This window comes from Stagnihabitans tardus (genome assembly GCF_009925085.1).
In the GTDB taxonomy this organism is placed as follows: Bacteria; Pseudomonadota; Alphaproteobacteria; order Rhodobacterales; family Rhodobacteraceae; genus Stagnihabitans; species Stagnihabitans tardus.
Map to the genome: position 1 here is coordinate 1 of NZ_JAABNR010000018.1, position 56432 is coordinate 56432.

Here is a 56432-nt window from a genome sequence, read left to right on the forward strand (position 1 = left end):
AGAAGGGCCGAAGCCGGTCCATCTGGGCTTCGGTCAGCCAGAACAAGTTGCTCATAAATCAGGTCTCCTGGCCGACCGTGAATCACGGTCTTAGAGCGTGATCAATGGGTCCTGACCCTAGGCCACCCGGCAGGTCGGGTCGTCCTTCCAGCGCAGCCAAAGCGTCGGGCGCATCTCGGCCTCGGACAGGAAGGTGCGGACCGAGAAGACCTGGAAGGACATGGCGCGCGAGGCAAGGCCCCAATCGGGCTCCAGCGCCATCTCGTCCAGGCCGCCCGCCCAGACCCCGGGCTCCTGCGCCCGGGCAAAGCTGCCCTCGGCCTCGATCAGCGCCGCGCGGTCCCATTGGCGGAACAGCTGCAACGCCTCGGCATCGACCCGGGGCAGGATCGGACCCAGGGCCACCTGGGAGCGTTCGACCAGCCGCTCCAGCGCGTGGCGGCAAAAGCTGACGGCGGAGATGCGATAGCTCAGGTGACCGTCCAGCCGCAGCACGATCCGGTGGTAGATCAGCCCCGTCTCGGAGAAGAGCGCCGCGCCCGCCTGCTGGGCCCGGACCTCGCGGACCGAGCGGGTGACGACCGAAAGCCCCCCCGGCACCAGCGCCACCCGCACCACTCCCGCCCGGGCCTGCATCCGCAGGGCCAGGCGCTGCAAGCCCTTGGCATTGGGGCGGAAGTCCTGACCAAGCGCCACAAGCCCCGCCATGTCGGCCTGGGTCTTCTGCGCCTGGGCCAAGGCTTCGGCCGCAAGCCCGCGCTTGAGCGAGCGGCGCAGATAAGCGGCTTCGAAGGGGGAATGGGTCATCTGCATCCGGGGCTCCACGAGAATTAGGGAATCGCTAACTTTGTCAGGATGTGGGATAAGGGTGGCAATTCCTGTCGCGGAGATCCCATGTCCTTTCAGAAAGCCACCGACCTTTTGCGCCTGGCCGAGATGGCCGCCTCGCGTCATGGCGGGATCGGGTTGACCGAGATCGAAGAGACCTTTGCCGTCGACCGCCGCACGGCCCAGCGCATGACCAAGGCGCTGGAAGAGACCTTTCCGAACTGCGTCACCCGCACCGACGAGGACCGGCGCAAATACTGGAAGCTGCGGGGCGAGGATGCGCGGCTGATGCTGACCGTGGGGCTGCGCGACAGCGAGCTGGTCGCCCTGAACCTGGCCTTGCAGCGGGCCAGCCGCGATGGGGCCGAGACCGAGATCCGCGCCCTGACCCGCCTGCGCGACCGGCTTTTGGCCGCCATGCCCGGCCCCCATGCCCGCCGCGCCGAGGCCGATGCCGAAGCGGTGCTCGAGGCCCATGGCTTCGCCTCGCGCCCCGGGCCCATGGTGCGGGTCGGGCCCGACCTCCTGGGCCTGATCGCCGAGGCGCTGAAGGGGCCGCATGTCCTGGCCCTGACCTATAACGACCGCGCAAGGCGGCTGGAGCCGCATGGGCTCCTCCTTGGCACGCGGCGCTACCTGGTGGCGCGCGAGGTGGGCGAGAGCCGGATGCAGCATTACCGGCTGGACCGCATCCGCGACGCGCAGCTCGAGGTCACGAGCTTCGCCCGCGCCCCGGGCTTCGACCTGGCCACCCATGCCGCCCGCGCCTTCGGCAGCTATCACGCCGAGGCCGAATATGGCGAGGTCGTCTGGCGTTTCACCCCCAGGGCGGCCGAGACCGCGCGGGAGTTCCTGTTCCACCCGACCCAGGTGATGGAAGAGGACGAGACCGGCCTGACGGTCCGTTTCATGGCCTCGGGCTGGCTGGAGATGGCCTGGCATCTTTACCTCTGGGGCGATCAGGTCGAGGTCCTGGCGCCCGAGCCCCTGGCCCGGATGGTGGCGGCCCATCGCCGCGGCGATTTCCCGGCCCTGCCGTGACGGGGGCTCTTGCCCCGGGGCGAGCGGGGGCGGAAGATCAGCCCAAAGCCCCCCTCTGAAAGGCCACCCGATGACCTATTGGCCCGCCTCCTCTTCGACCACGCCGCGCTATGCCGGCCCGGTCAGCTTCTTTCGCCTGCCCAGCCTGACCGACCCAGGCGAGGCCGATATCGCCCTTCTGGGCCTGCCCTATGACGGCGGCACGACGAACCGCGCGGGCACGCGCCATGGCCCGCGCGCGATGCGCGAGATGAGCATGTTCATCCGCCCCTTTCACCATGTGACCAGGACCTCGCCCTATACGACCCACCGCGTGGCCGATTTCGGCGATGTGCCGATGAACCCCCTGGACATCGACGAGAGCCTCTCGCTGATCACCGCCCATTACGCGGGCCTCGGGCGCACGCGGCCCCTGACGGCGGGGGGCGACCACCTGATCACGCTGCCGATCCTGCGGGCCCTTGCCAAGGATGGCCCCGTCGGCCTGATCCAGTTCGACGCCCATTCCGACACCAACGACAGCTATTTCGGCGGCCAGCGCTACACGCATGGCACCTGGGTGCGCCGCGCCATCGAGGAGGGGCTGGTCGACCCTCGGCGGACGGTGCAGATCGGCATCAGGGGCACGCGCTATGCGCCTGACGGCAATGACTTTGCCGAAAACGCCGGAGTGACCACGCTTTACATCGAGGATGTCTACCGGCTGGGGATGGTGGGGGTCATCGCCGAAATCCGGCGGATCGTCGGCCTGGGCCCCGCCTATCTGACCTTCGACGTCGATGGCATCGACCCGGCCTATACGCCCGGCACCGGCACGCCCGAGGTCGGCGGCTATACCGTCTTCGAGGCCCAGCAGATGGTGCGCGGCTTGATGGGCCTGAACCTGGTGGGTGCCGATGTGGTCGAGGTCTCGCCGCCCTTCGACCCCAGCGGCAACACGGCGCTGGTGGGTGCCACGATGATGTTCGAAATCCTCTGCCTCATGGCGCGGCCCGAGGGCCCCTGAGACCGCCTATTCGTTTGATTGCCCTGAAGCCCCGGTCTAGGCTTTGGGGATGGGACGAGGACGGGGGACGGGATGACGACCGAGACGCGCAACCATATCGCGGGCCGCTGGGCCGAGGGCATCGCGACGCTCGCCAATATCAACCCCTCCGACCCGCGCGACGTGATCGGGCACTATGCCCAGGCCAGCGCCGCCCAGTTGGACGAGGCGGTGGCCGCGGCCCGCGCCGCGCAGCCGCTGTGGTGGGCGGCAGGCATCCAGAAGCGTCACGATGTCCTGATGGCCATCGGCACCGAGCTGATGGCGCGGGCGGGCGAGATCGGCCAGCTCCTCTCCCGCGAGGAGGGCAAGACCCTGGCCGAGGGCCGTGGCGAGGTCTACCGCGCCGGGCAGTTCTTCACCTATTACGCCGCCGAGGCCCTGCGGCTGATGGGCGACCAGGCCCAAAGCACCCGCCCGGGGATCGAGATCGACGTGCGGCGCGAGCCCCTGGGCGTCGTGGCCGTGATCAGCCCCTGGAACTTCCCCGTGGCGACCCCCGCCTGGAAGATCGCCCCGGCGCTCGCCTTCGGCAATGCCGTGGTCTGGAAGCCCGCCAACCTGACCCCCGCCAGCGCCGTGGCCCTGGCCGAGATCATCACCCGCCAGGACCTGCCCCAGGGCCTCTTCAACCTGGTGGCAGGCCCGGGCCGCGAGATCGGGCAAAGGCTGGTCGAACACCCCGGGATAGACGCCATCAGCTTTACCGGCTCGGTCCCGGTCGGGCGCGGCATCGCGGCCTCGGCGGTGGCCAATATGACCAAGGTGCAGATGGAGATGGGGTCCAAGAACCCCATGCTGATCCTGGAGGATTGCGACCTTGACCTTGCGGTGAGCCATGCGGCGGGGGCGGCCTTTGGCGGGACGGGGCAGAAATGCACCGCCGCCTCGCGGTTGATCGTGCATGAGGCGATCCACGATGCCTTTGTCGAGAAACTGGTGGCGGCGGCGGGGGCCTTCAAGGTGGGGCACGCGCTGGAAGAGGGCGTCCAGATCGGCCCCGTGGTCAGCGCCGAACAGCTGGCGCAGAACCTCGACTGGGTGGCGCGCGGTCGCGCCGAGGGGGCGGAGCTTCTCTGCGGCGGCACTAGGCTCGACCGCGCGACGGAGGGCTATTTCATGGCCCCCACGGTCTTTGCGGGCACGCGAAACGACATGGCGATCAACCGCGAAGAGATGTTCGCGCCCATCACCTGCATCATCAAGGTGGGCTCTTATGCCGAGGCCCTGGCCACGGCCAATGACAGCGCCTTTGGCCTGACGGCGGGGATCATGACCCGCAGCCTCTCCCGCGCCAGCCATTTCCGCGCCAATGTCCGGGCGGGCTGCGTCATGGTGAACCTGCCCACGGCGGGGACCGATTACCATGTCCCCTTCGGCGGGCGCGGCGCCTCCAGCTTCGGGCCGCGCGAACAGGGGTCTTATGCGGCGGAGTTCTATACCGCCGTCAAGACCTCTTATGTCGCGGCGGGGGCGCCGGAATGACCCCGCTGATCGACGGGCTGCAATATGCCAATTGGTCCGAAAAGATCTTCCGCCAGATGCGGGCGGGCGGGGTCGATGCCGTCCATGTCACGATCACCTACCACGAGACCTTCCGCGAGACCGTCCTGAACATCGAGGCCTGGAACCGCTGGTTCGAGCGCTTCCCCGATCTGATCTTCCAGGGCCGCAGCGCCTCGGACGTTGCCTTGGCGCGGGAAACCGGGCGGACGGCGATCTTCTTCGGCGCGCAGAACCCCAGCTGCATCGAGGACGATATCGGGCTTGTCCAGGTCCTGCACACGCTTGGCCTGCGCTTCATGCAGCTGACCTATAACAACCAGTCGCTTCTGGCGACGGGCTGCTACGAGAGCCATGACAGCGGCCTGACCCGCATGGGCCGCGAGGTCGTGGCCGAGATGAACCGCGTGGGGCTGGTCGTCGACATGAGCCACTCGGCAGAACGCTCGACGCTGGAGGCCATTGCCCATTCGACGCGGCCTATCGCCATCACCCATGCCAACCCCTTCGACTGGCACCCGGCGCGGCGCAACAAGTCCGACCGCGTGCTGAAGGAACTGGCGGAAAGCGGCGGGATCCTGGGCTTTTCGCTTTACCCCCATCACCTGAAGGGTGGCTCTTCCTGTTCGCTTGAGGACTTCTGCCAGATGGTCGCCCGGACGGCCGAGAAGATCGGCATCGGCGCGCTCGCCATCGGCACCGACCTCTGCCAGGACCAGCCCGATAGCGTGGTGGACTGGATGCGCTCCGGCCGCTGGACCAAGGCGGTCGATTACGGCGAGGGCTCGGCCGCGGCGCCCGGCTTTCCGCCCATGCCCGCCTGGTTCCAGGACAACCGCGACTTCGGCGCCATCGCAAAGGGCCTGGGCGCGGTTGGCTTCTCGGCGCCCGAGGTCGCGGCAATCATGGGGGGCAACTGGCTGGACTTCTTCGCCCGCAGCTTCCCCCCCGCAGGGAGCGCCGCATGACCCTGGCCCGGACCGCCCCCGAGCTTTCGGCCTTTCGCAGGCCCCCCGAACAGGTCATGCGGCTGGACCGCATGGGCGCCTCCCATCCGACGCGGCTGTCTTTCCTGCGGGCGCTTCTGCGCCGGATGCAGGCCGAGGGCTGGCGGTTCGACCGCCCGCTGTGGGAGGTCGATGACAGGGGCGTGGGCCGCGCGGTCTATCGCGCCATCGGCCCCGCGCGGACCTATAGCCTCGTGGCCTTTGCCCATGACCTGCCCGATCACCTGCGCTCGGACCGGGTGATCGCCACGGCCTGGGATGCGACCTTTGCCCTGGTCGATGGCACGCCGGATGCCGCCGACCTGGACCGGCTGGCCGCCAATGTCCCCCTGCAAGAGGCCGGACGGATCACCGCCAAAGAGCTTTGCCTCAGCCGGGCCAACCGCTCGGTGCGGCTGTTTGGTCATGTGGTGGACAGGCTCTCGCAGGGGCTTCAGCCCGAGGTCTCCGAGATCGAGGCGGTGGGCTATCTGATGCGCACGACGGCGGTCTATGGCTCGGGCAAGTTCGGGGCGGCGGATCGGGCGGTGATCGCCGACCGGCCCGAGCTCTCGGGGCCGTTCCGGGCCGAGATGCTGTCGGTCTGGCTGACGCGCGCCTTCACCGTCGACCTGGCCGAGCACCTGGCCCGCGCAAGGGGCGGCCCCCGCGCCGTGCCGCTTGACCGCGACCTGCGGCGGCGGCTCGGGGTGGGCAATTCCACCGGCCTTGGCATGGCGCCATTCCTCGTGCGCCACCCGGTCCTGTTGCACAACTGGATGCAGGCCCGCGAAGAGGCCCTGGCCCGGGTCCGCGCCCAAAACGCCGCTCTGCCCGAGGCCGTGGCGGGGCTGCGGGCTGCCTTGACGGCGGCAGGCGACAACGCCGCAAGCTGGGCCTCTGACCACCCGCTGCAACAGGCGAAACTGGCGGACCTGCGCCGCGACCTGGACCTGATCGGCGCGGCCCTGGAGGATTTCCCCCAAGGCGCGCGCCCCTGGGATGCGCTTTGGCGCTGGGGCGAGGCCCATCTGACCCTGGAAGGCCAGGAGGCGCTTCTGGCCCTGATGCTGGAGCCCCATGGCGCCCTGGTCGACGACCTGGCCGAAGAGATGAGCGCCGATGAGGCCTCGGTTTTCACCCTGGATGGCAGCATCCCGGTCGAGGCCTTTCGCGCCGACCTGGCGCGGCGCTATGCTTGGGCCCTGACCCGCGACTACCGCGACCCCGAAGAGCTTGCGCGGTTCTGGTATGTCTCGGAAGAGAAGCTCGAACCCCGGATCGGCCAGCGCTTTGCCGAAGACGGCGCCGCGCGCGAGCAGCCCCTGGGCGTCGGTCGCATGGCCTTTGACCTCGCGCAGGCGCTGGCCGACTGGCCCGGGGACCAGCCGCTTGCGGGCTTTCTTCTGGCCCATCCCGAACACCGCCAGATGGCGCGACGGGTGCAGCAGTCGCGCGCCCATCCCTATGCCGAGATCCAGGACAACCTCTTGGCCGCCGAGGTCCTGCCCATCGACCTTCTGCGCTGCAAGCTGGCCTTCTTCGGGGCGAGCCATTTCGACCCGCGTTCGGACAAATGGGTCCGGATCAGCCTCTGCAAGGGCGCGCCCTTTCCCGACGAGCTGGGCCCGTCATGACGGCCCTGTCGCAGAACGAGATCGAAAGCCTGGCCCTCCGCGCCGCGCGGGGGGCGGGGTTCAGCTGGGGCCTGGCCGAGGAGGCGGGCCTGGCCCTGGGCTGGCTGGCCGCGCGGGGCCATGACGGGACGGGGGCCCTGCTGGACCTGCTCAACGCCGGGCCCCTGGCGCGGCCCCTGCCCGGTCCTGGCCGCTGGCAGGCCCAAGGCCAAGGTCCACTCTGTCCGATCACGCTGGGTGCCGCACTGCTGGATCATGCGCGGCTGGCGGAGGGGCCGCTGGCCGGCCCGCTCGACCTGCCCCCGGTCGCGGCGCCGGTCCTGCTTGTGCCTTTCCTCGCGCGGCTGGCCGATCTGGGCGGCACCGCGCTGAAGATCGAGGCGCCCGGCCTTGGCTTCGTGATGGCGCCGCGCGTGGGCGGGCCGCTGCCGGTGCTGGCGACCACTCCCCTGGCGCTGCGCATCGTGCCCTTGGCCGCAGCACTTCCCCTCTTCGACCCCGCGATCCTGGATGCCCTTGGCCTTTATGCCCTGCGCACCACGGTTCCCGCGACCGAAACCTCGCGCGGCGGGGCGGGAAGCGCCACGCCCGACAGCGACTGACGGCCTCAGGCCAGATGCGCCAGCCGCGCCCCTTCAAAGCGGGAGAGGGCGCGTGCGATCTGAGCCTCGCTCTCCATCAGGCAGGCGGCGGTCGAGAGCGCGTCGGCCAGGCCCGCGCCCGGCGCCGTGACCGTCACCAGCTTCCAGCGCGGCACGGCGGGCAATCCGGTCAGGGGCGAGAGGATATGCCCCACCTGCCCCGCGGCATCGAACAGCGTGCCCAGGGCCGAAGAGCTTGCCAGCCCGCCATGGGCCAGGCCCAGATGCCCCCCCCGCGCCAGCGTCACCGGCCAGGGCGCGCCATCGGCCCGGGGGCCCGGCGCGCGGAGCTCTCCGGTGTCGACCAGGACATGACGCAGCCCCCGCGCCTGCAAGAGCGCGCTGACCCGGTCGGCGATGCAGCCCTGCGCCACGCCGTTCAGCGTCAGCGCCATGCCCGGGGCCAGCCGCACCTCCTGCGCATCGAATGACAGCCCCGCCCAGCCGCAGCGCTCGAGGACCCGGGCGATCTGCTCGGCCCGGGGCGGCTGTCCCGCGCTGTAACCTTCGGCGTATAGCGCCCAAAGCGGCTGGATCGTCGGATCGAAAAGCCCCCCGGTCGCCGCATGGACGCTGCCGCACAACGCCAGGCACTCCAGCAGCTCGAAGGGCGGCGCGGCAAGCCGACCGTCGCGGTTCAGCCGTGTCAGCGCACTCTCGGTGCAAAGCGAGAAGATCGCCTCGAGCCGCGCGATCTCGGCCAGGGCTTCGGCGGCGATCTCGGCGGAATCGGGGTGGTCGATCAGGATGCGGGCGCGGGCGCCCAGCGCCTGGCCGCGCCATTCGGTGAAGGCCGCGGCCGGGCTGGCCACGAGGGATGCCGTTATGGTCAGGAAGCGGCGACGGGTCAGCATGTCAGTTGCCTTCGGTTGCGGATTTCAGGCGGGCGGCAAAATCCGAAGGGTCTTCGGGCGCCTCGGCCTCTTCTGTCTCGATCGGGAGTTCGGCCAGGGTCAGGACCTTGCCGCCGAATTCGGCCGCAAAGGCCTGGGCCCGGGCGGGGTCGGCAAAGGGGATGAACTCGGGCTGATCCATGCCGCCCAGGCGCCGCGAGCCCACGACATAGGTGGCCTTGGCGGCCAGGACCCAGGGCGCATGGGCCGGGTCGTCCCAATCGGCGGCGCCCATGTCGGTGACATAGGTGGCCAGGATGACGCCATCGCGTTCGGGCATCCGCAGATAGGCCAGGGCATCGCGGACCTGGCTGAAGAACAGCGGCTGGCCGGGGAAGGTGTCGAGATGGACCTGCGCCTTGGGCCCGCCATGGTCCATGATGTTCATCTGGCAGAAAAAGCCGATGGAATCGGGCGTCATGGCGATGGGGTCGGGGATCGGCACCTCTTCGCGGCAGGCGGCCAGGAGGAGAAGGGCCAGGGCAAGACGTTTCATGGTTGCACCTTGCGGAAAGAGACAAGCGCGAGACCGAAGGCCAGGAAGGGCCACAGCGCGACCGACAGGGCCGACCACGGGACAGGCACGGAAGAGGCGGCCGAGGCGACCCCGGCGGCGGCCCCGGTCGCCTGCGACGCGGCGAGGTTGTAAAGCCGGAAGGCATCGGCCGGATTGGCCAGAAGCGTCAGGGGGAAGACATGCAGGGTAAAGGCCCCGCCATTGTCGGCCACCACGGCCGCCAGAAGGCCCAGGTCGTAAAGCACCACGGCCAGAAGCCAAAGCCCGACGGCCAGCCCCGCCGCCCCCGAGGGCCTTCGCGCGCGGGCCGAGATGGCATAGCCCAGGCCCAGGAACGTGGCCCCGAGCGCGATGGAGCTGAGGACCAGCCGGACCAGCGCCGGCAGGCCCTCGACCGCGCGCGGATCGAGGATCGCGGCCAGGACCCCCGCCGCGCCGAACCCCGCGACCATGGCCAGGGACAGGATGGCCAGATGCGCCAGGGCCTTGCCCGCCAGGAGCTGGCCGCGCGACAGCGGATAGGTCAGGATCAACGCAAGTGTGCCGCGCTCGACCTCTCCGGCGACCGCGTCGAAGGACATCAGCAAGGCCATCAAGGGCACGAGATAGACCGAAAGGCTCGTCAGGCTGGCCACGGTGACCGAGAGCCGGTCCACCCCAAGCGACCCCGTGGGGCCGGAGCCCGCTGCCGAGAGGACCAGGGCGAAGACGACCATCAGCCCCATGGCGATGGCAAGCCAGCGGTTGCGCAACCCGATGCGGAACTCGGACAGGGCAAGGGCGAGTATGGCAGTCATTGGCCGTCCCTTCGGCTGAAGTGGGAATAGATGTCCTCGAGCGAGGGCGGGATCACGTCGACATCGGCGACCTTGGGACCCAAGGCGGCGATCCGGGCCAGGTGGCCCAGCTTTTCAGGGGCCTTGCAGGTCAGGACCAGCTTCTCCCCCACCCGCTCGGCCCCGGGCAGATGCGTGGCCACGCCATCGCCCTGCCCCGTCGCCGGGGTCACGACCAGCGCGACGGGCAGACCCGCCTCGATGCGCAGACGCTCCAGCGCGCCCTCGGCCACCAGGCGCCCGCCCGAGAGGATGACGATGCGGTCGGTGCGCGCCTCGACCTCGGTCAGGGCATGGGAGGACAGGAGGATCGCCGCGCCCTGGGCCGAAAGCCCGTCCAGAAGCGCGTAGAAATCCCGCCGCGAGACCGGGTCGAGGCCCGAGGTCGGCTCGTCCAGGATCAAGAGCCGGGGATGGCCGATCAGCGCCTGGGCGAGGCCGACGCGCTGGCGCATCCCCTTGGAATAGGTGCCGATCCGGCGCGCGGCCGCGTCATGCAGCCCGACCCGGGCCAGAAGCGCGCGGGCGCCCCTGGGATCTTGGCCGCGCAGGGAGAGGAAGAGGCCGATCTGCTCCTCTCCGGTCAGGGCCGGGTGAAAGGCCACGTTTTCCGGCAGATAGGCCACGCCCGCACGCCGCACGCCCGGGGCGGCGCCCAGGACCTGCACCGCGCCGCCGTCATGGGGGATCAGCCCCAAGACGATCTTCATCAGCGTGGATTTCCCCGCGCCATTGTGGCCCAGCAAAGCCACGCGCTCTCCGGGGGCGACCGAAAAGGTCACCCGGTCCAGCGCGCGGGCCGGGCCATAGGTCTTAGTGAGATCCTGAAGTTTCAGCGTCACTTGCGGTGTCCTTTTGCCAGCGGTCGCCCACGAGCGCCGCCGCTTCGGCCCATGCGGGGGCCAGGGGAATGTCGATGGGCGCCATCAGCGGATGGCTGTCGATGATCCCGCCGGGCAGCGTGGCGGGGAAGGAGGACTGGCTCCAGCGGATCAACTGCACAGCCGGTGCGCCGGTCAGCAGGCCAGCGGCGGGCTGGCTCCACAGGATATGGTCCATCAGGTCATTGGGGCGGAAGGCCTGGTCGGCGAAACCGTCGCCGTTCAGGTCGAAGGCGGCGAGGTCGGACCAGAAGTTGCCCCGCCCCTCGAGGCTCCATTCCAGGTCGCGGGTGCCCACGTATTTCACCTGGTTGCGGTTGGCGACGAAGGCATTCCCGGTCACGGCGTTGCGCGCCGATCCCGCCGTATAGTGGATGCCGATGCCGCAGCCCTGAAACCGGTTGCCCGCGATCAGGTTCTTGTTGGCGTCGTAAAGGAAGGTGCACTTGGCGGCGCCTACGACGAGGTTGCCCGTGACGTCGCTGTCATTGGCCGAATTCAGCATCACCCCGTGGTCGCGGTCCATCAGGGACACGTTCCCCCGGATCGTCACCTTGCGCGAATACATCACCGCAAAGCCCAGGTGGTTGCCGATCGAGACATTGTCCTCGATCACGCTGTTCATCGTATACATGTAATGGACGGCAAAGCGCAGGTCGCGGAAGGTGTTGCGCCGGAAGATGTCGTCCCTGCTGGCATTGGCAAAGATCCCGTCGCGGCCGTATTGGACCTCGTTGTCCTCGATCACCACGCCCGGCGCGTTCCAGACGTAAAACCCGTTGCCGCGCGCAACCATGTGGGGGTCTTGCGTCCCCACGATCCGGTTGCGGCGGGCAATGCTGCCCGTCGAGCCGTGGAAGTCGATGCCATGCATGTTGTCGGTCAAGAGGCAGTCCTCGATGAGGGTCCGCGCAACGCCTTTCGGCACCTTGATCCCGGCGTCGATATCCTCGTTGCGCGGGCCCGAGCCGGTGACATGCAGGCCCCTCAGCGTCACGTCATCGGCGGTGACCAAAAGGACCGTCCCCTTGTGGCCGCCGTCGATGGTGCTGTCTTTGCCCTGGATCGTCAGGGGCTTGTCGATGACGGCGGGGCCATAGGTCCCCGGCGCCAGTTGCAGGATATCCCCCGGGGCGGCGGCCGCGATGGCCGCCGTCAGGGTGCCCGCCCCGGGCGGGACGGGGATTTCCTTGGCCTGCAAAGGGGTTGCAAGCATGAGGAGGACAAGGACCCGGGGCGGAAACATCGCGTTACGCCTTCGGCTTCACGAACATCCGGCCGCGCATCTCCATATGGAGCGCGTGGCAGAACCATTGGCAGTAATACCAATAGACCCCCGGATTGGCGGCGACGAAGGTGACGGAAGAGGTCGCCTGCGGCCCGATCTCCATCGCCACGCCGTGGCCGCCCATGGTGAAGCCATGGGTCAGGTCGTCGATGTCATCGAGGTTGGTGACGATGACGGTGACCTCGTCGCCCTCGTTGACCTCGAAGGTCTCCAGCGCAAACGAAGGCGCCTGGGACGAGATATAGACCCGCACCTTGCTCGGGTCCGCCTTGTCGCGGATCACCATGTCCTGCCAGTCGTCCAGGTTCACGCCATCGGCTTCCGCCTGGGCCCGGGTCTCGGCCCACATCGGGTCCTTGCGCTCCCAGACCGACTTGATGCCCGACAGCTTGCTGGCATGGACCGCGATGGCGTCATGGGGCTCGGCAAAGTTCGGGCCGTCGTGGATGACCTTCATCTTGTCGCCCGAAGTGTCGATCAGCTGATCGTTTTCCGGCTTCAGCGGGCCGACGTTCAGGAAGCGGTCCTTCGAGAATTTGCACAGGCAGACCAGCCACTTGCCATCGGCCTCCAGCGTCTCGCCCATCGAGGTCTTCAGGTGGCCGGGCTGGTATTGCACATCCACCTTGTCCAGGATCGGATCGACCTTTTCCCCGGCGTAAAGCCGCTTGGCGAGGTCGATGTTCCACTTCACGACCTGGCTGTCGAGGAAGAGCGAGGTATAGACATTGCCCTGCCCGTCGAAAGCGTTGTGCAGGGGCCCAAGCCCCAGCTCCGGCTCGGCCACGACGACCGAGCGCGGGTCGGCGTCGGTTTCGAACAGCGTGTCCAGCTTGGTCACGTCGATCACCGTGACGGTCGGGCTCAGTTTCCCGCCGATGCACAGGTGCACCTTGTCGGGCGCCATGTTGCAGCCATGGGGGTTGTTGGCGATGGGGATATAGCGGGTGAACTGGCTCCCCGCCTCTTTCCGCCCGTCCAGCACCTTGACGCCGTTCAGCTCCTGGAACTGCCCCGCCGCGATGGCCTTCTCGATCTCGGCGATGTTGAAGACCACGACATGGTCCATGTCGGAGGCCGTCATCTCGGCGGTGTTCGTCCCCATCTCGGAGTTATAGCTGGTGGAGAACGCCCATTTCCCCTCGTAATCCGCGTCGCAGTTGTCGAGGTTGCCCGAGACGATCACCTGCCAGGCCACGTCCCACTTGTCGGCATCCACGGCGGTGAAGATGTTCACATAGGTCGAGACATCCGTCATGGTCTTGCCGTCGTTGACCAGCGGGCTTTCATCCTCGCCGTTGCAGAAGACATAGTTGGTGCGCGGCCATTTCTGCGGGCGCATCCCGTGGATGGCATGGGCGTTGGGCACTTCCAGGATGGCGTCGCATTTCATCACGTCGCCACGGACCCGGGCCACGCGGGTGTTGGCCTTGTCGTTCATGAAGAGGAAGCGGCCGTCGTATTTGCCTTCCGTCATCGACATGTGGACATGGTGCAGGTCGCCGTTGTCATGGACTTTCTTGCCGTTGGCGGCGAGGAACTTCCTGGTGTGTTCCGTCATCGACCGCTGGTGAATGCGGATCGACTCGTTGGTGATGCCCCAGCCGGTGGCGGAACAGCGGTTGAAGACCGGAACCCGCATGAGTTCGCGCATCGAGGGGATGCCCAGGATCCGCATTTCGCCGGTCTGGCCCGAGGACCAGAAGCCGTAGTATTCGTCCAGCATCCCCGGGGCGATCGTTGCGGCTTCCTCTGCGCTGGCCGAGGTTGCGGTCAGGGCTGCGGCTCCGGCAAGGCCAGCCGCGCCCCCGCCGAGGCCGATGCGGCCGGCCATGGCGCCGAAAAGCGCGGCTCCGGTGGCCGTGGCGCCCAGGAGGCCGCGGCGGGAAAGTCCTTTGCTGTCAGACATGTTCTTGTCCTTTCACGTTGGGGTGGTTCTTGAGGGTCGAGGGGTCGCGCGCCACCGCTGCCCGGCGCTTGTCTTGCCGGATGACGACGGGGCACTTGGCGTGGCTTTGGTAAAGCACCTGGCAATTCAGGCAGTTGACGCATTCGTTCGGGTTGATCTCTCCGGTCGGATGGATCGCCTGGACGGGGCAGTCATTGGCGCAGGTCTGGCAGGGCGCGCCGCAGTCGTGATAGCGCTTCAGCCAGTCGAACATGCGCATCCGGGCCGGTATGGCCAGGGCTCCGCCCAGGGGGCAGAGGTAGCGGCAATAGAACCGCTCGACGAAAAGCCCGGCCATCAGAAGCGCTGCGACATAGGCCACGAAGGGCCAGGCGCGGACGAATTTCAGGATGATGGCGGTCTTGAAGGGTTCGACCTCGGCCAGGTGTTCGGCCTGTTCGATCGAGGCCAGGGACACGCCGAAGAGCCCGAGGAAGATCATGTACTTGATCGGCCACAGACGCTCGTTCAGGCCCCAGGGCAGGGTCCATTGCGGGACATGCAGCGCCCGGGCGGCGCGGTTCGTCAGCTCTTGCAAGGCGCCAAAGGGGCAGAGCCAGCCGCAATAGGCGCCGCGTCCCCAGAAGATCAGCGAGGCCGCCACGGCGAACCACAGGATGAAGGTCAGGGGGTCCAGGAGGAAGGCCTGCCAGGAGAAGCCATGGGTCAGGGCGCCGAACAGCGCCATCAGGTTGACGACCGACAACTGGGCATTGGCGTAAAAGCCCAGGAAGACCAGCGTGACAGCGAGGTAACCCATGCGGAACCACAGGAAGGCCCGGGCATTGCGCGTGGCATAGCCCTGGAAGAAGAAGACCAGGGTCAGGACGCCCAGCATGGCGGCCAGGCCCGCGATCTCGAAGCGCTTGCCCACCCAGATCTTCTTCCACAGCTCGGCCTGGGCCGCATCCTCGGTCCCGCGCTCCGAAGCTGCCCCCGCTGAGGCGGGGGCCTCGAGTTTTGCGGGCTTCAGGTAGTGGGCGGGCAGTTGGTAGCCCAGGTCGAAGGTGATGAAGGCCTTTTCCGTCGCCCCGACCGCCCGGCTGACCAGGAGTTGCAGGCGGAAGGGCTTGGCGGGGTCGAAGCCCGGATCGGTGATGCGGAAGAGGTCCATTTCCGTGAAGCCCGGAGCCCCCGCCCCAAGGCCGACCAGCCGCTTGTGGTCGCGGTCATGGAAGCGGACGGTCACGTCGTCCTGCACCAGGAGGATGCGGTCGAAGATCCCGCCGCGCACATAGCCCGAACCCTTGAAGGAATAGAGCCCGCTGCCCGCAACCGCCACGGCCGCCTCGCCGGGCTTGAGCCAGGTGGCCAGGTTCGCGGCCTCGGCCTCGCCCAGCACGGCCCTGGCGATGGCGGGATGCGAGACCAGGGCCAGCTCCATCTCGACGAAGGCCGTCTCGGGCGGCTCGGTCAGGGGGCGCTCTGCGGCGCGGGGATCGGGCAAGGCGGCAAAGGCCGCGTTGACCTGGCCCACGTCCAGGGAGAGCCTGCGGATCGTGCCATCGCCCTCCAGCGCCTGCCAGCCTTCGGGCGCGGTGGCCATCGGGTCGATCTCGGCCCGGGGGCCTTCGGTCTCGGCCTTGAGCCCGCCCAGGCCCAGGGCGCGCGCCACCTTGATGCCCGAGCGCAGGATGGAATCGTCGATCACCATGACCGTGACCGTGGCGCCCGAGATGATCTCCGGCATGGCGTCGCTGCCCTGCGCCTCGGCCGCCAGGTCCCGACCGATATAGCTGGCGGCCAGGGCCTTGACCCTGGCCTCGGGGATGCCAATGAGGACGATGGGTTCAGAGTGCTTGACCAGCTTGACGCCCGTCACATGGGCGGTCAGGTCGAGCGCGACCATCACATGGATGGGCTTGCCGCTATAGCCCGTGGTGCCGACGAAATCGCTGGTGACAAAGGCCCAGCCGATCTGTTCGGCCCCTTTCATCACCGGGGTGACGGGCAGTTCGGCCTGGATGGGCCCAAAGCCGTCAGCGCCCGCCACCAGGTCGGAGGCCGCAACTTCGGGCAGGTATTTCGCCAGGACGCTCTCGGCCTGGGCCGGAAGGGCAAGGCACAGAAGACAAAGCAGGGATCGGATCAGGTGCATGGGAGTTCTCAGGCCTCCAACGGGGGCGCGCGGGCGCGGGCGCCGGGCTCGGGGGCGGGACGGGACTGGGTGGGAAAGGCAAAGCCCAGGGGCTCGGCGCCGCCCGGGACCCAGGCTGGGGCGCGTGGGGCCGAGAGGGTCAGGGAGGGGGCCGCCAGGCAGTCGGGGCAATCGGCGCAGGGCTTGGCGGGCTTGCCCTGGGCATCCAGCCAGATCACGCCCTCATGGCCGCAAGCCTGCACGGCGAAGACGGCCTCTCCGGGGCAGGCGGCTGCCGTCTGCACGCCCATCAGGCCCAGGAGCAGGCTGAGGCAAAGGCAGAGAATCTGGCGAAGCGACCATGTCATGCCGCCTGTCTAGGCTGCGACGACTCACGCGGCCTTGATTTGGGTCAAATAGAATATCCTTTTAAAGCGCTGGCCGTTCTGTCGCATGCCCCTCCCCTTGACCGCCGACATGAAACCTTCATCTTGGCCGGAGGGGGGAAAGCGATGCGTCTGACCAGCTTCACCGACTATGCCCTGCGGGTCCTGATCTATGCGGCGGGGCACGAGGGGGCGCGCGTCACGATCGAGGAGGCGGCGTCCTATTTCGCCATCTCGCATGCCCATCTGAAGAAGGTGGTCCTGGGCCTGTCGCGGGCGGGGTTCCTGGCCTCGACCAAGGGGCGGCACGGCGGCTTCGCCCTCGCCCGTCCGGCCTCGGAGATCAACATCGCCGATGTCGTCCAGGCGACCGAGCCGGATTTCGGCCTGTTCGAGTGCTTTCTGACCGGCAACGCCTGCCGCATCTCGCGACCCTGCCGCCTGCCGAACCTTGCCAACGAGGCGCTGGAGGCTTTCCTTGCCACCCTGCGCAAATACACCCTGGCCGATGCCATGGTGCGACCGGAGTTCTTCACCCTGCCCGCCGCGCCAAGCGAGCCGCTTCGCGGTCCAAGGCGCGGGGCAAGCGCGCGCCAGCCCGGCTAAGGGACGGCAAAGGCCCTGGCAGGTCGATGGAGAAGCGGTTGCGCGTCAGGGGCTCGAAAAGCGCGCGACCCGAGACGCAGTCGAGACTCGCCGCGCGCAGGCCTGCCACGACCTGGAAGAAGGCCCAGTGTTCGAAGACGGTTTCGGTGGGCTTGGCGCGTTCGTCGTTGGCCTCTGCGACGACCACGACACTTTGCCCGACGAAGGCGCGCATGGTGGCGGCCAGCCGGCCGTCATGCGGCTCGCTGCGAAAGACGGGCCTGTCCAGGGCCTGGCGCGGCGACCGGGCGTGCAAGCGGTCGGCGCTGACCGCCCCGACGGCGGAGGTCTGGGCGCCGGACCTGGCCACAAAGCCCAGACGCAAGCGCCTGGTGGCAAAGCTTGCATCACCTCGGACCTGCTGACGCGTTCGATCTCGCCGGCCCCGGCGCGCATCTCGTCGGAAAGTGCCCCGGTGACGGCCACGCAGGTCATCGGGTGTCCATCGCGCTCGGGCCGGATTCGGTCGCCGGGCCAGACCAGGACGGAATGCTTCATATGACCGCGCGGGCGCCTGGATGCGGGATCGGGAAAGCGACCGGATTACCAAGCGCAATGCACGACTTGAACGGCACGCCACCAGTTGGAGAATTCCGGGGCCGGGGCGCAAGTCCCCAGCCCCGCAGACCGCGCGCCTTCAGTCCTCGTCGGCGGCGAGGCGCGAGAGGACCTCGCCCCTGCCGCGCAGCCGCAGGATCATCGGCACGACCAGCGCCAGCGCCGCCGCGAAGAGGATCCCGGCCGAAACCGGCGTCGAGACCAGGGTCGTCCAGTCCCCTTGCGAGATCGACAAGGCGCGGCGAAGCTGGCTTTCGGCCATGGGCCCCAGGATCAGCCCGACCACGACCGGCGCGATCGGATAGCCGTAAAGCCGCATCGCAAAGCCCATGAGGCCAAAGACCAACAGCATCGCCAGCTCGACCGGGGAAGGGTTCATCCCGATGGTCCCGAGCGTCGCGAAGGTCAGGATGCCCGCGTAAAGCCAGGGCTTGGGGATGGTCAGCAGTTTGACCCAAAGCCGGATCATCGGCAGGTTCAGGACCAAGAGCATGACATTGGCGATCAGAAGGCTCGCGATCAGCCCCCAGACCAATTGCGGCGAGGTGACGAACAAAAGGGGCCCCGGTTGCAGGCCGAATTGCTGGAACCCCGCCAACAGGATGGCGGCCGTGGCCGATGTGGGCAGGCCAAGGGTCAGCAAGGGCACCAGGGTTCCGGCGGCGGAGGCGTTGTTGGCGGCCTCGGGGCCGGCCACGCCCTCGATGGCGCCATGGCCGAACTCTTCTGGGTTCTTGGCCAGGCGTTTCTCGGCGGCATAGGACAGAAGCGTTCCGATCTCGGCCCCGCCTGCGGGCATGGCGCCGATGGGAAAGCCTATGGCCGTGCCGCGCAGCCAGGGCTTCCAGGACCGCGCCCAATCGGCGCGCGTCATCCAGACCGAGCCCTTGACGGCCTCGATCTTGTCGGCCCCCATGGCGCCCTGGCCTGCGACGAAAAGGGCCTCGCCGATGGCAAAGAGGGCGACGGCGAGCGTCGTGACCTCGACCCCGTCCAGCATCTCGGGCACCCCGAAGGCCAGCCGCGCCTGGCCGGTCAATTGGTCGATGCCCACCAGCGCGAGGAAGAGGCCCACGAACAGCGAGGTCAGGCCCTTGATCGCCGAATCGCCAAAGGCGGCCGAGACGGTGACGAAGGCCAGGACCATCAGGGCGAAATACTCGCGCGGGCCGAAGATCAGGGCCAGCTTGACGATATGGGGGGCGAGGAAGGCCAGGGCCAGGGTCGCGATCAGCCCCGCGACAAAGGAGCCGATGGCGGCGGTGGCGAGCGCAGGCCCTCCGCGTCCGGCGCGGGCCATCTTGTTGCCCTCCAGCGCCGTGACGATGGAGGCGCTTTCCCCGGGTGTGTTCAAGAGGATCGAGGTGGTCGAGCCGCCATACATCCCCCCGTAATAGATCCCCGCGAACATGATGAGCGAGCCCGCCGGGTCGAGCCCATAGGTGACCGGCAAGAGCAGGGCCACGGTCAGCGCCGGGCCGATGCCGGGAAGCACGCCCACGGCGGTGCCCAGCGTCACCCCGATCAGGGCGTAAAGCAGGATCATCGGGTCCATGGCCATGCCAAGGCCCTGGATCAGAAAGTCGAATGTCGTCACCTTATCCCCCAAAGACCAGGGTTTCGATCCAGCCCGCCGGCAGATGCAACTGCAATATCTGGTCAAAGACGCCGTAGATGGCGAAGGCCAGCACCAGGCCAAGCGGCAGCGTCAGGCGCAGGGGTTTGCCCAGGCCCGCAGCGGTCAGGGCGAACAAGAGCCCGGAGGCCAGCGTGAAGCCCAGGGGCTTCAACAGCAAAAGCTGCGCCAGCAGCCCCGCCACGATCCACAGGACCGGCGCCGGGCTCACCCGGGGCGCAGGCTGTCCAAGGCCGCGCAGGCCAGCCCAGACATGGGCCCCCGACAGCGCCATGAGGGCCGCGCCCACGACCTTGGGCAGACCGCCCGAACCCATGCCCGCATAGCCGCCCTTGTCGGGCAGGGCAAAGCCCTGCCAGAGGGCCAGCGCGCCAAGCCCCGCCAGGAGCCCCGCGATGAGGAAGGTCGCCCCCTGGGGGCGACCTCCGGTTCCGCGCAGATCGCGGATCATTTCACCAGACCAATGTCTTTCAGGACAGCCGTCGTGGCCTCGATCTCGACCGCGAGCTGCTTGTCGAAATCGGCGCCGGACAGATAGGTGTTGGCCCAGCCCTTGGTCTCGAGCAGGCTCTTCCAGCCAGCCGAGTTCACCAGCTTGTCGATATCGGCGGTGACGGCGGCCTTTTGCTCGTCGGTCAGGCCCGGAGCCGCCGCGACCATGCGCCAGTTCTGGACATTCACGTCATAGCCCGATTCCATCAGCGTCGGCGCATCGGTGCCAGCCCATTTCTCGGCGGTGGACACGGCCAGGATGCGCATGGTGCCCGCCTCGACCTGGGGCAGGAACTCGCCCACGCCCGAGATGCCCACAGTGACCTGGTTGCCGAGGATCGCCGCCAGGGCCTCGCCGCCGCCCGAGAAGGCGACATAGTTGATCTTGGTCGGGTCGATCCCCGCCGCCTTGGCCAGAAGACCCACGGTGATGTGGTCGACACCGCCCGCCGAGCCGCCCGCCCAGGAGACGGCGCCCGGATCGGCCTTCATGGCGTCAACCAGCTCGTTGATCGTCTGGATGGGCGAAGAGGCCGAAACCGCGATGGCCACGGCCTCGCCGGTCAGCCGGGCGATGGGGGTGACATCGGCCAGGGACACCGGCGATTCATTGGTCAGGATGGCGCCCACCATGACATAGCCGCCGACGATGAGCTGGCTGGGATCTCCGCTCGCCGTCGAGGCGAATTGCGCCAGGCCCACCGTGCCGCCCGCGCCGGGGACGTTCTGGACCTGGACCGAACCCGCAATGCCCTCGGCCACCATGACCTCTTGCATCGAGCGCGCCGTGCTGTCCCAGCCGCCGCCCGGCGAGGCCGGGGCCATGATCATGTAGTCATTCGCAAAAGCCGGAATGGCCAGAACAGCCGCCAGCGCCGCGCCCAAGAGCGTGTGCTTCATCTTGATTCTCCTCCCAAGGCACGGGTTCCCATGCCGATTTCGCGGGAAGGCACCTCCTCGTGCCCGCCCTGGGGGACAATCCATCACACAAACCTGTCATCTGGCTGACATGTCCAGCGCCTGGTGCCACAGCCGCAGGAACCGGCGCCGCTTGGCCTGGTCCAGGTAGACCAGGACCCCCGGGCTGACCGACACGGGACGAAGCTGATCGCCGAGCGCCGCGATCATCGCCCGGGCGGAATTGGCATCCGACACTTCCAGGCTGACGGCGGGCAGGCGCAGTTTTTCGGACAGGATCGTCTGGCCCTCGCGGCTCATGAGAAAGGCCAGGAAGTCGCGGCCCAGGTCGGGAGAGGCTGCGGCACGCGGCACCAGCGCCACCCGCGACACCACTACCGTGAAGTCGCGCAGAAGGACCAGCCCCAGGTCGGGCCGCGCCCGCGCCTGGTCGGCGGCGTAAGAGCCCAGGATGTTGTAGCCCAGGGCCAGCCGCCCATCGGCGACGCGGTCGATGATCTCCTGGCTCGTGGCGAACCGTTGCAGCCCCGCCGCCGACATCGCGCGCAGAAGCGACCAGATGTCGGGGAAATGCTCGGCATCGCGGGCCAGGAACAGGTAGCCGACATTCGACCTTTCGATGTCATAGGTCCCGATGCGGGCCTGCTCCGCGGGTGCGGTCTTCAGCCACTCCATCAGTTCAAGCCGCGACTGGGGCGGGCCATCGGGGAAGCTGGGGCGGTGATAGACCAGGACGCCGGGCTCGAAGGTCAGGGCAAAGGCCAGGTCCTGCCACTTGGCCCAGTCGGGCCAACCCTGGGCCTCGGGGACCTGGGCGGGCTGGGCATAGCCGTCATTGGCCAGCTTGATCTGCACATCCATGGCCGAAGAGAAGATGACATCCGCCGTGGGCTGGCCCGCATCGGTCTCTGCCATGACGCGCGCCGCGATCTCGGAGGCCAGGAGGTCCTCGTAGCGCAGGCTGACCTCGGGGCGCGTCGCCTGGAAGGCCGCGATCAGGGGCTCGGCCAGACGGTTGTCGAGCGTGGAATAGATCACCAGCACCTGGTCGCCGGTCCCGGGATAGGTCCGCAGCTCGGCCCGGGCCTGGGTCGCAAGGGTCAGAAGGATCAGGGTCAGAAGGAGGCGCATGGGGCGCAGAGTGCCCAAACCAAGCCCGGTTCACAACAGCCGCCTTTCGGGACTAGACTGGCCGCCCGGGAGGAGAAGATGCGGATACTGGTGGTAGAGGACGACCTGCCCCTGGCCGAGGCGCTGAGCACGCTTTTGGCCTCGTCGGGCTATGCGGTGGACCTGGTCCATGACGGCGCCTCGGCCGAGGCGCTGGTGGCGGTCGAGGCCTTTGACCTGGTGATCCTGGACCTGAACCTGCCGCAGATGGATGGGCTGGCGGTGCTGGGGGCGATGCGGGCCCGGGGCAATGCGGCGGCGGTGATGATCCTGACGGCGCGGGGGGCGTCGGAGGAACGGGTGCGGGGGCTGGACCTCGGCGCCGACGACTACATGGCCAAGCCCTTCGACGTGCGCGAGTTCGAGGCCCGGGTGCGGTCCCTCTTGCGCCGCCAGGCGGGGCTGCGCTCGGCGCAGATCAGCCTGGGCGCGCTGACCCTGGACCTGACCAGCCGCCAGTTTGCCCTGGCCGACCAGGTCCTGGACCTGCCGCCCCGCGAACGCGCGCTCCTGGAGCTCTTGGTGACCCGGGCGGGCAAGGTCGTGACCAAGGAGGCCATAGTTCAGTCGCTGACCTCCTTGGACGACATGCTGTCGGACAATGCGATCGAGCAATATGTCTCGCGCCTGCGCCGCCGCATCGCGCCCCAGGGCTTGAGCCTGCGAACCGTGCGCGGCATCGGCTACCTCCTGGAAAAGACCCCGTGAGCCGGCCCTATTCGCTGCGCCGGCGGCTTTTGCTGTGGCTTTTCCTCGCCTCGGCCGGGATCGGGCTTCTGGCCCTGGCCGATACGCGGGCCGAGGCGCTGCGGACAGCGCAAAGCGTCTCGGACCGGGTGCTCTTCGGCTCGGCCCTGGCGATTGCCGAAAGGGTGACGGTGGATGAAAGCGGCGGGCTCGAGGTCGACATGCCTTACGCCTCGCTGGAGATGCTGACCTCGACCGCCGAGGACCGGGTGTTTTACCGCGTCGACGGGCCGGGGACCTTTCTGACGGGCTATGCCGACCTGGCCCAGGCGCCCGAGGGGCCCGAGGGCGTCAGCTTTGCCGATGGCAGCTATCGCGGGGTGGATCTGCGCATCGCCACCCTGCGGCGCGAGGTCTCGACCGGGGCGCAGTCGATCCCCTTTGCCGTCACGGTGGCGGAATCGACCCTGGCGCGGGGGGAACTCGCACGGGCGATCCTGTGGCGTTCGGCCCTGCGGCTGGCGGTCCTGGGGCTGGGCGTGGCCGCCGTGGTCTGGCTGGCGGTGACGCTGGCGCTGCGGCCGCTGGACCGGCTGGGCGCGGTCATCGGCTCGCGCTCGCCGGGGGATTTGCGGCCGGTGACGGCGGATGTGCCGCAAGAGGTCGCGGCGCTGGTGGGCGCCATCAACTCCTTCATGGCCCGGCTCGAGACGGCGCTCGAAGCCTTGCGAAACTTCACCGGCAATGCCAGCCACCAGTTGCGCACCCCCCTGGCCGTGGTGCGCACCCAACTGGCGCTGATCGACCGCAGCGAGACCCCCGGCGCGCGCGAGGCCTCTGCCGCCAAGGCCAGGGCCGCGCTGGAGCGGGCGGAGCGGGTCCTGGCCCAGCTTCTGGTCCTGGCGCGGGTCGATGCGGCCAACGGCGTCGCGGTCCTGCATCCGGTGGCGCTTGGCGCCCTGGCCAAGGCGCTGGTGGCCGAGATGGTCCCCCTGGCGCTGCAACGGGGCCTGGACCTGGGCTTCGAGGGCCCCGAGGACGAGGCTTTTGCCCTGGCCGAACCCGTGCTGCTGACCGAGCTTCTGAACAACCTTCTCGCCAATGCCCTGTCCTATGCGGGGGCGGGGGCCATGGTGACGCTGCGGGTCCGGCCCGAGGGCGAAGCGGTTGTCCTGGAGGTCGAGGACAATGGTCCGGGCCTGACCCAGGCCCAGATCGCCCGGGCCCATCTGCGGCGGGCCGCCAAGGCCGGGCCGCAAGACCCCGGCGCGGGCTATGGCTTTGGCCTGGCCATCACGACCGAGATCGCGGCGCTCTTCGATGCGGGGTTCACCTTGCAGCCCGGCGCCGGGGGGAGGGGGCTCCTGGCGCGCATCACCCTGCGGCGGGCGGCTGCGTGATCCAGACCGCATCGGCGGTGCCGGGGGGAAGCGCCGCATCCGAGGGCAGAAGCGCGCGCAGGCCCTTCAGTCCAAGGTCGGCGGCCTGCCACTGCACCCCGCCGCCGCACATCAGGTGGCCCAGGCCGATGATGCCGATGACCTGGCCCCGGGCCCGTGCCCGGACCAGGTGGGTGGCGAAGGCGCGGTCCCAGACCTCTTGCGCGCGGACGAAGCGGTCAAAGGCGGGGTCTTCGGGCGATTGCGCCGCGCGGTCGGGCCGGACCCCTCCCGTCAGGTCGAAGAGCACACGGCGATAGGCGGGCGGCGAGGGGCGGGAGGGGGTCAGGCCGTGGCGCTGGCCCTCGGGCACCGCCTCCCAGCCGCCCGCCCCCACGGCGCGCACCAGGTCGCGCGGCACGTTCAGCCCGACCATGGGCAGGCCGCGCGCGCGGCACAGGGTGAAAAGCGGCATGTAAAGCGCGGGATCAAAGCCCCAGACCCTGTCCCAATCGGTGCCCGTCAGGAACTCGGCCTCGGTCAGCCGCCCCGCGACCCAATCGGCCAGGACCGGATCGGCCGAGGCCGGGAACATCTCGAAGCCCAGGACCACCGGGCCAAGATCGGCAAGGCGGCCCGCCACATGGGCCTGCCAAAGGTGATGGTCGGCGCGGTCATGCGTTTCTCCCAAGAGCACCCCCGGGGTGCGCGCGAGCCCCGTGAGCAGCGCCGCTTCCTCCAGCCCTTGCCCCGTCCCGTCCTGCCACTGGCCCATGCCGCCCCCCCTTTTGCCGCCCATTCTGGCCAAAGCCGCCTTGAAGGAAAGCCCCCTTGGCATTGCCGCGGCAAGGCCCCATCCTGCGCGCCCCATCCCGACGGACCCTGACGTGAGCCCCCCTGCCCCGAAGCCCCCCCTGACCTTCCGCGCCCGCTGGGCTGCCATGGGCAACCTCTGGCCCTTTCTGCGCCTGGTCTGGCAGGCGAGCCCGGGGCTCATGCTGGCAGCCCTTTCCCTGCGCCTGGTGCGCGCCGTGGTCCCCATCGCGGCGCTCTGGACCGCCAAGCTGATCATCGACGAGGTCCTGGCGCTGCAATCCCTGCCCCTGCCCCCGGCGGATTGGTGGGCCAGCGGCGCGGCCAAGGGGCTGGCGGCCTATGTCGCGGCAGAGTTCGGCCTTGCGATCCTGGCCGACCTCGCGGGGCGGCTTGCGGGCCTGGTCGACACGCTTCTGTCCGACCGGCTGACCCTGCGGACCTCGGTGCGGCTGATGGACCATGCCGCGACCCTGGACCTTGAGACCTTCGAAGACGCGGGCTTTCAGGACCGGCTTGAACGCGCGCGGCGGCAGGCCAGCGGACGGATGACGCTGCTGGGCCAGGTCCTGGGACAGTTGCAAGACCTGGTGACGGTCGCCACCCTTGCGGCGGGCCTGATGATCTTCAACCCCTGGCTCATCCTCCTGGTCCTCCTGGCCCTGATCCCGGCCTTCCTCGGCGAGGCGCATTTCAACGCCCGGACCTATGCGCTGGACTTCTCGCGCACGGCCGAACGGCGCGAGCTGGACTACCTGCGCCAGACCGCCGCCAGCGTCGAAACCGCCAAGGAGGTCAAGATCTTCGGCCTCAGCCCCTTTCTCACCGACCGCTACCAGGCGCTGTCGGAAAGCTTCTATGCCGCCAACCGCAGGATCGCCCGGGCCCGCGCGCTCTGGGGCGGGCTTTTCACCGCGCTGGGGACGCTGGGCTATTACACGGCCTATGGCTGGATCATCCTGGCCACGCTGCGGGGCCAGTTGACCCTGGGCGACCTGACCTTCCTGTCGGGCTCTTTCCTGCGGCTGCGCGGGCTCTTGCAGGGCATCCTGAACGGGTTTTCCTCGATGGCGGCCCAGGCGCTTTACCTGGAGGACCTTTTCAGCTTTTTCCAGATCACGCCCCGCGTGACCTCTCCGGCCAGCCCCCGCCCCCTGGCCCTGCCGCTGACCCGGGGCTTCGTCTTCGACAACGTGGGCTTTCGCTATCCCGGTTCCGACACCTGGGCAGTGCGCGGCCTGTCCTTCACGCTGAAGGCGGGCGAGACCCTGGCGCTGGTGGGCGAAAACGGCGCGGGCAAGACGACGATCGTCAAGCTCCTGGCCCGGCTTTACGACCCGGTCGAGGGGCGGATCACGCTGGATGGCCATGACCTGCGCGACTATGCGCTGGAGGATTTGCGCGGCGCGGTCGGGGTGATCTTCCAGGACTTCGCGCGTTACAACATGACGGCCGCCGACAACATCGCCGTGGGCCGGATCGCCGCGCGCGAGGACCGCGAAAGGGTGCTCGCCGCAGCGACCGCCAGCCTCGCCGCCCCCGTCATCGCCCGCTTTGCCCAAGGCTACGATCAGATGATCGGCAAGCGCTTCCGCAACGGGGTCGAGCTTTCGGGCGGCGAATGGCAGAAGCTGGCCATCGCCCGGGCCTATATGCGCGGCGCCCAGGTCCTGATCCTGGACGAGCCCACCGCCGCGCTGGATGCCCGCGCCGAATACGAGGTCTTCCAGCGTTTCAAGGAGTTGAGCCAGGGCAAGACCGCCATCCTGATCTCGCACCGTTTCAGCTCGGTGCGCATGGCCGACCGCATCCTCGTGCTGTCGGGCGGCAGGGTCGAGGCCGAGGGCAGCCACGAGACGCTTCTGGCCCAGGGCGGGCGCTATGCCGAGCTTTTCGAGCTCCAGGCCTCGGGCTATCGCTAGGCGGGCTTGGCGAATTGATCTTGGGGCCCGTCCGGCCTATATTGCGGCGATGACCGCGCCCCAATCCGTTCCCCCGCCCCTGCGCCCGAAGTCGCCGGCCTCCGCCGCCGCGCCCTTCCTTCCCATGTCCCGCGCCGAGATGGATCGCCTGGGCTGGGATCAATGCGACATCATCCTGGTGACGGGGGATGCCTATGTCGACCATCCCTCCTTCGGCATGGCGATCATCGGGCGGCTCCTGGAAAGCCAGGGCTTCCGGGTGGGCATCATCTCGCAGCCCGACTGGCATTCGGCCGAGGCCTTCAAGGCGCTCGGCCGTCCGCGGCTGTTCTTCGGCGTGACCGGCGGGAACATGGATTCCATGGTCAACCGCTATACCTCCGACCGCAAGATCCGCTCGGATGACGCCTATACGGCGGGCGGAGAGGGCGGCAAGCGGCCAGACCGCTGCACGGTCGTCTATACCCAGCGCTGCCGCGAGGCCTTCAAGGAGGTCCAGGTCGTGATCGGCGGCATCGAGGCCAGCCTGCGGCGGATCGCGCACTACGACTATTGGTCCGACAAGGTGCGCCGGTCGATCCTGGCCGATGCCAAGGCCGATATCCTGATCTATGGCAATGCCGAGCGTGCGGTCGTCGAGGTCGCCCACCGCATCGCGGGCGGGGAGAAGGCACGCGAGCTGACCGATGTGCGCGGGGTGGCGCTCTTTCGCCCCGTGCCCGAGGGCTATACCGAACTGCCCGCCGACGACCTTGACTCCGCCGACGAGGCCGCTGCCCGCGTGGCCGGGCTGACCTATATCCGCCTGCCCTCTTGCGAGGTGGTGGAACAGGACAAGGAGGCCTATGCGCGGGCCTCTCGCGTGTTGCACCGCGAGGCCAACCCGGGCAATGCAAGGCCCCTGGTCCAGGCCCATGGCGACCGCGACCTCTGGCTGAACCCGCCTCCGATCCCCTTGACCAGCGCGGAAATGGACATGGTCTATGACCTGCCTTACGCCCGCGCGCCCCATCCGTCCTATGGCGATGCGAAAATCCCCGCCTGGGACATGATCAAGACCTCCGTCACCGTCATGCGCGGCTGTTTCGGCGGCTGCACCTTTTGTTCGATCACCGAACACGAGGGGCGGATCATCCAGAGCCGGTCCGAGGCCTCGATCCTGCGGGAAATCGAACAGATCCGCGACAAGACGCCGGGGTTCGCCGGGGTGATCTCGGATATCGGCGGGCCGACCGCGAATATGTATCGCATGGCCTGCAAGGACCCCAATATCGAGAAGAACTGCCGCCTGCCGTCGTGCGTCTTCCCCGATATCTGCCCGAACCTGAACACCAGCCATGACGAGCTGATCAGCCTTTACCGCAAGGTCCGCGAGGTGAAGGGGATCAAGAAGGTCATGGTGGCCTCGGGCGTGCGCTATGACCTGGCGGTGAAGTCGCCGGAATATATCAAGGAATTGGTGACCCACCATGTCGGCGGCTATCTGAAGATCGCGCCGGAACATACCGAGCGGGGCCCCCTCGATGTGATGATGAAGCCCGGGATCGGCACCTATGACCGGTTCAAGGAGATGTTCGACGCGGCGGCGAAAGAGGCGGGGAAGAAATATTACCTGATCCCCTATTTCATCGCCGCCCACCCGGGCACGACCGATGAGGACATGCTGAACCTCGCCCTCTGGCTGAAGAAGAACAAGTATCGCGCCGACCAGGTGCAGACCTTCCTGCCCTCGCCCATGGCCACCGCCACGGCCATGTATCACACCGGGGTCAACACGCTGAAAGGCGTGCGGCGCGGCGGGTCCGAGAAGATCGACACGGTCCGCGGCGGGCGGCAGCGCAAGCTGCACAAGGCGTTTTTGCGCTATCACGACCCCGACAACTGGCCGATCATCCGCGAGGCCCTGCGCGACATGGGCCGCGCCGACCTGATCGGGCCGCGCGCCGAGCAACTGGTTCCGGCGGTCCAGCCCCTGACCCGCCCCGGCGACAAGAAGCGCCCGCCCCGCATGGCCTTCAAGGGCCAGCGCTTCACCACCAAGGGCGTGCCGCCGGTCAAGCCCTGACCCCTTTTACATGCCGCAGTCCAGCCCAGGCGCCCCCGCCTGGGCTTGGCCTTTTCACACCGAAGAATCCTTTGCCAAGTCGCGGAAGATTTGTCAGACATATGTCATTATCCCGCTTCGCGCCTCGCAAGCCCAAAGGGCCGGCGCTTTCCGGCGGCGATATGCAACAGGGAGAAGACAATGACGTTTCTAAGGAGCTTGGCCGCCGCCGCCCTGATCGGCACGTCGGCCTTGACCGGGTTCTCGCCCGCCGTGGCGCAGGAAACGGTCTATGCCGCGGGCGACACGACCACGGGCACTTACATGGACTACATGAAGACGGTCTATGCCCGGGCCGGCAATCCCGAGATCACCCAGATCCCGCTGACCTCCTTCGACAAGGACTTCCAGCTGAACGCACTCGCCGCCGAAAGCTGGAGCCAGTCCGAAGACGGCCTGACCTGGACCTTCAAGCTGCGCCCCGGGCTGGTTTGGTCGGATGGCACGCCGCTCAAGGCCAGCGACTATATCTTCGCGCTGCAACATGCCGCCACCACGGGCTATGACTTTGCCTGGTACTGGGGCTATGCGGGCGGGATCAAGAACTGGGGTCCGGTGACCGAAGGCAAGGCCGATGTCGCCACCCTTGGGATTTCGGCGCCCGACGACCTGACGATCGTGGTGAACACCGAGACGCCCAAGCCCTATCTGCCCGGCGTGGTCTCGCTGTGGTATCCGGTGCCGAAACATGTCTTCGACAAGCTGGGCGACGATTGGTCGACCAATGTCGACACGCTGGTCGCCTCGGGCCCCTTCATGGTCAAGGAATGGGAGAAGTCCAACAATTCCATGGTCCTGGTCAAGAACCCGACCTATACCGGCCCCTGGCAGCCCACGGTGGACGAGCTGGTCATCGACCCCTCGCTCGGCGCGCCCGAGGTGGGTCTTCCCGCCTTCATGGCTGGCGAGGCCGATTTCGCCTATCTGAACGCGGGCCAGATCCCCTTCGTCGAAAAGCAATTCCCCGGACAGATCACCAAGAACGCGGTCTTTGCCGTGTCCTATATCTCCTTCGACCTGGAATCGGCGCCCTTTGACAATGTGAACGTGCGCAAGGCGCTCGCCGCCGCGATCAACCGCGACGAGCTGACCGCGACCGTGCTGAAAGACCTGGCCATCCCGGGCAAGTCGCTACTGCCGCCGGGCTATCCCGGATACAACGAGGCCATCACCAGCCAGGCGGTCTTCGACCCCGCCAAGGCCAAGGCGCTTCTGGCCGAGGCCGGCTACCCCGATGGCAAGGGCTTCCCCGAGGTGGAAATCTGGTATCGCGACCAGGGCGGCTATAACGGCGCCATCACCCTGCCGATGCTCCAGTACCTTCAGGCGCAGTTCAAGGACATCCTGGGGATCACGATGAACATCAAGATCCTGCCGATGAAGGACTGGATGGACGGGCTGACGGGCCGCAAGAACAACCTCTTCCTGGCGCCCTATGAATACGACTACATCGACCCCTCGAACTTCTACGGCATCTTCTACAACGGCGGCCGTCACAGCCACCACGTTCCGGCCTATGACGAGCTGGTGGCCAAGGCCGACTCGAGCCCGAATTGGGAGGACCGCGCGGCGCTGTATCAGCAGGCCGAGCAGGTGCTGATCGACAATGCCTCGATGATCCCGGTGGTCCATCCGATCACCAATGCCGTGGTCTCCAAGGACCTGGTGGGCGAGGGTGCGGGGCCGAACAAGCTGGGCTTCACCCCCTTGCGGCAGTTGGCGCTGTATTTCTACACCCATGTCGACAAGCAATGAGCCTGTCCGGGCCGGGGGGTTCCCCCTGGCCCGGGACGTGACGATCCGGGCCAGGGGGTTCGCCCTCGGCCCTTTCCCGGACCCTTGCATGACCCTTCTCGACATCTCCGACCTGCGCGTGACCTTCCCCGGCGCCTCCGGCCCGGTTCAGGCGGTGCGCGGCGTCCGCCTGTCTCTTGCCCCGGGTGAGAGCCTGGGGGTCGTGGGCGAAAGCGGCTCGGGCAAGTCGGTCTCCTGCATGGCGGCCTTGCGGCTTTTGCCCGCCACGGCCAAGGTCGAGGGGCGGCTGAGCCTTTGCGGCATCGACATGGCACGGGCGTCGAAATCCGACCTTGCGCAGATCCGCGGCCGCGCGGCCGCGATGATCTTCCAGGACCCGATGAGCGCCTTCGACCCGGTCTTCCCCATCGGCGCCCAGATCGTCGAGACGATCCGCGCCCATCGCCCCGGTGCCCCGGCCCGTGCAGAGGCCCGGGCGCTTCTGGCCCGCGTCGAAATCCGCGACCCCGATGCGGCGATGCAGGCCTATCCGCATCAGCTTTCCGGCGGCATGTTGCAGCGCGCGATGATCGCCATGGCGCTGTCGTGCCAACCCCGCCTCTTGATCGCCGACGAGCCGACGACGGCCTTGGATGTCACGGTCCAGGCGCAGATCCTGCAACTGATCAAGGACATGCAGGCTGAAGCAGGCATGGGCCTCGTGATGATCACCCATGACCTCGGCGTCATCGCCGAGACGGTGGACCGCGTGACGGTCCTGTATGGCGGCCATGTGATGGAAGAGGCGCCGACCGCCGATCTCTTCGACCACCCCGCCCATCCCTATACCCGCGCTTTGCTGGACTCGATCCCCGGCCAGAGCCCCGGGCGGCAACGGCTGTCGGAAATCCCCGGGTCCTCGCCCGACCCCGCCAAGCTGCCCCAGGGCTGCCCCTTTCACCCGCGCTGCGCCCGCGCCCATGACCGCTGCCGTGCCGAGGCCCCGCCGCTGACCGCCCTAAGCCCCACCCGCGCCACCGCCTGCTGGAGCCCGCTATGACCGCGCTGGAACTTCGGGGCCTGACGAAATCTTTCCCCCTGCGCCAGGGCTGGAAGACCCGCGACCATTTCGCGGTCAAGGGCGTGGACCTGGCGCTTGCCCGCAACGAAATCCTGGGCCTTGTCGGCGAGAGCGGCTCGGGCAAGACGACGACGGGCATGCTGGCGCTGCGGCTGATCGAGCCCACTTCGGGCCAGATCCTGATCGGCGGGACCGATGTCACCACCCTGCCCCCGCCCGCGCTGAAACCCTTCCGGCGTCGGATGCAGGTGATCTTCCAGGACAGCTACTCCGCTCTGAACCCCATGATGACGCTGGAGCAAATCGTGGCCGAGCCCCTGGTGATCCATGGCGAGCCCGACCCTGCGAAAGCCCGCCAATGGCTGGACCGCGTGGGCCTGCCTGCGAGTTTCGCCGCCCGCTATCCGCACGAGCTTTCGGGCGGCCAGCGCCAGCGCGTCGCCATCGCCCGCGCCCTGATCCTGCGGCCCGAGATCCTGGTGGCGGATGAACCCACCTCTGCCCTCGATGTCTCGATCAAGGCGCAGATCATCAACCTGCTCTCCGACCTGCAGAAAGAGATGGGGCTTTCGATCCTCTTCATCAGCCACGATCTTTCGGTCGTCCGCGCGCTGACCGACCGTGTCGCCGTCATGCAGGCGGGCCGCATCGTCGAAGAGGCCGAGACCGAGACGATCTTCGCTGCCGCCCGCCACCCCTATACCCAGGCGCTGTTGGATGCGATCCCGGCCCGCCATCCGAAGGACCGCCGCCGCAGGACCTTCCCGACCCCGGGGCTCCTGCACCTGGCGGGCGACGCCCCCGGGCCGGAGCCCCGCCTGATCCACCTGACGCCGACCCACCGCGTCGAAGCCGTCATCACTTCGGGTGAGACGCCATGATCCTCTACATCCTCCGCCGCCTCTTGTCGGTCGTCTTCACCTTCATCGTCGTCTCGATCATCATCTTCCTGATGATGCACGCCGTCCCCGGCGGGCCCTTCGACGGCAACGACATGCCTGTCTCGCCAGAGGTCCGCGCCAAGCTGATGGCGCAGCTGGGCCTGGATAAACCCCTGCCCGAACAGTATTTCCGCTATATGTGGGGCGTCTTGCACCTCGACTTCGGCGTCCCCTTCCAATCGCCCGGAGAGACCGTGTTACAGCTCCTCGGTCGCGCCTGGGTGCCGAGCCTCACTTTGGGCGGCCTCGGCGTCCTGATCGGCGCGCCACTCGGCATCCTGCTGGGCATGGCGGCGGCCTTGCGCAGGAACACCTGGATCGACTACCTGGCCTCGGCCTTTGCGACCCTGGGCCTGACGATCCCGGTCTTCGTGACCTCGATGCTTCTGATCCTGATCTTCGCGGTCTGGCTGGGCTGGCTGCCGGCCTCGGGCTGGGGCAAGCCCGAGAAGTGGATCCTGCCGATCATCGCCTATGCCACGATCCCGATGGCGACCTATGCCCGCTATACAAGGTCGGCCATGCTGGACGTCCTGACCCGCCCCTTCGTCACCGTCCTGCGCGCCAAGGGCCTGTCAGAGCGCCGCATCCTCTTCGTCCATGTGCTGAGGAACGCCGCCCTGCCGCTGGTCACCGTGTTTCTGCCCATGTTCATCGGCACCGCCACCGGGTCGATCTTCGTGGAGGCGATGTTCCGCGTCCCCGGCCTTGGGGCCTATTTCGTCTCAAGCATCGAGACCCGCGATTACGCGCTGGAGATGTCGCTGATCCTGATGATCACCACGATGTTCTGCATCGCCTACCTGCTCTCGGACCTGGCCTATGCGCTATTGGACCCGCGCATCCGGAGGCGCAGATGACACAGCAGCAGATGGCGCCCTCGCCCCGTGCCCTCGCCTTCCGCCGCCTGGCCGCGAACCGCGCGGCCCTGGTCTCGGGCGTGATCCTGGCGCTGATCCTCCTGGCCGCGCTTTTCGCGCCCTTGATCACGCCAAGCACCTATGACGCGCAAACCTGGCTGACCGAGGCCCTGGCGCCGCCCTCTGCCGCCCATTGGATGGGGCTGGACGACCTTGGCCGCGATGTCTTCACCCGGATCGTCTATGGCGCGCGGGTCTCGCTGGGCATCGGGCTGGCCGCCGCGATCTGTTCGGTGCTGATCGGCCTGCCGCTCGGCGCCATCGCGGGCTATTACGGCGGCACCGTGGACTGGGCCGTCATGCGGCTGATCGAGCTCTTTTCCGTCGTCCCGCCGCTTTTGGCTGCGATGCTGCTAGGGGCCCTGACCCAGGGCGGCACGCCCACCATCGTCATCATCGCCGCCCTCTTCGGCTGGGTCCAGGTCTGCCTCCTGGTCCGCGCCCAGGTGAAATCGGCGCGGGAAAAGGACTATGTCCGCGCCGCCGTGGCCCTTGGCGCCACGCCGTCCTATATCATCCGCCGCCACCTGGTGCCCAACGCCATCTCTCCGGTCATCGTGGGCTTTGTCCTCTCGATCCCCATGGCGATGATGCTGGAAGCGAGCCTCTCTTTCCTTGGCATCGGCGTCGCCCCCCCGGTGCCCTCCTGGGGGCAGATGATCAACGTCGGGATGAACTTCATGTATTTCTACTGGCACATGGCGGTCTTCCCCACGGCCGCCCTTGCCGTGACGGTCCTTGCCACCACCCTTTTCGGAGACGGTCTGCGCGATGCGCTGGACCCGACCACGAAATCCCGCTGAAAGAGCCCGATGACCAACCTCGCCCCCCTCTTCCTGCTCGACCCCGACGTGGTCTTCCTGAACCACGGCTCCTATGGCGCCTGCCCCAGGCCCGTCTTCCAGGCCTACCAGGACTGGCAACTTCGCCTTGAACGTCAGCCGGTGGAGTTCCTGGACAGCCGCCGGGCGCTCTCGCCCCGCACCCAGGCGGTGCGCGAGGCCATGGGCCGCGCCTTTGGCGCCGACCCCGATGACATCGTGGCCCAGGTCAATGCGACCCAGGCCCTGAACATCGTGGCCCAGTCGCTGGACCTGGCCCCGGGCGACGAGATCCTGACCACCGACCACGAATATGCCGCGCTGGAAAAGACCTGGGCCTATGTCTGCCAGCGCACGGGCGCGCGCATCGTCCCCGTCACCGTGCCCCTGCCGCTGATGGAGGAGGCGCAGTTCACCGACACGCTCATCGCGGCCATGGGGCCGAAAACCCGGGTGCTCTTCCTGTCGCACATCACCTCTGCCACGGCGATGCTCTTTCCGATCGCGCGCGCCGTGGCCGAGGCGCGGGCGCGGGGCATCCTGTCGGTCATAGACGGCGCCCATACGCCGGGGCATATCCCCCTGGACCTCGACGCGCTCGGCGCCGATTTCTACGCGGGCAATTGCCACAAATGGCTGATGGCGCCCAAGGGATCGGCCTTCCTGCATGTCCGCCGCGACTGCCAGGCCATGATCCGCCCCACCACGATCAGCCACGGCTGGGAGGCGGGGAAGCACGGCCAGGACCCCGGCCCCTTCGGCCACAGCGCTTTCATTGACTCCCTGGAGGTGCAGGGCACCCGCGATCCCGCCGCCTTCCTCGCCGTCACGGCAGCGATGGACTTCCGCGAGGCCCATGGCTGGGACGCCATCGCCCAGCGCTGCCAGGCCATGGCCGCCGAGACCGGCGCGCGGTTGGCGAAGCTGACCGGCCTCCCCCCCCTCTGCGCCGAAGAGTTCCGCGCGCCGCAGATGTTCCCCGTCCGCCTGCCGCCCTTCGACCCGGCCCAGCTGCAACCCCTCTTGATGGAGCGCTACCGGATCGAGATCCCCTGTTACCAATGGCAGGACCACCACATCGCCCGCTTCTCGGTCCAGGGCTATACGCGCCAATCCGACCTCGACCTCCTGGTCACCGCCCTGACCGAGATCTTCGCCCTGAAAGGATAGGTTGCCCCGGGGCGTCCTGCCGGGCTAAAGGAGACCCCATGCCTGCCAAAGCCCCCCTGCATTACCTGAACGCGCTCGAGGCCAAGTCTCGGGGAGATGCGGTCATGGATGCCCTGGCCGCGATGATCGAGGATGCGGGGCTGACGGTCGGCGACCGCCTGCCGCCCGAGGTGCTTCTGGCCGAAAAGCTGAATGTCGGCCGGTCCACGATCCGCGAGGTCCTGAACCGCTGGGAGGCCCTGGGCATCATCCGCCGCCGAAGGGGCGATGGAACCTACCTCATGGCGCGGGTCCATTCCTCGAAAGGCCCGGTGCCCTTGTCGCTGCGCCTCTCGGGCGAGGCTTTGCTGAAGCTCCTGGACGTGCGCCGCACGCTGGAGATCGAGGTCTGCCGCCGCGCGGCCCTGAACGCCAGCCCGGCCCAGCGGTTGCAGATCAAGGCCTTGTGCAAGACCCTGGTGGACCTGGTCGATGCGGGCGCGCCCTGGCACAAGGCGGATGCGGCCTTCCACGGCGCGATCTACGACGCCTCGGGCAATCCGATGTTCGGCCAGATCCTGCACCGCCTGGACGAGGCCCTGATCCGCGGCGACGAAAGCCCCTTTGGCCGCGACGACTTCGGCCTGGCCTCCTTTCCGCTGCATCACCCCCTGGCAGATGCCATCGTGGCGGCCGATCCCGATGCCGCCGAGGCTGCCGTGACCGCCATGCTGCGAGTCGTGGCCGACGAGGTCCAGGCCATCATCGACGGCCGCTGAGCCCTTGACCTTGGCGGATGCTTGGCCTTTCCTGCCGTAAACCGCGATTGAGAGCCCCATGCATTTCGGCATCGACCTTGGCACGACCAATTCCCTGATCGCCTGTTGGGACCAGGGCCAGGTCCGGTTGATCGGCCAGCCGCCGCTTCTGCCCTCGGTGGTCTCGCACCTTGACGGGTCACTTTTGGTGGGCCAGGCGGCCAAGGATCGCCTGGTCTCGCATCCGGATCAGACCGTCGCCGCCTTCAAGCGCGCCATGGGCACGACCAAGCGCTTTTCACTTGGGCCACACCGGCTGACGGCGCCCGAACTGTCAGCCCTGATCCTGCGCGACCTTGCCGACCTTGCCCAGGCCGAGACCGGGACGCGGCCGCGCGATGTCGTCATCTCGGTTCCGGCCTATTTCAACCAGGTCCAGCGCAAGGCGGTCCGCGAGGCCGCATTGGCCGCCGACCTGACGCCCTTGCGGCTGGTCAACGAGCCGACGGCGGCGGCCCTGGCCTTTGGCCTGGCCGAGATCGAGACCGAGGGCCATATCCTGGTCTTCGACCTGGGCGGCGGGACTTTCGACGTCTCGATCGTCGAGGTCTTCGAAAAGGTGATCGAGGTCCGGGCCTCGAGCGGGGATGCCTTCCTTGGCGGCGAGGACTTCACGGCGGCCCTGGCCGATCACCTGCAAGCGGCGCATGGCCTGTCGCGCGACACGGGCCAAAGGGCGGTGACCTGGGCGGCCGCGGAAAGTCTCAAGCACCAGTTGTCGCGCGCGCCCGAGGCCGAGATCGCGGGCCAGGGCTGGCGCGTAACCCGTGACGATTTCGCCGCGCTGGTCGCCCCGCTTCTGCAACGGCTGCGCCTGCCGGTGGAACGCGCCTTGCACGACGCCAGGCTCTCGCCCCGGGATATCGGGCGGGTCGTGCTGGTGGGCGGGGCCACGCGGATGCCCGTGGTGCGCGCCCTGGTGGCGCGGCTCTTCGGGCGCCTGCCGGAGGCCGGGGTCGATCCGGACCAGGCCGTCGCCCTGGGGGCTGCGACCCAGGCCGCCCTGATCGCCCGCGACCAGGCGCTGGACGATGTGGTGATGACCGATGTCACCGCCTTTTCCCTGGGTTTCGACGTGGCGCGCAGTTTGAATGGCCGCCACTTTCCCGGCTATTTCCAGCCGGTGATCGAGCGCAACACCACGGTCCCCGTCTCACGCGAAGAGGTCTTCTCGGCGCTGCAACCCGGGCAGAAGCAGTTGGTCATGAAGCTGTTTCAGGGCGAGGCGCCGATGGTCAAGGACAATATCGAACTGGGCGAGGTCCGGGTGGACCTGCCGACCCGAGGCCCGGATTGCGAGCTGGTGGCACTGCGGTTGAGCTATGACACCTCGGGCCTGATCGAGATCGATTCCCATGTTCTGTCGACCGGTGCGCGTGAGACGGTCGTGGTGACGGCCCTGACGGGCGGGCTTTCCGAGGCCGAGATCGCCGTGCGCCGCGCCAGCCTTGCCGCGCTGAAGGTCCATCCCATGGACGAGACGGTCAACCTTGCGCTGATCGCCCGACTCGAACGCTGTTACGCCATGGCCCGCGAGGCAGAGCGGGTCGGGCTGCAAGACCTGCTGGCCGCCTTCCATGACCTGTTGCAGCGGCAGAACCTTGGCGACATCGCCCGCAAGCGCGACGAGATCACCGCAGAGCTTGACCGCTTCGAGGCGCATTATGTCCGGTGACGGACCCTTCGCCGCACTGGGCCTGGAACCGGGCGCCAGCCGGGCCGATATCCGCCGCGCCTATGCGAGGCGGCTGAAGTCCATCGACCCCGACCGCGACCCCCAGGCCTTTCAGGACCTCCGCCTGGCCTATGAATGGGCGCTGAGGGTCGAGGCCCAGGGGGCCGAACCGGTCATGCCGGAGCCGAAGGCCGCAGCCCCGCAGGCCACAGCGGACGAGACGCAGACCGCGATCCGCGCCCTTCGCCAGCGGATCAACGGCACGGGCAACCATGCGCTGCGGCTTATGGAGGTCCTGGCCCGGCCGGAACTCGTCGATCCCTCGGTCGCCGCCGCCGTCGAGGTGGATATCTACCTTTTCCTGATCGGCCATATCTCGGTCGATGGCCAGGGCCTGCCCGGCTTTGACGCCGAAGCCGGCAGCGACCTGGAACCCGCCGCCCTGCGCCACCTGATCACGCTCTTGGACCAACGCTTCGGCTGGCTCTCCGACATGGTGCGGATGCAGTCCTGGCCGGACTATGACCGTTTCCTGATGGCCGCGGGCTTCCTGAACGCCCCGGCCCCGCCCCCCATGGCGAAAGAGCGGCGCTTCACGGTCAGTCCCATGATTGTGCTCTTCCTCGCCTTCATCCTGTTGAAGGTGATCGTGGCCTACCAGCCGCCCGCGCGCAGCCTGTCTCCCGAGGCCGTCCTGCGGCTGGAGACCGAGCGCATCCGGACCAGTGCCGCACGGGACAGCGACTTCCTTTACGGGACCGAGCCCCTGCCCGCCGCCGATACCCAGGCCGAATTCTTCCTTGCGACCCGCGCCCTTTCGGTCGAACCCCTGACCCAGACCGTCCTGGCGCGGCTGCGGCGGGTGGCCCAGGACCTGGATGGGCCGGGGACCGATGCCCACACGCTGGCTGCGCTGAGCGACCGCGATGCCCATGTCGCGGGGATGATGCTGGCCGCGCGCTACCGGATGTCGCACTGGATGCATTACCGCGACAAGAGGGCGGGCAGTTTCGACCATGGGCCGGGTGGGCTCTCCTGGACCAGGGGCAGGGTCGACGACCTGACGGGGGAAGCCTACGCGCTGGCCGCTGCGCCGCCTGGGCCCGGGGAGAGCCTGGTGGTCCTGCCGCGCGGCTTCGTCGAGATGGTCCTGGCCCGGGCAGGCCAGCGCAAGGCCCTGATCGAGGGCGCGCTGGCCTTGCCGCCCGGGGGCTTGCAGGCGGGACAAAGGCTTTACCTGATCGCAGAGCCGGTCATGGCCGGCGACAGCTGGAACCCCGCCAACGAAGCGCTTCTGGCGGGGGACACCCTGAGGGGCGACCGCTGGCCCCTTCGCCTGGCGACGCTTGGCGCCAGCCCCTGCGCGCGGTGGGAGTGGTCGGGCACAAGCTTCACCGCCCTTGCGGGCTGCGACTAGGCCCCGGCCTGGCCCCGGAACTTGGTCAGCAGCCGCTTCAGCTCGTGCTGCTCTTCGGGGGTCAGGCAGGAGAAAAGCGCGCGTTCATGGGTCTTGACCGCGGTTTGCGCGGCCTGGGCCAGGGTCTGGCCCTCGGCCGTGGCCATCAGCGCATGGCGGCGGCGATCCTGGGCCACGGGGGCCCGGATGATCAACCCGCGCCCCGAAAGCTCGTCCAGGATGGTGACCAGGTTCGACCTTTCGATCTGAAGCGCATCGGCAAGCTGGGTCTGGGTTAGGCCGGGCTGGGCCACGACGATCGACAGGGCCGAGAAGGACACCGCCCGCAGGCCGAACCCGCCCAGCACCCGCGACAAATCGGCCTGCACGATGGAAAGCGCGCGTTTCATCGCATAGCCGATGAACTCGGCCAGGGGCGTATCGACCTGGCCCGCGTCGGATGGCGTTTCGACCTCTGCCATGGCTTGCCCTGTCCTGCCTTTGATCCTGGCCCCGTCTTACCCAAGCCGCGATCGGGATGAAATACCAATGTTATGCCATGTCATTTACTTGGCCGGCATGCGCAGCCCGCCGTCCAGCCTTATGACCTCGGCATTCAGATAGGGATTGGTCAGACACATCACCACGACATCGGCAAATTCGGCCGGGTTGCCCAGGCGGGGCGGAAAGGGGATCTGCGCCGCCAGCCCCTGTTGCACCGGCTCGGGCAATTCGGCCAGGAGCGGCGTCAGGAAGATGCCCGGGGCCACGGTGTTGACGCGGATGCCGAAGCGCGCCAGCTCCCGCGCGGCAGGCAGGGCCAGGGAGACGATCCCGCCCTTCGAGGCCGCATAGGCCGCCTGGCCCAACTGCCCGTCGAAAGCCGCGACCGAGGCCGTGTTGACGATGGCCCCGCGCGCCCCATCGGCCCCGGGCGAGTTGCGCTGCATCCGATCCGCCGCCAGCCGCATCATGTTGAAGGTGCCCACCAGGTTGACCCTGATCGTGCGCTCGAAGGTCTCAAGCGCCATGGGGCCCTCGCGGCCCAGGATGCGCGCGGCCCCGCCGATGCCCGCGCAATTCACCAGGCCCCAAAGCGGCCCCTGGACGGCCATGGCGCCGTCCAGCGCCGCCCCGGCTTCCGGGTCGGTCACGTCCAGCACAAGCGCATGGCCAGAGGTTTCCGCCGCCACGCGGGCCGCGGCCCCGGGCGCGCGGTCGATGACGGTGACGCGGGCCCCATCGGCGGCAAGCCTGCGGGCCACCGCCTCGCCCAGGCCCGAACCCGCCCCGGTGACGGCGATGTGACGATCCTTCAACGGCATCAAGGCTTCCCCTTCCAATCGGCGCGGATGACGCCGGGGTCATCGGTCCAGAGCCGGGCCACCAGTTCGGCCCTTTCCCGCAGGACCGCCCGCTGGTTGACCGAGCCCTTGTCGGTCACCTCGCCCCGGTCGAAGCTCAGCGGCTCTTCCAGCACCAGCGCCGCCACGATGCGGCTGGCGCTGCCCGTCGCAGCCCTGGCATGGGCGCTAAGCCGCTCGGCCAGCGCGGCGCGCGGGTCCGCCAGCTCGCGCAGCCTTGCGCTATTCGGCACCAGAAGCGCGCGCAGGTCGTCGCGCTCTTCCCCCGCGATGACGGCATCCGAGATCAGCCCCCCCATCGCATTGACCAGCCCCGCCCGCAGCGCGCCCACCGCCACCCAGGTCCCGGTGGCCAGCTTGAAATTCTCGGCCAGGCGCCCGTCAAAGACGAAGCCCGCCGCCGGATCGCCCGGCACGGCAAAGCGCAAGGCATCGCCCAGCTTGTAAAAGCCCTCGTCGTCGAAGGCCCCGGCCGTCAGCGCCGGATTGCGCCAATAGCCCGGCGTGATCGAGGGGCTCTTCAGCCGCGCCTCGAGCTTGCCGTCCTGCGGCACGAGCTTCAGCACGACGCCCCGGGCCGGGATGCCGATATTGCCGGGGTGGTCCTTCTTGTCGGAATAATACAGCGCGAAAGGCCCGGTCTCGGTCGCGCCCAGGCCCGAAACGATGGGCACGCCGCCCTGGACCTTGCGCGACGCCAGGGCCGAAAGCCGGTCCCAGACCGACTGGCTCATCCCCGCGCCCGCATACATCAGCATCTTCAGCCGCGAGAAGAAATGATCCGCCAGGCCCTCGTCCTGTTCCATCAGGTCCAGAAGGAACTGGAACCCGATGGGCACGTTGAAATACCAGGTCGGAGCGACCTCGCGCAGGTTGCGGATCGTCTTGCCGATATCGGCAGGCGTCGGGCGGCCGTCGTCGATGTAGTAGCTGCCACCGTGGTGGATGGCCATGTTGAAGACCTTGTTGCCGCTGGCCGTATGGTTCCAGGGTGCCCAATCGACCAGGACCGGAGGTTCCTCTTTCAGGAAAGGATAGGCCTCGGCCACCATGGCCTGATTGGCACAAAGCATCCTTTGAGTCTGGATCACCGCCTTGGGGCTGCCGGTCGTGCCCGAAGTAAACAGGAACTTGGCCACGGTATCGGGCCCCACTTCGGCATGGGCGGCCCTTGCGGCCTCGGTCACGGGAGTCGCGGTCAGGGCGTCAAAGCGCAGGACGGGACGCGTGGCGCTTTCTCCGGTCAGGCAGACCAGCGGCACATCGGCGGACAGGACCGCGTCGATGGCCGGCAGGTATTTCGCCGCGTGATCGGCAAAGACCAGGCCCGGGGTCAGCTGCGCCACGACATCGGCCAGCTTGGCCCGGTCCGTGCCCGAGAGCGCATAGGCCGGCGACAGGGCCGCCGAGGGAATGCCCACATGCTGCGCCCCCAAGGCCATCAGCGCATGGGCCAGGCTGTTGCCCGACAGGATCAGCAAGGGCCGCTCGACCGTAAGACCCAGCGCCAGGAGCCCCGCCCCGATGGACTCGATCGCGCGGGCCCCCGCCCCGTAAGTCATGCGAGACCAGCCCTCGCCGCTGCGCTCGGCCATCCAGAGCCGGTCGGGATCGACCTGCGCCCAATGGAGGGACCGTTCGGTGATGCAGCGCGGAAAGGCGCCGAGCTCGGCCTCTTGATGCAGGATCATCGCACCATCGGGCCGCGTCTGGCAGACGAGCCGAACCGGCTCGTCGGGGTTCAGTGCAAGGCCGTCCATCGCTCCCTCCGGCTGCAAACTGTTATGAGGGATAACAGTATCCGCAATCCGCCCCTTGCACAAGAGAGCTGTATGGCATAATATTTATGGCGGATAACATTTTTGCAGAAGGCCGCAGAAAGGCGCGAGGATGGACGAACCGCTGGTCACCTATGAGCTGTCGGGCGAGATCGCCCTGATCGGGCTGAACCGCCCCACCAAGCGCAACGCGATCAGCGACCGCGTGGTCGAGGCGCTGCATGTCGCGGTCGAACGCGCCCAGGTCGAGGCCAAGGCGGCGGTGATCTTCGGCGCGGGCAAGCATTTCTGCGCGGGCCTGGACCTGGCCGAACATGTGGAAAAGCCGCTGATCGCCGCGGTCCAGGGCTCGCGCCGCTGGCACAAGATCTTCGACGGGATCGAGCGGGGCGGCATCCCCTTCGTCATCGCGCTGCAAGGCGCGGTGGTCGGCGGCGGCTTCGAACTCGCGGCCTCGGCCCATGTGCGGGTGGCCGACGAGACCGCCTTCTTCGGCCTGCCCGAGGGCACGCGGGGGATCTTCGTCGGCGGCGGCGGTTCGGTGCGGATCGCGCGGCTGATCGGGGCGGCGCGGATGGGGGACATGATGCTGACCGGGCGCACCGTCTCTCCGGTGCAGATGGAGCAGTGGGGCGGGGTCAGCTATGTCGTGCCCCAGGGCCAGGCGCTGGACAAGGCCATGGAGCTTGCCCGGGCTGCCGCGCAAAACGCACCCATGTCGAATTACGCCATCATCAACGCCCTGCCCCGCATCCGCGACATGTCCTCCGAGGATGGGCTTTTCGTCGAAAGCCTCATGTCCTCCTTGACCTCGGTGACGCCAGAGGCCACCCAAAGGCTGCGCGACTTCCTGGAAAAGCGCGTGGCCAAGCTGGAGGCGCCCAAGGAATGAACCTGGACGAGATCATCGCCATCGACTTCCACACCCATGCGGAAGAGCCCTGCAACTGCCACCGCGACGATGGCTATAACGAGTTCCAGGCCGGGATGGCGGCCTATTTCAAGAACCCGGCCGGGGCGGGCGGCATGCTGCCCACCGTGCCGGAAACCGCCGCCTATTACCGCGAAAGGCGCATCGCCGCCGTGATCTTCGGCGTCGATGCCGAACGCGAGACGGGGTTTTACCGCCATTCCAACGAGGAAATCGCCCGGCATTGCGCCGAGAACGCCGATATCCTGATCCCCTTCGCCTCGATCGACCCGGCCAAGGGCAAGATCGGCGCGCGGGAGGCGCGGCGGCTGGTGCGCGACTTCGGCGTCAAGGGCTTCAAGTTCCACCCCACGATGCAGGGGTTTTTCCCCAACGACCGCATGGCCTATCCCCTGTATGAGGCCATCGCCGAAGAGGGCGCGATTGCTTTGTTTCACACCGGGCAGACCGGGGTGGGCTCGGGGATGCGCGGCGGGATGGGGATGCGGCTGAAATACTCCAACCCGATCCATATCGACGATGTGGCGGTGGATTTCCCGGATATGACCATCGTCCTGGCCCATCCCTCCTTCCCCTGGACCGAAGAGGGCCTGGCGGTCGCCCAGCACAAGCCCAATGTCCATATCGACATGTCCGGCTGGTCGCCCAAGTATTTCCCGCCGATCTTCGTGCAGTATGCCAATACGATCCTGAAGCATAAGATGCTGTTCGGCTCGGACTGGCCCGCCATCACGCCCGACCGCTGGTTGAAGGATTTCGAGGCCCTGCCGATCCGCGACGAGGTGCGGCCCCTGATCCTGAAGGAAAACGCCCGCCGCATCCTGAAGATGTAGCTGTATACATCGAGGCTCCCTGCGGCTACCCTGCTCATGTATACATGAGATCGGGGAAGCCCATGGAAGAACGCAGCGGAACCCATGCCCAACGCGCCCTCTTGGCGCTGCGCAAGCGCATCCTTGGCGGGGAATTGCCGGGGGGCACCCGGCTCTTCGAGGTCGCCCTGGCCGAAGAGCTTGGCATATCCCGCACCCCGGTGCGGGACGCGCTCTCGCGGCTGGCCGCCGAGGCGCTTTTGGACCGGGCCAGCGGCGGCGGCTTCGTGGTGCGCAGCTTTGCGGTGCGCGACGTGGTCGACACGATCGAGCTGCGCGGCGTGCTGGAGGGCACCGCCGCAAGGCTTGCCGCCGAACGCGGCGCGCCCGAGCCGCTCTTGGCCGAGGCCCGCGATATCCTGCGCCAGATCGACGCCCTCTTTCTCTCGCAAGACTTTGATATGGAGGGCTATTCCCGCCTGAACTCTGCCTTCCACGCGCTCTTGGCGCGGCTGCCGCAAAGCGATGTCCTGCTGCGCGAGATCGAGCGGATCACCGCCCTGCCCTTTGCCTCACCCTCGGCCTTTCTGGATGACAGCGCGCATATGGCCGCCCTGACCCGGACCCTCTCCGCCGCCCATGACCAGCACCGCGCCCTGCTGGAGGCGATCACCAACCGCGAGGGCTTTCGCGCCGAATCAATCGCCCGCGAACATGCCCGCGCGGCCCGGCGCAACGTGGAATTCCTGCTGACCCATGAGCCCGCGCAGCGCGAAGGCGTGCCTGGCCTGGCCATCCTGGCGGGCTAGGGCCCCATGTATGCATCTTCGCAGGCCCGCGACGCGGATTCTGCGCTTTTGTCTTGATTTCGCGCTCATCCCGCCGTCTCATGTATACATGAAACTCAGGGAGGAGCTTCCATGTCCTTTAGTCTTTCCACCGTCATGGCCGGGGCCGGCAATCCGGTGACCATGTTGCGCAATTCCAAGGCCGGGATCTATGTCTATCCGGTCGTGGCGCCCGAATTCCAGAACTGGCGCAACGAGCAGGTGGCCTGGCGCCAGTCCGCCGTTCTCTTCGACCAAAGCCACCACATGGACGAGCTGATCGTCGAAGGGCCGCAGGCGACCGAATTCCTGTCGCAGCACGGCATCAACTCCTTTGCCAATTTCGACCTGAACCGCGCCAAGCATTTTGTCCCGGTCACCCCTGCGGGCCATGTGATCGGCGACCACATCATCTTCCGCGAGCGGGAGGACAAATATGTCCTGGTGGGCCGCGCGCCGACCTCGAATTGGCTGATGTTCTGCGCGGCCTGGGCCAAGTGGAACGTGCGGCTGAAATACGACCCCCGCAGCCCCTCGCGTCCCGAGGGGGAGCGGGTTCTGCGCGAACATTACCGCTTCCAGATCCAGGGCCCCGATGCGCCGCGCATCTTTGAAAAGATGAACGGCGGCCCGGTGCCGGACATCAAGTTCTTCCATGTCGACTGGATCAACGTGGGCTCGAAAAAGGTCCAGGCTTTGCGTCACGGCATGTCCGGCGCCCCTGGGCTGGAGATCTGGGGGCCCTACAAGGACAAGGATTACATCCACTCGACCATCCTGCAGGCCGCCCGGGATGCCGGCGTGAACCTGGTGCAATGCGGCAGCCGGGCCTATGCGACCAACACGCTGGAATCGGGCTGGATTCCCTCGCCTCTGCCGGGGATCTATACCGGTGAGGGCATGCTGAAGGACTACCGCGACTGGCTGGCGGCCGACAGCTACGAGGCGGCGGGCTCGATCGGCGGCAGCTTTGTCAGCGCCAATATCGAGGATTACTACGTCAACCCCTTCGAGCTGGGCTATGACTTCTATATCGGCTGGAAGAAGGATGACTTCGTCGGCAAGGCGGCGCTTCAGGCGATGAAGGGCAGCCCCAAGAACCGCAAGAAAGTGACTTTCGAATGGAACCGCGATGATGTGATGAAGGTCATCGCGTCGAACTTCGAGCCCGGATTGCCCTTCAAATGGATCGACTTCCCCTTGTCGAACTATGCGTCCTCGAGTGCCGATATGGTGATGCAGGGCGACCGCATGGTGGGGATGAGCATGTTCAACGGCTTCTCCTATAACGAGCGCTGCGTGCTGTCCCTGGGCGTCGTGGCGCAGGATGTGCAGGAGGGCGATATCCTGACTCTGAAATGGGGCGAGCCCGAGACGACGGGCAAGACCTCGGCCGAGCCGCATCGCCAGACGGAGATCCGCGTGCGGGTGGCGCCGACGCCCTATGCGGCCGAGGCGCGGACCAACTACGCCGAAAGCTGGCGCACCAAGGGCTAGGGCGAGCGGCCCCCCAAGGCGGCCCTGCTCCGGTTTCGGCGTAGCGTCAGGAACGCCGCCCTGCAATGCCCCTGCGCCCCTTGGACCAGGGGCATTGCGCAGCCGCACCGGTCCCTCAGCGGCCCCAGGGCCGCCTTGCCTTGATCCCATGGCCAGGGCCTGGACGGGCCCCAGGCTCTGGCCATCCCGCAAGGCGCCGATGCAGCTTGGAGTTTGGCCGCGCCGGTGGTGGAGCGGGAGCCTGTCATGACCGATGCAGGCTTGCAGGCCCGGGCCGTCTCGGGCCTGCGGACCAGCCGGAGGGCCATTTTCCCCGCAGAAGCGACGGCATCTCTTGCCCGTCTGACCTCAGTCCTGTTCGGGCAGCTCGATCACCAGCAACAGCCGCGTTTCGCCCGTGCCCGCGATGGGGGGCGAGCGGTGCAAGAGCCCGCAATCCTCGCCCGGCCAAAGCGTGCCGCGATGCCGGGCTCCGCGATGCGCTCCAGCCCCTCGGCCTTGCCCGAAGCCGCGACCCAGACCGCGCGCGGCAGGGGTTTGCGCAGCCCCCCGGTCATGCGGCCTTGGCTCCCCAATGCGGGAAGGGATCGGCCAGCCGCGTCCAGGCGCCGGGGGTGAAGTCATCGGCCGTCACCAGGGCCGCGTTCAGGGCGGCGCAGATCGCCTCGCGGTCCAGGCCTGCGCCGATGAAGACGATCTCTTGCCGCCGGTCGCCCCAGGGCTCGGCCCATTTCGCGGCGATGATGGCCTGGGATTCGGGGTCCTGCGGCAGGCGCGAGGCGGGCAGGCTGGCCCACCAGCGCCCCAGCGGCGTGACCGAGGACATGGCGCCCGCCAGCGAGAACTCGGCCACCCAGTCGGGCCGCGTGGCGATCCAGAAATGCCCCTTGGCGCGGATCACCCCGGGCAGGTCTCCGTTCAGCACGGCATGGATGCGCAAGGGATCAAAGGGCGCGCGGGCGTGGTAGACGAAAGAGGAGATCCCGTATTCCTCGGTCTCGGGCAGGTGATTGGCAAAGCCGTAAAGCTCTTTCGCCCACATCGGATGTTCATGGGCCGTGTCAAAGTCGAAAAGCCCGGTGTCAAAGATCGCATCGGGGTCGACGCGGGAGTGGCTGGTCTCGATCACCCGGGCATCGGGGTTCAGGGCGCGGATGATCTTGCGCGCGGCATCGACCTGTGCGGGCGTGGCGTCGTCCACCTTGTTCAGGACGATGACATCGGCAAATTCCATCTGATCGGTCAAGAGGTTGACCAGGCTGCGACTGTCGCCCTCCAGCGCCTCGCCCCGGTCGGCCAGGAAGTCATGGCTGGAAAAATCCCGCATGAGGTTGACCGCATCGACCACGGTGACCATCGTATCCAGCCGGGCTACATCCGACAGGCTTTGGCCCTGGGCATCGCGGAAATCGAAGGTGGCGGCCACTGGCAGGGGTTCGGCAATGCCGGTGCTTTCGATCAGCAGATAGTCAAACCGGCCCTCGGAGGCCAGGCGGCGCACCTCGGTCAGCAGGTCGTCGCGCAGCGTGCAGCAGATGCAGCCATTGGTCATCTCGACCAGCTTTTCCTCGGAGCGCGAGAGCGTCGCCCCCTCGCGGATCAGGTCGGCGTCGATGTTCACTTCCGACATGTCGTTGACGATGACGGCCACGCGGCGGCCCTCGCGGTTGTTCAGGACATGGTTCAAAAGCGTGGTCTTGCCGGCGCCAAGGAAGCCGGAAAGCACGGTGACGGGCAGGCGGGGATCGGGTTGGTTTTGGGGCATGGCACTTCACGTTATGTGATAATATAACGTGATTCTCTAAACCGAAACCGGCGGGTCTGCAATGTCGTTCCTTCTCTTCCTCGCGTCGGGATGCGGCTTGACGCCGGCTGGGGGAGCCTGCACGATAAAGGTGATGGTTCCCGGCCAAGCCACGCGCGGCCGGGTGAAAAGGGAACACGGGTCGGGTGTAGGCATCAGCCGCCCAAGCCGTGACTGCCCCCGCAACTGTAGGCGGCGAGCGACCCCCGATGCCACTGGCGCGCAAGCACCGGGAAGGCGGGGAGAGCCAAGACCCGCGAGTCAGGAGACCTGCCATCGCAAGAGGATAGCAACCCGGGCGGGGTGTCCCGGAAGGAGCATGCGATGACGACGCTGACGCGGCGCAAGCCGGTCTATTCCGTGGCGCAATCCGCGCCACATCAAATCCTTGTCTGCAAGGCCTGCAAGCACAAGGGCGCCGACTGCGCGCCCGGCCATGCGCTGATGAAGAAGCTGCGCGCCGCGATTGCGGCGGCGGGGATGGCGGAGGATTTCGAGGTCTCCGGCACGGCCTGCCTTGCGGGCTGCGTGCCCGACCATGGCGGGCCCTGCGTGCTGGGCTGGCGCGCGAGTGCCAAGGCGACCTGGCTTTTCGGCGATATCGACCCGGGCCAGCCGATCGACGACCTGGTCGAATTCTCGCGCCTTTACGCGGCGCGCGAGGACGGCTGGCTTTCGGGCCGCGACTGCCCGCCCCGGCTTTGCGACAACACCCTGGCCCGCATTCCCGCCGCGATGATCGTCACCCGTGAGGGGCCCGTCCAATGAACGTCATCGAGGTCGAAGGCGTCTCCTGGGGGCCCCGGGGGCGCGAACCGATCCTGCGCGACATCGGCTTTGCCGTGCCGCAGGGGCAGATCCTGGCGATCTGTGGAGCCAATGGGGCGGGGAAGTCCTCGCTGTTGCGGCTTCTCTATCGCCACCAGGCCCCAAGTCGCGGCACTGTGAGGCTGATGGGCCGCGATATCTGGCTGATGGGCGCGGCCGAGGCCGCCCGTAACCTTGCCGCCGTCCTGCAGGAACAGCCCACCGACTTCGCCCTGACCGCGCGGCAGATCGTGGCGCTTGGGCGCCTGCCGCATCGGCGCGGCCTTTCGGCCGGGCTTTCGGGCCCCAGCCGCGAAGATGCCGCCCTCATCGCCTCGTCGCTGGCGCGGATGGACCTTGTGCCCCATGCCGACCGCCCCTTCGGCACGCTCTCGGGCGGCGAGCGGCAGCGGGTCATGGTGGCCCGCGCCCTGGCGCAAGAGCCCAAGGTCATCGTGCTGGACGAGCCCACCAACCACCTGGACATCCGCCACCAGCTGGAGCTTCTGGCGCTCTTGAAGGGCCTTGGCCTGACCGTGATCGCCACCCTGCACGACCTGACCCTGGCGGCCGAGTTCGCCGAAAGGGTGCTGATCCTGCAAGAGGGCCGCATCCTGGCCGATGGTCCCCCCGACACGGCACTCAGCGAGGCCAACCTCGCCCGCGCCTTCAACATCCGCGCCCGCATCGACCGTTCCGGCGAGGCCCCGCGCTTTTCCTTCCACCTTTGACGCCAAGGACCCCCATGATCCGTCTTTCCTGTGCCGCCCTTCTGCTGTCGGCCTCGGCAGCCCTCGCCTATCCCGTCACCGTCAAAAGCTGTGACCGCGAGGTGACCTTCGACCGCGCGCCCACCCGCGCGATCTCCAACGATTCCAACCTGACCGAGATGATGCTGGTCCTTGGCCTGCGCGATCACATGGTGGGCTATACCGGCATTTCCGGCTGGAAGACGCTGGACGCCGAAATGCGCGAAGGTGTGGCCGAACTGCCCGAGCTTTCCGCCAAATACCCGACCAAGGAGGTTCTGGCCGGGGCCGAGGCCGACTTCTTCTTTGCCGGCTGGAACTACGGGATGAAGGTCGGCGGCGAGGTCACGCCCGAAACGCTCTCCCCCTTGGGCATCCAGACCTATGAGCTGACCGAAAGCTGCATCCATATCGGCCCCAAGGCGCGCTCCAGCATGGAGGATATGTATGCCGATATCCTGAACCTTGGGACGATCTTCAATGTCGAACCCAAGGCCGAGGCGCTGGTCGCGGGCTGGAAAGCGCAGCTGGAACAGGCGACCCAGGGCATCGACCGCAGCGCCCCCCTGCGCGTCTTCGTCTATGACAGCGGCGAGGAAGCCCCCTTCACCGCCGGCGCCTATGCCATGCCCACGGCGCTGATCGAGGCGGCGGGGGGCGTCAACATCATGGACGACCTCGAGAAAAGCTGGGCCGAGATCGGCTGGGAGCCGGTGGTCGAACGCAACCCGCAGGTCGTGGTGATCGTAAACTACGGCGATGTGACGGCCGAACAAAAGATCGCCTTCATGAAGGGCAACCCGGCCTTTGCAGGCATCGAGGCGGTGAAGAACGACCGTTTCGTCGTGCTGGACTATGTCGAGGCCACGCCTGGCCCGCGCAACATCAAGGCCGTGGAAAAGCTGGTCGCAGGGTTCTGGGGCCAGTGATGACCGACATCGCAGCCCCCGCCCTTGCGCGCCGGATCGGAGCCGGTTCTGGCCTCGCTCTCGCCATGCTGGCCGTCCTGGCGCTTGCGGTCGCCCTGGCGGTCTCGGTCGGGGCTGTGACCATCCCCCTCGGCACGGTCTGGGGCGTGGCCCTGGACCGCCTCCTGCCGGGGGTCATCACCCCGGATTGGAGCCCGGGCCGCGCGGCGATCGTCTGGGAGATCCGCTTTCCCCGGGTGATCCTCGCGGGGATCGTGGGGGCGGGGCTTGGCCTTGTAGGCGCCGCGCTGCAGGCGGTGACAAGGAACCCGCTGGCCGATCCGCATTTGCTGGGCATCTCCTCGGGCGGCGCTTTCGGAGCCATTGCGGCCCTGCTGCATACCGGGCTTTTCCTGGGCATTCTGACCGTGCCGCTGATGGCTTTTGGCGGGGCGCTGATGGCAACCCTCATGGTCCTGGCCGTGGCGCGGCTGGCAGGCGCCACCAGTGCCGACCGGCTGATCCTGGCGGGGGTCGCGGTCAGCTTCGTCATCATGGCGGGGGCCAATATCCTGATCTTCCTCGGCGATCCCCGCGCCACCCATACGGTGGTCTTCTGGATGCTGGGCGGGCTTGGCCTGGCGCAATGGGCCCATCTGGTCTGGCCCTTGGCGGTCCTGATCCCGGCGGGCCTTTGGCTTTGGGCCCAGGCCCCGCGGCTGAACGCCATGAGCCTCGGCGACGAGACCGCCGCCAGCCTTGGCATCGAGGTCGGCCGCTTTCGCCTTGCCGTCTTTGTCGCGGCCGCGCTGATCACCGGGGTCATGGTGGCCTTTTCCGGCCTGATCGGCTTTGTCGGCCTGATGATGCCCCACCTGGTCCGCCTGGTGGTCGGCGGAGACAACCTGCGCGTCCTGCCCTTCTCGGCCTTTGCCGGAGCCGTCTTCCTGATCTGCGCCGATGCCCTCTCGCGCGTCGTCATGGCGCCCGAGGACATGCCCATCGGCGTCGTCACGGGCCTGGCGGGGGGCGTCTTCTTCATCTGGATGATGACGCGGCGGGGCCGCAGGGAATAGGATGGCGCCATGTCGGTCAAAGCGCTCCTCCTTGCGGCCTGCCTGGCGCCTTCGGTGGCAGAGGCCCATCCCCATGTCTTTCTGGACACGATGCTTGTCCTGACCTTTGACGACAGCCAAAGGCTGGCCTCGATCCGGGTGGCCTGGGCTTATGATGAATACTTCTCCATGTCGGTCTTTGCCGACATGGGGCTGGACAGCGACCTTGACGGCAAGCTGACCGAGGCGGAAGTGGAGCAATTGCAGGGTTTCAACACCGACTGGCCGCCGGGCTATGTCGGCCATCTTTACGTCGAAGCGGCGGGGGTCGATCAGCCGCTGTCCGGCCCGCTGGACGCCTCGATCCGGGTCGAGGAAGGGCGGATCCTCTCCTTCATCTCGCGCGATCTGGTGCAGCCGGTGAAGATCGGACCTGGGGGGCTGACGATCCGCAACTATGACCCCTATTACTACAACGAATTCACCCTGACCGCCCTGCCGATGATGAAGAATGCCCCGCCCGGCTGCTCCGCCCGGATCGAGGAGCCCGACCTCTCGGCGGCCGATCAGGCGCTGAAGGCCGAGTTGCAGAAGATCCCGGCGGGAGAAAGCATCGAGGGCGATTATCCGCAGGTGGGCAGGCTTTACGCCCAGACCCTGCGGATCACCTGTGAGGGGGCATAGGATGCGCTGGCTCCTGGCCCTGATCGGACTGATGCCCGGGGCGGCCGTCGCCCATCCGCATATGTTCATCCAGACCGCCGTCGCGGTGATCTTCGACGAGGCGGGCCTTGCCACGGGCATCCGGGTGACCTGGACCTATGACGACTATACCAGCCTTCAGGTCATGGCCGATGTCGGGATCACCGAGGATGCATCGGGCCAGCTTTCGGCCGAGCAACTGGCCGCGTTGAACGGCTTCGACATGGACTGGGACCCGGACTGGGACGGCGACAGCCACGCCAGGCTTGACGACAGGGCGCTGAGCCTCTCCGGCCCGCAGGACTGGACCGCAAGCTATGCCGATGGCGCGCTGTCCAGCACGCATCGGCGCGACTTCTCCCAGCCGCTGGACCTGCGCGACCATGTCCTGGGCGTGGCGAGCTATGACCCATGGTACTACGTCTTCTACGAGCTTTCGCCTGCCATCGAACTCGTCAACCCGCCGCCGGAGGCCGGTTGCCGCGCCATCTACCGCCCGGCCGACACGGCAAAGGCCAAACTGGACCTCGAGGCGCAGTTGCGGACCATGCAGGACAAGGCCGAGGTGGAATTCCCCGCCGTGGGCAAGAACTTTGCAGCGGAGGCATGGATCATATGCGCTTCAGGCACTTAGCTCCGGGTCTGGCGGTCGTGGCGGTCTTGCTGGCGATCTGGGCGGCGGGGGGGCTGACGGCGCTGGAGTCCTCGGCCATCGAGGCGCAGCGCCAGATGCAGGACGCCCTGGCCGAGGCGATCCGCCATATCAAGCGCCAGGAGCCCGGCGCCATGGCGGGGCTCCTGGGCCTGTGCTTCACCTATGGCGTGCTGCATGCGGTGGGGCCCGGCCATGGCAAGGTGCTGATCGGCGGCTATGGGCTGGGCCAGCGCGTGCCCTGGCTGCGGCTGTCGGTGCTGGCCGTCGCGGCCAGCCTGGCGCAGGCCGCGACGGCGGTGGGGCTGGTCTTTGTGCTGGTGGGGATCCTGGGCTGGAAGCGCGATGCCTCGCAGGCCATCGGCACCGAGATCCTCTCGCCCCTGGGCGCGGTGGTCATCGGGCTTTTGGGGCTGTGGCTGGTCTGGCGCGGGGGGCGGCGCGCCTTTGCGCCCCGGGCCAAGCCCCATGACCACCACCACGATCATGACCATGACCATGACCACAGCCAATGCAGCCATGCCCATGCCCCCAGCCTTGAAGAGGTCGAAAAGCTGCACAGCCTGCGCGATGCCGTGGTCCTGATCCTCGGCATCGCCCTGCGGCCCTGCACCGGGGCGCTTTTGCTCTTGATCCTGACCTGGCAACTGGGGATCGCCACCGCGGGCATCGCCGGGGCCTTTGCAATGGGCCTTGGCACGGCAACGGTGACCGTGGGGGTGGCCGTGCTCGCCGTCTTTGCCCGCGAAAGTGCCCTGTCGAGCCTGCCCGGCCAGCTCGCCGCCCGGACCCTGCCCTGGATCGAGATGCTGGCAGGGATTGTGGTCGTGCTGATCGCCTATGGCCTTTACGCCGCCCCGGCGTGAGGACCCTACTGGCCCTCGCAGATCGGCAAGGGCTGGGCCGGGGCCGGGGGGTGCTCCTTGGCGTAACGCGCGATCAGGGGCCCCAGCTCCGCCTCCGACCAATAGCGCGGCTGGCCTATGGATTTCAGGCAACCCGCATCCCAATAGCCCCTCCCCGCAGCCGCGATATCGGCGGCCTCGGGATAGATGTAAAGCGTCGTGGGCTGATCCTGGACGAGGGAGAGGATCTCGGCCGCATCCCCCGGCGTCCAACTGGTGCAGCCATTGCTGCGCCCGGCCGCGTAATCGACGAGGTCCCCGAGGGGCACAAAGCCCTCGGCATCGGCATGGGGGCTTTCGGGGGCCCTCATCCGGCATTGATTGCGCACCAGGACCGCCGCATGGCCGCCGATGGCGCGGGCGCGGGCATTGGCGGTCTCATTGACCCCTTCGAATTGCAGGAAAGAGCGCATCAGCGGCGTCATCTGCCCCTTCGCGCGGTAATAGCCCTTGAACGAGGTCCGCGTCTCGGCCGTCACATAGGCGCCCCCGGTGGTCAGGTTCGAGCCCTCGGCATTGCCGAAGTTCCGCGCGCATTGCTTGCCGTTCGAGAAATCCGCCAGCCCCTTCAGGTTGCGCCCGCTGCCATGACCCGACGAGACCGCGCGGAAGGTCTGGCTGTCCTCGCAAATCACGAAAAACCGCCGCCCCACCGAGCCGTCGTCCAGAAGATGCGGCCGCGTGGCATCCATGGCGAAGAAGCAGGGGTTGGAGACCCGCCCCTCCTTTTGGTTGCGCTGGTGCAGCGCCCGGGCGCGGTCAAGCACGACGGGGGCGATCTGGCCGTCCTTCAGCCCGACATGGGGGCTCAGCCAGGCCGGAACCTCCTCGGCCAAGGCAGGAGGGCAGGCCAGAAGGGCCAGCAGGGGCAAAAGGCGGAAGGGTCGGGGAAGGGTCATCATGCCGGGCGCTTGGAAGGGATGCCGCGATCATGCCGTCCGGCTTGGCAGATGACAAGCTGCAGCACCCTGGACCTCCGCCGTCCATCCACCGCCGCGATGCAAGGTCAAGCGCCCCCGATGGGCGGCTCACCTTGCCCCGGGCCCGGATCGCCTCCAGGGCGGACAGCGCAGCTTCGGGGAAACCGGATCGCATGACAGCGCTTCGGCGATGGCCCCGGCTTCGCCTTGGCAGAGCGGCCGGCCCCGCGCTGGCTGCCGATGCGACTTGACCCTCTGGCGACCAAATCCGTGCCTTCTCCTGCCTGTCGCGGGAAAGGGCGCCCGTCCCGCTCCGGGCGTCAGACCGGTCCGGGGCCTGCAAGACCGCCGCAACTTCCCCCCTGGCGGCAGCCTAGCCCGGTTGGGTCAGCGCGCCGAAGGCCGCCCAGGTGGCCGCCCAGGTCGCGGGCAAGGTCTTGCAGGCGGCCAGCAGAGCCGGGCGGTCGGCGGCGACCGCAGCGGCCTCTGCCCGGGCGAATTCCTCGCACAGGCGCTTGGCGCCCACGACGGCGGCAGCGCCGACAGAGGCATGCAAAAGCGCGGCCATCGTGTCGAATGGGTCCGTTTCGACCCCGCCTTCGACGGCGGCCAGGGTCTTTTCCACATGGACACGGAAGGTCTCCAAGAGCCGCCCGAAGCCCCCGCCATCGGTGATCTGGCGCAGGTCCTCCAGCCGTTCCCTGTCAAGGAGGTCGTCCGAGGCCGGGGCCGCGCCCGGGGCGGGGTCGGCGCCCTGCGCCAGGGCCTCGGCCAGGCTGCGGGTCGAGAGGGGCTTCGCCAGCCAGCCGTCCATGCCGGATTCGGCAAAGCGGTCCATGGCGTCGGGGCGGACATGGGCGGTCACGGCCAGGATTCGGCTGGCGCGCGAGGCGCCGCCCATGCGGATCACGGTGGCGGCGGTCCAGCCATCCATCAAGGGCATCGAGAGATCCATCAGGATCAGGTCGAAGCGCTTGGCCCGGGCCTTCTCCACCCCCTCGCCGCCATCGACGGCCAGGGTGACGCGGTGGCCGAGGTGGGTCAGCATATCCTCCAGCACGATGCGGTTGGTCTCGTTGTCCTCGACCACCAGGACGTCAAGCGCGGGGGTGACGGGAAGGTCGGCCTGTCCCGCCTGCGGGGCGGTGTCCCGGGCCTCGGCCTTGCGCAGGGGCAGCCGCAGCCAGAAGCAGCTGCCCTGCCCCGGCTCGCTTTCGACGCCCACCTCGCCCGACATGGCGCTGGCCAGGCGGCGCGAGATCGCAAGCCCCAGGCCCGTCCCCCCGACCGAGCGGCCGAAGGAGGGATCGACCATGACGAAATCCTCGAAGATGCGCTCCTGGTCGGTCTCGGCG

General features: G+C 67.9%; 53 protein-coding genes and 1 riboswitch (1 of these 54 running past the window's edge). Of the genes, 31 read left to right on the forward strand and 22 right to left on the reverse strand.

Annotated elements, in window-relative coordinates:
* Positions 1-117: 117 nt before the first annotated feature.
* Positions 118-807 (reverse strand): hypothetical protein, encoded by a 690-nt coding sequence (locus GV832_RS16205; protein ID WP_168775926.1) that lies wholly within the window; start codon positions 805-807, stop codon positions 118-120.
* An 87-nt stretch (positions 808-894) separates the two neighbouring features.
* On the opposite strand from GV832_RS16205, the gene GV832_RS16210 reads away from it, so the two are divergent.
* The 6 genes from GV832_RS16210 to GV832_RS16235 all read left to right on the forward strand — a co-directional run bounded on the left by GV832_RS16210 (position 895) and on the right by GV832_RS16235 (position 7642).
* Positions 895-1869, forward strand: coding sequence for a helix-turn-helix transcriptional regulator (locus GV832_RS16210; protein WP_168775927.1), 975 nt, complete (start codon positions 895-897; stop codon positions 1867-1869).
* Positions 1870-1939: 70 nt separating this feature from the next.
* Complete coding sequence (locus tag GV832_RS16215; RefSeq protein ID WP_168775928.1) at positions 1940-2875, forward strand: agmatinase; 936 nt, start codon at positions 1940-1942, stop codon at positions 2873-2875.
* A 72-nt stretch (positions 2876-2947) separates the two neighbouring features.
* Positions 2948-4399 carry an aldehyde dehydrogenase family protein gene (locus tag GV832_RS16220; protein ID WP_168775929.1) on the forward strand — a complete coding sequence of 484 codons (1452 nt, stop codon included), beginning with the start codon at positions 2948-2950 and terminating at the stop codon, positions 4397-4399.
* Entirely contained in the window at positions 4396-5385 is a 990-nt protein-coding gene (locus GV832_RS16225; RefSeq protein WP_168775930.1) for a membrane dipeptidase, read from the forward strand. The genes GV832_RS16220 and GV832_RS16225 overlap by 4 nt, the downstream gene beginning before the upstream one ends.
* On the forward strand, positions 5382-7040 hold the full coding sequence (locus GV832_RS16230; protein ID WP_168775931.1) for a hypothetical protein: 1659 nt from the start codon (positions 5382-5384) through the stop codon (positions 7038-7040). Before GV832_RS16225 ends, GV832_RS16230 begins: the two co-directional genes overlap by 4 nt.
* Positions 7037-7642: a DUF3726 domain-containing protein gene (locus GV832_RS16235; protein ID WP_168775932.1), complete on the forward strand. Its 606-nt coding sequence runs from the start codon at positions 7037-7039 to the stop codon at positions 7640-7642. Before GV832_RS16230 ends, GV832_RS16235 begins: the two co-directional genes overlap by 4 nt.
* Positions 7643-7647: 5 nt before the next feature.
* Here the strand turns inward: GV832_RS16235 and GV832_RS16240 are convergent, their stop codons facing one another.
* The 8 genes from GV832_RS16240 to GV832_RS16275 are packed head-to-tail and all read right to left on the reverse strand — an operon-like array spanning position 7648 to position 16489.
* Positions 7648-8535, reverse strand: coding sequence for an FAD:protein FMN transferase (locus tag GV832_RS16240; RefSeq protein WP_435531770.1), 888 nt, complete (start codon positions 8533-8535; stop codon positions 7648-7650).
* 1 nt (position 8536) lies between these two features.
* Positions 8537-9070, reverse strand: coding sequence for a nitrous oxide reductase accessory protein NosL (locus GV832_RS16245; protein WP_168775933.1), 534 nt, complete (start codon positions 9068-9070; stop codon positions 8537-8539).
* Entirely contained in the window at positions 9067-9888 is an 822-nt protein-coding gene (locus GV832_RS16250; RefSeq protein ID WP_168775934.1) for an ABC transporter permease, read from the reverse strand. The genes GV832_RS16245 and GV832_RS16250 overlap by 4 nt, the downstream gene beginning before the upstream one ends.
* Positions 9885-10769: an ABC transporter ATP-binding protein gene (locus tag GV832_RS16255; RefSeq protein WP_354001973.1), complete on the reverse strand. Its 885-nt coding sequence runs from the start codon at positions 10767-10769 to the stop codon at positions 9885-9887. Before GV832_RS16255 ends, GV832_RS16250 begins: the two co-directional genes overlap by 4 nt.
* Positions 10741-12024 carry a nitrous oxide reductase family maturation protein NosD gene (locus GV832_RS16260; RefSeq protein ID WP_227754480.1) on the reverse strand — a complete coding sequence of 428 codons (1284 nt, stop codon included), beginning with the start codon at positions 12022-12024 and terminating at the stop codon, positions 10741-10743. Before GV832_RS16260 ends, GV832_RS16255 begins: the two co-directional genes overlap by 29 nt.
* A 34-nt stretch (positions 12025-12058) precedes the next feature.
* Complete coding sequence (nosZ, locus tag GV832_RS16265) at positions 12059-14005, reverse strand: TAT-dependent nitrous-oxide reductase (protein ID WP_168775936.1); 1947 nt, start codon at positions 14003-14005, stop codon at positions 12059-12061.
* Positions 13998-16142 carry a 4Fe-4S binding protein gene (locus GV832_RS16270; protein ID WP_168775937.1) on the reverse strand — a complete coding sequence of 715 codons (2145 nt, stop codon included), beginning with the start codon at positions 16140-16142 and terminating at the stop codon, positions 13998-14000. The genes nosZ and GV832_RS16270 overlap by 8 nt, the downstream gene beginning before the upstream one ends.
* A gap of 8 nt (positions 16143-16150) precedes the next feature.
* On the reverse strand, positions 16151-16489 hold the full coding sequence (locus GV832_RS16275; protein ID WP_168775938.1) for a hypothetical protein: 339 nt from the start codon (positions 16487-16489) through the stop codon (positions 16151-16153).
* Between the two features lie 144 nt (positions 16490-16633).
* Between GV832_RS16275 and GV832_RS16280 the strand changes: the two genes are divergently transcribed.
* Complete coding sequence (locus tag GV832_RS16280; protein WP_168775939.1) at positions 16634-17113, forward strand: RrF2 family transcriptional regulator; 480 nt, start codon at positions 16634-16636, stop codon at positions 17111-17113.
* Here the strand turns inward: GV832_RS16280 and GV832_RS16285 are convergent.
* The 5 genes from GV832_RS16285 to GV832_RS16305 form a co-directional block, all read right to left on the reverse strand.
* Entirely contained in the window at positions 17040-17477 is a 438-nt protein-coding gene (locus tag GV832_RS16285) for a hypothetical protein (RefSeq protein WP_168775940.1), read from the reverse strand. The two genes, GV832_RS16280 and GV832_RS16285, sit on opposite strands and share 74 nt — an antisense overlap.
* A gap of 312 nt (positions 17478-17789) precedes the next feature.
* On the reverse strand, positions 17790-19307 hold the full coding sequence (locus GV832_RS16290; protein WP_168775941.1) for a tripartite tricarboxylate transporter permease: 1518 nt from the start codon (positions 19305-19307) through the stop codon (positions 17790-17792).
* A gap of 1 nt (position 19308) precedes the next feature.
* Positions 19309-19797 carry a tripartite tricarboxylate transporter TctB family protein gene (locus GV832_RS16295; protein WP_168775942.1) on the reverse strand — a complete coding sequence of 163 codons (489 nt, stop codon included), beginning with the start codon at positions 19795-19797 and terminating at the stop codon, positions 19309-19311.
* Positions 19794-20738, reverse strand: a complete 945-nt coding sequence (locus GV832_RS16300; protein ID WP_168775943.1) for a tripartite tricarboxylate transporter substrate binding protein — start codon at positions 20736-20738, stop codon at positions 19794-19796. Before GV832_RS16300 ends, GV832_RS16295 begins: the two co-directional genes overlap by 4 nt.
* A 96-nt stretch (positions 20739-20834) precedes the next feature.
* On the reverse strand, positions 20835-21887 hold the full coding sequence (locus tag GV832_RS16305) for an ABC transporter substrate-binding protein (RefSeq protein ID WP_168775944.1): 1053 nt from the start codon (positions 21885-21887) through the stop codon (positions 20835-20837).
* A 78-nt stretch (positions 21888-21965) separates the two neighbouring features.
* Here GV832_RS16305 and GV832_RS16310 point away from each other — a divergent pair, with 78 nt between their 5' ends.
* Together GV832_RS16310 and GV832_RS16315 are read left to right on the forward strand one after the other, a co-directional pair.
* On the forward strand, positions 21966-22634 hold the full coding sequence (locus tag GV832_RS16310; RefSeq protein WP_168775945.1) for a response regulator: 669 nt from the start codon (positions 21966-21968) through the stop codon (positions 22632-22634).
* Positions 22631-24013 carry a sensor histidine kinase gene (locus GV832_RS16315; protein ID WP_168775946.1) on the forward strand — a complete coding sequence of 461 codons (1383 nt, stop codon included), beginning with the start codon at positions 22631-22633 and terminating at the stop codon, positions 24011-24013. Before GV832_RS16310 ends, GV832_RS16315 begins: the two co-directional genes overlap by 4 nt.
* Here GV832_RS16315 and GV832_RS16320 read toward each other — a convergent pair.
* The gene (locus GV832_RS16320; protein ID WP_168775947.1) at positions 23988-24767 is read right to left on the reverse strand and encodes a ChaN family lipoprotein; all 780 of its coding nucleotides are present in this window, start codon (positions 24765-24767) and stop codon (positions 23988-23990) included. The two genes, GV832_RS16315 and GV832_RS16320, sit on opposite strands and share 26 nt — an antisense overlap.
* Before the next feature lie 112 nt (positions 24768-24879).
* Here GV832_RS16320 and GV832_RS16325 point away from each other — a divergent pair, with 112 nt between their 5' ends.
* From GV832_RS16325 to GV832_RS16375, 11 genes are all read left to right on the forward strand, one after another.
* Positions 24880-26727: an ABC transporter ATP-binding protein gene (locus tag GV832_RS16325; protein WP_354001974.1), complete on the forward strand. Its 1848-nt coding sequence runs from the start codon at positions 24880-24882 to the stop codon at positions 26725-26727.
* A gap of 49 nt (positions 26728-26776) precedes the next feature.
* Positions 26777-28792, forward strand: a complete 2016-nt coding sequence (locus GV832_RS16330; RefSeq protein ID WP_168775949.1) for a YgiQ family radical SAM protein — start codon at positions 26777-26779, stop codon at positions 28790-28792.
* A 180-nt stretch (positions 28793-28972) separates the two neighbouring features.
* Positions 28973-30586: a peptide ABC transporter substrate-binding protein gene (locus GV832_RS16335; RefSeq protein WP_168775950.1), complete on the forward strand. Its 1614-nt coding sequence runs from the start codon at positions 28973-28975 to the stop codon at positions 30584-30586.
* A gap of 88 nt (positions 30587-30674) precedes the next feature.
* Complete coding sequence (locus tag GV832_RS16340) at positions 30675-31625, forward strand: ABC transporter ATP-binding protein (RefSeq protein WP_168775951.1); 951 nt, start codon at positions 30675-30677, stop codon at positions 31623-31625.
* Positions 31622-32527, forward strand: coding sequence for an ATP-binding cassette domain-containing protein (locus GV832_RS16345; RefSeq protein ID WP_168775952.1), 906 nt, complete (start codon positions 31622-31624; stop codon positions 32525-32527). The genes GV832_RS16340 and GV832_RS16345 overlap by 4 nt, the downstream gene beginning before the upstream one ends.
* The gene (locus GV832_RS16350) at positions 32524-33447 is read left to right on the forward strand and encodes an ABC transporter permease (RefSeq protein ID WP_168775953.1); all 924 of its coding nucleotides are present in this window, start codon (positions 32524-32526) and stop codon (positions 33445-33447) included. Before GV832_RS16345 ends, GV832_RS16350 begins: the two co-directional genes overlap by 4 nt.
* Positions 33444-34310, forward strand: a complete 867-nt coding sequence (locus GV832_RS16355; protein ID WP_168775954.1) for an ABC transporter permease — start codon at positions 33444-33446, stop codon at positions 34308-34310. The genes GV832_RS16350 and GV832_RS16355 overlap by 4 nt, the downstream gene beginning before the upstream one ends.
* Positions 34311-34319: 9 nt before the next feature.
* The gene (locus GV832_RS16360; RefSeq protein ID WP_168775955.1) at positions 34320-35498 is read left to right on the forward strand and encodes an aminotransferase class V-fold PLP-dependent enzyme; all 1179 of its coding nucleotides are present in this window, start codon (positions 34320-34322) and stop codon (positions 35496-35498) included.
* 38 nt (positions 35499-35536) lie between these two features.
* Entirely contained in the window at positions 35537-36256 is a 720-nt protein-coding gene (locus GV832_RS16365) for a FadR/GntR family transcriptional regulator (protein WP_168775956.1), read from the forward strand.
* Between the two features lie 58 nt (positions 36257-36314).
* Positions 36315-37970, forward strand: coding sequence for an Hsp70 family protein (locus GV832_RS16370; protein WP_168775957.1), 1656 nt, complete (start codon positions 36315-36317; stop codon positions 37968-37970).
* Entirely contained in the window at positions 37960-39387 is a 1428-nt protein-coding gene (locus GV832_RS16375; protein WP_168775958.1) for a J domain-containing protein, read from the forward strand. The genes GV832_RS16370 and GV832_RS16375 overlap by 11 nt, the downstream gene beginning before the upstream one ends.
* On the opposite strand, the gene GV832_RS16380 is transcribed toward GV832_RS16375, so the two are convergent.
* From GV832_RS16380 to GV832_RS16390, 3 genes are all read right to left on the reverse strand, one after another.
* Positions 39384-39848, reverse strand: coding sequence for a MarR family winged helix-turn-helix transcriptional regulator (locus tag GV832_RS16380; RefSeq protein ID WP_168775959.1), 465 nt, complete (start codon positions 39846-39848; stop codon positions 39384-39386). The genes GV832_RS16375 and GV832_RS16380 overlap by 4 nt on opposite strands.
* 84 nt (positions 39849-39932) lie before the next feature.
* Positions 39933-40691: an SDR family NAD(P)-dependent oxidoreductase gene (locus tag GV832_RS16385; RefSeq protein WP_168775960.1), complete on the reverse strand. Its 759-nt coding sequence runs from the start codon at positions 40689-40691 to the stop codon at positions 39933-39935.
* The gene (locus GV832_RS16390) at positions 40691-42490 is read right to left on the reverse strand and encodes a feruloyl-CoA synthase (RefSeq protein ID WP_168775961.1); all 1800 of its coding nucleotides are present in this window, start codon (positions 42488-42490) and stop codon (positions 40691-40693) included. Before GV832_RS16390 ends, GV832_RS16385 begins: the two co-directional genes overlap by 1 nt.
* Before the next feature lie 130 nt (positions 42491-42620).
* On the opposite strand from GV832_RS16390, the gene GV832_RS16395 reads away from it, so the two are divergent.
* The 4 genes from GV832_RS16395 to ligM all read left to right on the forward strand — a co-directional run bounded on the left by GV832_RS16395 (position 42621) and on the right by ligM (position 46575).
* A complete protein-coding gene (locus tag GV832_RS16395) occupies positions 42621-43400 on the forward strand; it encodes a crotonase/enoyl-CoA hydratase family protein (protein ID WP_168775962.1) in 780 nt (259 codons plus the stop codon).
* Positions 43397-44272 carry an amidohydrolase family protein gene (locus GV832_RS16400; protein ID WP_168775963.1) on the forward strand — a complete coding sequence of 292 codons (876 nt, stop codon included), beginning with the start codon at positions 43397-43399 and terminating at the stop codon, positions 44270-44272. Before GV832_RS16395 ends, GV832_RS16400 begins: the two co-directional genes overlap by 4 nt.
* A gap of 62 nt (positions 44273-44334) precedes the next feature.
* On the forward strand, positions 44335-45060 hold the full coding sequence (locus GV832_RS16405) for a GntR family transcriptional regulator (RefSeq protein WP_168775964.1): 726 nt from the start codon (positions 44335-44337) through the stop codon (positions 45058-45060).
* A gap of 111 nt (positions 45061-45171) precedes the next feature.
* Positions 45172-46575, forward strand: a complete 1404-nt coding sequence (ligM, locus tag GV832_RS16410; protein WP_168775965.1) for a vanillate/3-O-methylgallate O-demethylase — start codon at positions 45172-45174, stop codon at positions 46573-46575.
* A gap of 348 nt (positions 46576-46923) precedes the next feature.
* Here ligM and GV832_RS22555 read toward each other — a convergent pair whose 3' ends face one another.
* A complete protein-coding gene (locus tag GV832_RS22555; protein ID WP_168775966.1) occupies positions 46924-47199 on the reverse strand; it encodes a DUF1826 domain-containing protein in 276 nt (91 codons plus the stop codon).
* Positions 47129-48340, reverse strand: a complete 1212-nt coding sequence (locus tag GV832_RS16420; protein WP_168775967.1) for a GTP-binding protein — start codon at positions 48338-48340, stop codon at positions 47129-47131. Before GV832_RS16420 ends, GV832_RS22555 begins: the two co-directional genes overlap by 71 nt.
* 117 nt (positions 48341-48457) lie before the next feature.
* A riboswitch (cobalamin riboswitch) is annotated at positions 48458-48671 on the forward strand.
* Between the two features lie 32 nt (positions 48672-48703).
* Here GV832_RS16420 and GV832_RS16425 point away from each other — a divergent pair.
* From GV832_RS16425 to GV832_RS16455, 7 genes are read left to right on the forward strand one after another with little or no spacing between them, the layout of a single operon-like run.
* Positions 48704-49147, forward strand: a complete 444-nt coding sequence (locus tag GV832_RS16425) for a DUF1636 family protein (protein WP_168775968.1) — start codon at positions 48704-48706, stop codon at positions 49145-49147.
* Entirely contained in the window at positions 49144-49917 is a 774-nt protein-coding gene (locus GV832_RS16430) for an ABC transporter ATP-binding protein (RefSeq protein ID WP_168775969.1), read from the forward strand. The genes GV832_RS16425 and GV832_RS16430 overlap by 4 nt, the downstream gene beginning before the upstream one ends.
* A gap of 14 nt (positions 49918-49931) precedes the next feature.
* Positions 49932-50864, forward strand: a complete 933-nt coding sequence (locus tag GV832_RS16435) for an ABC transporter substrate-binding protein (protein WP_168775970.1) — start codon at positions 49932-49934, stop codon at positions 50862-50864.
* Positions 50864-51919 carry a FecCD family ABC transporter permease gene (locus GV832_RS16440; protein ID WP_168775971.1) on the forward strand — a complete coding sequence of 352 codons (1056 nt, stop codon included), beginning with the start codon at positions 50864-50866 and terminating at the stop codon, positions 51917-51919. The genes GV832_RS16435 and GV832_RS16440 overlap by 1 nt, the downstream gene beginning before the upstream one ends.
* 9 nt (positions 51920-51928) lie before the next feature.
* Complete coding sequence (locus tag GV832_RS16445) at positions 51929-52582, forward strand: DUF1007 family protein (protein WP_168775972.1); 654 nt, start codon at positions 51929-51931, stop codon at positions 52580-52582.
* Between the two features lies 1 nt (position 52583).
* Positions 52584-53234 carry a DUF1007 family protein gene (locus GV832_RS16450; RefSeq protein WP_168775973.1) on the forward strand — a complete coding sequence of 217 codons (651 nt, stop codon included), beginning with the start codon at positions 52584-52586 and terminating at the stop codon, positions 53232-53234.
* Positions 53216-54118 (forward strand): nickel/cobalt transporter, encoded by a 903-nt coding sequence (locus tag GV832_RS16455; RefSeq protein WP_168775974.1) that lies wholly within the window; start codon positions 53216-53218, stop codon positions 54116-54118. The genes GV832_RS16450 and GV832_RS16455 overlap by 19 nt, the downstream gene beginning before the upstream one ends.
* A gap of 5 nt (positions 54119-54123) precedes the next feature.
* On the opposite strand, the gene GV832_RS16460 is transcribed toward GV832_RS16455, so the two are convergent.
* Positions 54124-55059, reverse strand: coding sequence for a murein L,D-transpeptidase catalytic domain-containing protein (locus GV832_RS16460; protein ID WP_168775975.1), 936 nt, complete (start codon positions 55057-55059; stop codon positions 54124-54126).
* A 391-nt stretch (positions 55060-55450) separates the two neighbouring features.
* On the reverse strand, positions 55451-56432 hold the 3' end of the coding sequence (locus GV832_RS16465; RefSeq protein WP_168775976.1) for an ATP-binding protein. Its footprint extends 1511 nt past the window's final position; 982 of the gene's 2493 nt are visible here — the last part of the coding sequence; its start codon lies beyond the right edge, outside the window — the gene reads right to left on this strand; the stop codon is at positions 55451-55453.

Bases quoted from the DNA above. Each gene is read 5' to 3' on its own strand.
- GV832_RS16205 (WP_168775926.1), bottom strand. From the start codon at position 807: ATGACCCATTCCCCCTTCGAAGCCGCTTATCTGCGCCGCTCGCTCAAG.
- GV832_RS16210 (WP_168775927.1), top strand. From the start codon at position 895: ATGTCCTTTCAGAAAGCCACCGACCTTTTGCGCCTGGCCGAGATGGCC.
- GV832_RS16215 (WP_168775928.1), top strand. From the start codon at position 1,940: ATGACCTATTGGCCCGCCTCCTCTTCGACCACGCCGCGCTATGCCGGC.
- GV832_RS16220 (WP_168775929.1), top strand. From the start codon at position 2,948: ATGACGACCGAGACGCGCAACCATATCGCGGGCCGCTGGGCCGAGGGC.
- GV832_RS16225 (WP_168775930.1), top strand. From the start codon at position 4,396: ATGACCCCGCTGATCGACGGGCTGCAATATGCCAATTGGTCCGAAAAG.
- GV832_RS16230 (WP_168775931.1), top strand. From the start codon at position 5,382: ATGACCCTGGCCCGGACCGCCCCCGAGCTTTCGGCCTTTCGCAGGCCC.
- GV832_RS16235 (WP_168775932.1), top strand. From the start codon at position 7,037: ATGACGGCCCTGTCGCAGAACGAGATCGAAAGCCTGGCCCTCCGCGCC.
- GV832_RS16240 (WP_435531770.1), bottom strand. From the start codon at position 8,535: ATGCTGACCCGTCGCCGCTTCCTGACCATAACGGCATCCCTCGTGGCC.
- GV832_RS16245 (WP_168775933.1), bottom strand. From the start codon at position 9,070: ATGAAACGTCTTGCCCTGGCCCTTCTCCTCCTGGCCGCCTGCCGCGAA.
- GV832_RS16250 (WP_168775934.1), bottom strand. From the start codon at position 9,888: ATGACTGCCATACTCGCCCTTGCCCTGTCCGAGTTCCGCATCGGGTTG.
- GV832_RS16260 (WP_227754480.1), bottom strand. From the start codon at position 12,024: ATGCTTGCAACCCCTTTGCAGGCCAAGGAAATCCCCGTCCCGCCCGGG.
- nosZ (WP_168775936.1), bottom strand. From the start codon at position 14,005: ATGTCTGACAGCAAAGGACTTTCCCGCCGCGGCCTCCTGGGCGCCACG.
- GV832_RS16270 (WP_168775937.1), bottom strand. From the start codon at position 16,142: ATGCACCTGATCCGATCCCTGCTTTGTCTTCTGTGCCTTGCCCTTCCG.
- GV832_RS16275 (WP_168775938.1), bottom strand. From the start codon at position 16,489: ATGACATGGTCGCTTCGCCAGATTCTCTGCCTTTGCCTCAGCCTGCTC.
- GV832_RS16280 (WP_168775939.1), top strand. From the start codon at position 16,634: ATGCGTCTGACCAGCTTCACCGACTATGCCCTGCGGGTCCTGATCTAT.
- GV832_RS16295 (WP_168775942.1), bottom strand. From the start codon at position 19,797: ATGATCCGCGATCTGCGCGGAACCGGAGGTCGCCCCCAGGGGGCGACC.
- GV832_RS16300 (WP_168775943.1), bottom strand. From the start codon at position 20,738: ATGAAGCACACGCTCTTGGGCGCGGCGCTGGCGGCTGTTCTGGCCATT.
- GV832_RS16305 (WP_168775944.1), bottom strand. From the start codon at position 21,887: ATGCGCCTCCTTCTGACCCTGATCCTTCTGACCCTTGCGACCCAGGCC.
- GV832_RS16310 (WP_168775945.1), top strand. From the start codon at position 21,966: ATGCGGATACTGGTGGTAGAGGACGACCTGCCCCTGGCCGAGGCGCTG.
- GV832_RS16320 (WP_168775947.1), bottom strand. From the start codon at position 24,767: ATGGGCCAGTGGCAGGACGGGACGGGGCAAGGGCTGGAGGAAGCGGCG.
- GV832_RS16330 (WP_168775949.1), top strand. From the start codon at position 26,777: ATGACCGCGCCCCAATCCGTTCCCCCGCCCCTGCGCCCGAAGTCGCCG.
- GV832_RS16335 (WP_168775950.1), top strand. From the start codon at position 28,973: ATGACGTTTCTAAGGAGCTTGGCCGCCGCCGCCCTGATCGGCACGTCG.
- GV832_RS16340 (WP_168775951.1), top strand. From the start codon at position 30,675: ATGACCCTTCTCGACATCTCCGACCTGCGCGTGACCTTCCCCGGCGCC.
- GV832_RS16345 (WP_168775952.1), top strand. From the start codon at position 31,622: ATGACCGCGCTGGAACTTCGGGGCCTGACGAAATCTTTCCCCCTGCGC.
- GV832_RS16350 (WP_168775953.1), top strand. From the start codon at position 32,524: ATGATCCTCTACATCCTCCGCCGCCTCTTGTCGGTCGTCTTCACCTTC.
- GV832_RS16355 (WP_168775954.1), top strand. From the start codon at position 33,444: ATGACACAGCAGCAGATGGCGCCCTCGCCCCGTGCCCTCGCCTTCCGC.
- GV832_RS16360 (WP_168775955.1), top strand. From the start codon at position 34,320: ATGACCAACCTCGCCCCCCTCTTCCTGCTCGACCCCGACGTGGTCTTC.
- GV832_RS16365 (WP_168775956.1), top strand. From the start codon at position 35,537: ATGCCTGCCAAAGCCCCCCTGCATTACCTGAACGCGCTCGAGGCCAAG.
- GV832_RS16370 (WP_168775957.1), top strand. From the start codon at position 36,315: ATGCATTTCGGCATCGACCTTGGCACGACCAATTCCCTGATCGCCTGT.
- GV832_RS16375 (WP_168775958.1), top strand. From the start codon at position 37,960: ATGTCCGGTGACGGACCCTTCGCCGCACTGGGCCTGGAACCGGGCGCC.
- GV832_RS16380 (WP_168775959.1), bottom strand. From the start codon at position 39,848: ATGGCAGAGGTCGAAACGCCATCCGACGCGGGCCAGGTCGATACGCCC.
- GV832_RS16385 (WP_168775960.1), bottom strand. From the start codon at position 40,691: ATGCCGTTGAAGGATCGTCACATCGCCGTCACCGGGGCGGGTTCGGGC.
- GV832_RS16390 (WP_168775961.1), bottom strand. From the start codon at position 42,490: ATGGACGGCCTTGCACTGAACCCCGACGAGCCGGTTCGGCTCGTCTGC.
- GV832_RS16395 (WP_168775962.1), top strand. From the start codon at position 42,621: ATGGACGAACCGCTGGTCACCTATGAGCTGTCGGGCGAGATCGCCCTG.
- GV832_RS16400 (WP_168775963.1), top strand. From the start codon at position 43,397: ATGAACCTGGACGAGATCATCGCCATCGACTTCCACACCCATGCGGAA.
- GV832_RS16405 (WP_168775964.1), top strand. From the start codon at position 44,335: ATGGAAGAACGCAGCGGAACCCATGCCCAACGCGCCCTCTTGGCGCTG.
- ligM (WP_168775965.1), top strand. From the start codon at position 45,172: ATGTCCTTTAGTCTTTCCACCGTCATGGCCGGGGCCGGCAATCCGGTG.
- GV832_RS22555 (WP_168775966.1), bottom strand. From the start codon at position 47,199: ATGACTTCACCCCCGGCGCCTGGACGCGGCTGGCCGATCCCTTCCCGC.
- GV832_RS16420 (WP_168775967.1), bottom strand. From the start codon at position 48,340: ATGCCCCAAAACCAACCCGATCCCCGCCTGCCCGTCACCGTGCTTTCC.
- GV832_RS16425 (WP_168775968.1), top strand. From the start codon at position 48,704: ATGACGACGCTGACGCGGCGCAAGCCGGTCTATTCCGTGGCGCAATCC.
- GV832_RS16430 (WP_168775969.1), top strand. From the start codon at position 49,144: ATGAACGTCATCGAGGTCGAAGGCGTCTCCTGGGGGCCCCGGGGGCGC.
- GV832_RS16435 (WP_168775970.1), top strand. From the start codon at position 49,932: ATGATCCGTCTTTCCTGTGCCGCCCTTCTGCTGTCGGCCTCGGCAGCC.
- GV832_RS16440 (WP_168775971.1), top strand. From the start codon at position 50,864: ATGACCGACATCGCAGCCCCCGCCCTTGCGCGCCGGATCGGAGCCGGT.
- GV832_RS16445 (WP_168775972.1), top strand. From the start codon at position 51,929: ATGTCGGTCAAAGCGCTCCTCCTTGCGGCCTGCCTGGCGCCTTCGGTG.
- GV832_RS16450 (WP_168775973.1), top strand. From the start codon at position 52,584: ATGCGCTGGCTCCTGGCCCTGATCGGACTGATGCCCGGGGCGGCCGTC.
- GV832_RS16455 (WP_168775974.1), top strand. From the start codon at position 53,216: ATGCGCTTCAGGCACTTAGCTCCGGGTCTGGCGGTCGTGGCGGTCTTG.
- GV832_RS16460 (WP_168775975.1), bottom strand. From the start codon at position 55,059: ATGATGACCCTTCCCCGACCCTTCCGCCTTTTGCCCCTGCTGGCCCTT.